The organism is Pseudomonas sp. S2_F03, from assembly GCF_054668335.1.
Genome location: NZ_CP162759.1, coordinates 230,686 through 286,144, shown reverse-complemented (window position 1 = coordinate 286,144; position 55,459 = coordinate 230,686). Strand labels below are relative to the sequence as shown.

The window sequence follows — 55,459 nt, the reverse complement described above, 5'->3', positions numbered from 1 at the left end:
CACCGCCAGGCGCGCGAGCCGTGTGCCTTCGGCAATTTCTGCCGGCCGGTCGGTCATCCAGCCGTTGAGCTTGCGCCAGAAGTGGCACCAGGCGGCCATGCCATAGGCCGAAGCGAATTCCGGATCGAGTTCGATGGCCGTGTAGAACATCGGCAGCGCCTCCGCGATGGCTTCACGGGTGCCGCTGTGCAGTTTTGCCATGCCTCTCAGGTAATAGTCGTAGGCGTCGAGGCTTTCAGTGGGTTTGCGTTTGGCGCGTTCGATTTCTGCCCGTTCCAGTTGCGGCGCGATGGCACCGACGACGCTTTCGGCGATTTGATCCTGCAGCTCGAAGATGTCGTCGAGCAGGCCTTCGAAGCGTTCCGCCCAGATATGCGTACCACTTGTCGCGTCGATGAGTTGCCCGGTGATGCGCACCTTGTTCCCGCACTTGCGCACGCTGCCTTCGAGCACGTAGCGAACGCCCAGCGTCTGACCGATGCCTTGGATGTCCACCGCTTGACCCTTGTAGGTGAAGCTCGAATTGCGCGCGATGACGAACAGCCAGCGGATCCGCGAGAGCGCGGCGATGATGTCCTCTACCACGCCGTCGGCGAAGTATTCCTGCTCTGGGTCGCCGCTCAGATTCTGGAAGGGCAGGACGGTAATGGAGGGCTTGTCCGGAAGGGTGAGCACGGCAGGGGGAGTTCATTGGGGGTGAAGGGCGTGTGTTCGCCGATGTCTGGTTCGCCAGGCGCTCGCGCTTGTTCTACCTCGCCGACAAAACGGTAACCCTTGCGGGCGACCGTGCGGACAAGGCGCTGCTCTTCGCCCGTATCGCCGATGGCCTTGCGCACCGCATTGATGTGGCTGGTGATCGTCGATTCCGAGACGATCCGGCCGCTCCACACGGCCTTGAGCAGGTCGTCCTTGCTGACAACGCAATCGCGGTTACTCACCAGATATTGCAATAGATCGAAGGTCTGTGGCCCGACGGCCACGGCTTGCCCACGCAAGGTCAGTTCCCGGCGCTCTTGATCGAGCACGAAATCTTCAAACGCGAATTGCAAAGTGGGCTTCCCCTGGCAAAGCGCCTTCAACTCCGTGTCCCAGGCCGCTGGCGATATTTTAGTTGAGATTGATAATACGTCAGCTCGAAACCCCCTGCATGGTCCACGGTGAGGATGGACGAATAACCGCTTCTCTGGACGCAAATCCAAGCGTTCACGAAGGTAAATCCAAGCTTGCTGCAAGGACTTGCCGTGCACGCGCGCGCAACCTCTCTACACCGACGCAATGATTGCAGTCGACAAGTGGAGAAAAGCCATGAAGATCGTAGTTATCGGAGGCTCCGGCCTCATCGGATCGAAACTTGTGAACATCCTTCGCGAGCGCGGCCATGACGTGGTCGCCGCCAGCCCCAGCACGGGTGTGAACAGCATCACCCGCGAAGGCCTGGCCGCAGCGATGGATGGTACTGACATCGTTGTCGACGTGGCGAACGCGCCGTCGTGGGAGGACCAGGCCGTACTCGATTTCTTCGAAACATCGACACGTAACCTGCTGGCTGCCGAAGCGGCCGCCGGGGTTCGTCATCACGTAGCGCTGTCGATCGTCGGCAGCGAACGGCTTCCCGACAGCGGTTATTTCCGGGCCAAGGTTGCGCAGGAAAACTTGATCAAGGCGTCCGGCATTCCTTACTCCTCCTGCGTGCCACGCAGTTCTTCGAGTTTGTCGAAGGCATCGTCCAGTCGTTCGCCGTCGGCGAGGAATATTGTGTTTCGCCGGCGCTGATCCAGCCGATAGCGTCCGACGACGTGGTGGCGGCGCTGGTCGATGTGGTGCTGGCAGCGCCGGTCAATGGCACGGTTGAAGTCGGCGGCCCGGAAGCCATGCCGATCGACGAACTGGCCCGGCGTTTTCTGCGGGCGACCCGGGACAACCGCAAGGTCTTGCCGGACGTGCACGCACGTTACTTCGGTGCCGTGCTCAACGATCAATCGCTGGTACCTGGCAAGAACCCACGCCTGGGCGCGATCCGCTTCGAAGACTGGATCGCTCGGTCGGCGAGCCGGTGACGGCTCGCACCCTCACATCCCTATCCACGAAGGAGCAACCCCATGGTTACCCGAACCCTGATGGCCGCCGTCTTCGCCGCGCTCTCGATCAGCGCAGCGTCCGCCGCTGAGCCGCCCCACGGCAAGGTGACGGTCGTATTCGACCGTCCCATTCCCAATCTTCCCGGCAAGAGCATGAAAGGCGTGGTCGTCGAGTATGGGCCGGGCGCTGCGTCGCCATCCCACACCCATCCGAAAACGGCCTTCATCTATGCAACCGTCCTGGAAGGCTCATTTCGCATCCACGTCAAAGGCCAGCCGGAAAAGATCTACACCGTCGGCGAAAACTTCGTAGAGGAGCCGGGCTCCGTGCACCTGGTCAGCGCCAACGCCAGCGACACCGAGCCTGCACGCCTACTGGCGGTGTTCGTCCTCGACACCAACGAAAAGGAACTCGTCACACCGATCAAGAAGTGAGCCGGTCAACGCACTCATGAAAGTTCGACAGCCGGGCGGCAGGCTTCTGCCGCCCCTGCCGCTGACTCGGGCCCCGCAACCCCTGCCGTCGTGGCGCGGCGAAACAAGCGCAAGACCCTCGGCAAACTGCTGTGCGTCGCTGATCGAACATCATGTCGTCATCAATGGCACGGTCCTCGGCGCCAACGTCACCCCTGGGGGAAACGCGCTCATCGAACGGCTGACCACCACGGGGGCGATGCTGGCGGGGAAGGGCGTGGATCAAGTCGCCGCCGGGCGGGCAGCGACGAGTCTGCTGGGCAAAGTTGTGTCAGGTCAGGCGACGGTGATTGCTTTCGAAACGGCGTTTTACGCTGTTGCGATGCTGTTTGTGGTTGCCGCGCCTGTGCTGGTGGGCATCAAGATTGGGCTCTCGAAATACGCGAAGGTGCGTGCGATGCGGGCCTTAGCTGAAGTCGGAAGGGGGGTAGCACCAACAAAATCCCTATATTGGGTCGGTTTCAGCCGGTCGTGACAGGCAGCAATCGGCCAGAAGCGATTGCTCCATGGTTCTAGCCGTCTTATTCAGGTGAAGCCTTGCGCTGTTCAGTAATCCGCCGATTAGTCGATAATTGAAATACCCCTTTGCTATCGGCACGCCCAAATGGATCAGATTCTTTCTCTTCTCTCCGATACCATTCCCAAAGCCCAAACCCTGGAGCAGCTCACGCGTCCCTTGCTGACCCTGCTCAGTAAGATAACCGGTATGGAGTCGACCTACCTGACGACCATTGATACCGACGAGGGTGTCCAGCGTGTCGAGTTCGCACGTAACGTCGGTGACATGGTAATTCCTGAAGGGCTGGTCGTGCCTTGGGCAGATACTCTGTGCAAGCGGGCGCTGGATGAGAATCGCATGTACTCGGACAACGTTGCCGAATGTTGGGGTGATTCGGAGGCCGCCGCGGCCTTGGGCATCAGAACCTACGTGAGTGCGCCAATCAGATCCCAGGATGGGCAAGTGCTGGGGACGGTATGTGCTGCCAGCTCGGATCAAGTGGCCCGCTCTGCTGACGTGGAACCCTTGCTGATGCTGCTGTCAGGGTTGCTGGGGTATTCCCTTGAACGTGGGCTGCTTGTTGAGCGACTCCAGGCTGCCAACGCCGAGTTGACCAAACTGGCCCTGACAGATCCACTCACCGGCCTGTCTAACCGGCGTGCCATCCTAAACGATGCTGCGCGCCTGTTCGCCCTGGCCCAGCGGGAGAGCAAGTACATACTCATGGGTGTCATCGATCTGGATGGGTTCAAGTTCATCAACGATACCCGCGGCCACCTGGCAGGAGACCAGCTACTGCGCGGCGTGGCCGCAAAACTGCAGCATGACCTTAGAGCCAGCGACATCATCGGGCGTACTGGCGGTGATGAGTTCATCGTGATCGCCTTGGGCACACCCTCCGAACACACCGACCCGGCGAACGACATGCGACATGCCGCCGAATTGCTTCAGGATCGCCTGTCCAAAGCGACGATAGGGCGATATGAGCTGGGCCACGGTCTTGGTGATATTCAATATACCGGCGCGAGTGTTGGGGTAGTGGCAGTGATACCGGGCAGCATGACTGTGGACGAGGCCACAAAGCTGGCAGACCGCGAGATGTATAAGGTGAAACAGCAGAGAAACCGTCAACGGTTGTAGGAAAGCCGAAGGTCAGCTGTGGGGCGGATAGCGACCAGAAGCGGGCATTCAATTTCGCTATTCATACATTTCCCGAGCGTGCGAAATTACCAGCCCTTCAATTTCTCTCAAAGGCAGACTCATGACCTGCACCCTGGCAGTCTCGAATATTTTAGGTCCATGGAGTGGGGATGACCACACAGGGCTAATGCAGCGCTGCAGGGAGGCATGGGACACACCTCTGGAGAGTTTGAATGATCTTATGGTCGCCACTTTTTTGAATCAGAACATCGCGACCAAACACCTGCTCATCGAGGCAAAGCGCCGCATGGAAGAACAGGAACGAGATGGAACCGAGTACTTCGACGGCCAGCTTCTCGAAGCTATAGAGCGTCTGCAATCTGGGGAGTAATTCATCCCGACGAGTTATTGTGTTCGACACGGCATGCGCCCTACGGTACTAGCGATGGTTGCGATAGCGTTCGGTCAAGGACTGCACGAGGGTGACGTAGGATTGCGTCTCGGCGTAGGGAGGCACCCCGTTGTACTCGACCACGGATGCTTCGCCGGCGTTGTAACCTGCCAACGCCAGCACCTGGTTGCCATTGAAGCGCTTGAGCAACCAGGCCAGGTAGCGCACGCCGCCACGAATGTTCTGTCGTGCGTCGAACGGATTGTCCACGGCGAAGCGCTCGGCGGTGGCGGGCATCAACTGCATCAGCCCCTGGGCGCCGGCTTCGGAAATGGCGTTGGGGCGAAACGCCGATTCGGCATGTATCACTGCGCGGACCAGTGCCCTGTCGACACCATAATGATCCGAAGCGGCTTCGATCTCCCGCTGATAGGAATGGGGGTCCAGGCGCAGTGAGGCGACCTTGAAATCCTTCGGCACCCTGCACAGATAGCAGCCCTTGATGACATAGAGCTCAAGGACATCGACCCGTGCGGAGATCCCGACGGGGCGCCGGCTCACATATTGACGAATACCCCTGTGGATGAAGGTGAACACCCGAATCCGCACCGCGCCTGAGTTGTCGTCCTGCACAAGCCGTGGCAGGGCCATTGGCTTGGCGCCGACACCCGCCATACCATTCAGGCGAGTGCAGCGGGCGCTGGCGATGGCTTGGTTGGTGTAGCTGATGGCTCCGTCGTTGGCTTGGCATTTGAACATGGCGCTGGCGCACAGTGGCGCGACCAGCAAGGCCAGCTCGATACAGCCAAGAAGGCTCTTGCGAGCCCATCGCCATGCTCTGGAACTCATCACATCGCTCCGCGCCGCAGACGCCGATCAGGCCTGGGGCGCCTGGCCCGGGCGCTGCCTTGGGAGGGCCTATTCTGGGTGATCCGCCTTTTGTTCTGATAGTTATACCCCTTGTATCCGGCCTTGGAACGTGTTTCTTCACCACGCCGTCCGCATCGGTCAGGCGCACGGTGCCTTCGAGGATGTGGCACATCCCGACGCAAACGAATGTCTCCTTCTGGCCGATTGCTACCTGTCGCGAAGGGGCGCAGTCGACCCGCAGCTGAGGGTGAAGAAAAAGCCCGCTGACCGTTTACGTCCAGCGGGCTTTTGTTTCCAGGTCAGCTACATCGAGCACTGCGAAGGAGTGGACGTCTGATCACAGTGCGATGTCAGCCGGTGCCTTTTCCTTCGCCGGCTTGTTCTCCTCTTTTTCAGCCATCGGCGTAGCGACTTGACTGATCGCCGGTGGGGGCATCAGTTCAAGTATCTTGGCGGTATACGCCCACTCTTCAGCCACTTTTACCGGATCGTTGTTAAGTTGGGTACCGTAGCTCGGGAGGATCTGATGCAGTTTCTCCTGCCAGGCGGGCGTCGCGACTTTGTCTTTGAAAACTGTCTGCAGCAAGCTCACCATGATCGGTACTGCGGTCGACGCGCCCGGAGATGCACCCAGCAAGCCGGCAATGGTGCCGTCCTGGGATGTGACAATCTCCGTGCCCAGTTTCAGGACGCCACCGGCAGCTTCGTCACGCTTGATCACCTGCACGCGCTGGCCTGCTTGCCACAGATGCCAGTCTTCGGCCTTGGCGTTGGGGAAGTATTCCTTCAACGCATTGAGGCGATCCTCGTCCGACAGCATCAGCTGACCCGCCAGGTACTCAACCAGCGGATATTGCTTGATGCCGACGCGAGTCATCGGCCACACATTGTCTGTCGTGGTGGTACTCAGCAGGTCCAGAAAAGAGCCCTGTTTGAGAAACTTGGTACTGAAGGTTGCGAATGGACCGAACAGGATCAGACGCTTACCGTCCAGTACGCGGGTATCCAGATGCGGAACCGACATGGGCGGCGCTCCCACCGAAGCCTGGCCGTAGGCCTTGGCGAGATGCCGCTCGGTGATGGCCGGGTTTTCTGTCACGAGGAATGAGCCGCCCACTGGAAAGCCTGCATATTCCCTGGCCTCGGGAATTCCCGATTTCTGCAACAGCTTCAGCGCGCCACCCCCCGCACCGATGAACAGGAACTTGGCATCGGTTGCTGTTTCGCTACCGTCCTTGAGGTTTTTGTAGCTGACGCGCCAACTACCGTCTTCGTTTCGGGTGATGTCCTGCACTTCGCTCGACAGCTTCAGGGCAAATTTCGGCGAGGTTTGCAGATAACCGATCAGTTGGCGGGTCACTTCTCCAAAATTGACATCGGTGCCATTGGGGTTCCACGTGGCCGCAATTATTTGCTTCGGATCACGTCCTTCCATCATGAGCGGAACCCATTTTTTGATCACGGCCGGGTCTTCGGAGTACTGCATACCGCGAAACAGCGGGCTGGCCTGCAAGGCCTCGTAACGCTTTTTCAGAAAGCTGGCGTTGTCAGCGCCCCAGACGAAACTCATGTGCGGGGTGGAATTGATGAACGAACGCGGGTTCTTCAGCACGCCTTGCCTGACCTGCCAAGCCCAGAATTGCCGGGTCAACTGGAAGCCTTCATTCACTTCAACAGCTTTCGAGATCGTGACTTTTCCGTTCTCGTCTTGCGGCGTGTAATTCAACTCGGCCAAAGCCGAATGGCCTGTACCCGCGTTGTTCCAGCCATTGGAGCTTTCCAGGGCGACACCGTCGAGGCGCTCGACCATTTCCATCGAGAGCCCTGGCTCCAACTCATTAAGCCAAACGCCCAGGGTCGCGCTCATGATGCCGCCACCGATCAGCAATACATCGACTTTTTTGGCTTCTTCGGCGTGCGAATGCACAGCGCCAAATGACAGCGTTAAACCGGCAAGAATGTGTCTCAGTTTTTTCGTGTTCATCCTGTGCTTCTCCCACAGATTTACGGTGATCCCTACCGCTCAGATGGCTCTATCGTTGGTGATAGGTGGTAAAGACCTGGTGAGAAGCTTCAAGATCAAGCATCACGTGAATCCAGGAGCCCGATTGGGCACTACGCTCGGCACCCAATGAAAATCAGGGTAACGAGGATTGAAGGCTCCTGTTTCCGTGTTTGCTAACTTATTGTGCCAATATGCATTTAATTCAAGCCATCCCCCTAATACACCTGCGGCACAATCAATTCCGCCGGCGTCGGACTGCGCGAATAGTCCTCCTGCCGTACACGCTCCGGCAATTCAATCACCGGGTATTCGACCTCTTCATAGGGCATCTGCCCCAACAAATGGTGAATGCAGTTGAGGCGGGCCTGTTTCTTGTCGTTGGCCTGCACCACCCACCATGGGGCTTCGGCGATGTGGGTGCGTTCCAGCATGATTTCCTTGGCCTTGGTATAGGCCTCCCAGCGCCGGCGGGATTCGAGGTCCATCGGGCTGAGTTTCCATTGCTTGAGCGGGTCATGAATGCGGCTGAGGAAGCGCAGGTGCTGTTCCTGGTCGGAGATTGAGAACCAGTATTTGATCAGCTGGATACCGGAGCGCACGAGCATCCGTTCAAACTCTGGCACGGTGCGGAAGAACTCTTCATATTGGTCGGCGTTGCAAAACCCCATGACCTGCTCGACGCCCGCGCGGTTGTACCAGCTGCGGTCGAACAGCACGATTTCCCCGGCAGCCGGCAGGTGCGAGACGTAACGCTGGAAATACCATTGCGTGCGTTCGCGGTCGTTGGGCGCGGGCAGGGCGGCGACCCGGCAGACCCGTGGATTGAGCCGCTGGGTAATGCGCTTGATCACCCCACCTTTACCCGCCGCGTCGCGACCTTCAAACAAAATCACCACTTTGTGCCCGGTTTTCACCACCCAGCTTTGCAGCTTGACCAGTTCGCCCTGCAAGCGGAACAGCTCGCTGAAATAGCGTCGTCTCTGTTCTTTTGCACTGCTGTCACCCTCATGCGCATCAAACAGCGCATTGAGGTCGTGGCCGTCCTCCATCAATTCCAGTTCCAGCTCTTCGTCGCGGTGATCGAGCAGCTCGCGATGGATACGTTGAATCAGGGTGTCGTTGTCTAAAAGCATGGCCATAACTCCCGACGAAGGTGGAAGTGGTCATGCTAGGCCTGTGGATGTGACGGGCCAGTGACGGTTGTGGCGTGGTGAAAAAAAGGCCGGTGTCATCTTGGTGTCACCTAACCCATGGCAGGATCCTCGCAAACCGTCTTGAACGCTTCGATGGACTGCGTTCGCGGGCCAATGAAACTGCCAGGAATCCGCACCATGAAAGGAGACGCCTCGCTATTTGCAGCCATTGACCTGGGCTCTAATGCATTTCGCATGATGATTGGCCAGCCGGTCAAACGGAACCAGAAGTGGATGATCCAGGAAGTGAAAACCCTGCGTGAACCGGTCCGTTTATCGGAAGGTTTTCAGGGCGGCGCGCTGGATGAGATGGCGCTGGACCGTGGATGGCAGGCGCTCTCGCGATTCGGTAAAAAATTGCGCGGTTTTGAAGCCGGCCGGGTGCGGGCGGTGGCGACCAGCGCGGTGCGTGAAGCTGACAATGCGCAACTGTTTCTGGCCAGCGCCGAGCGGCATCTGGGGTTCAGGATTGATGTCATCTCGGGGCATGAAGAGGCGAATCTGGTGTACGCCGGCGTCGCCCATTCGATCCCCAGCCCGGCCAGTCTGCGTCTGGTTGTGGACATCGGTGGCGGATCCACCGAGCTGATTCTGGGGCAGGGCGCCCAACCGTTGTTGACCGAAAGCATTGCCATCGGCAGCGGCACGTTTGGCGCGCGTTACTTTTCGGGTGGCTGCATCACCGCCCCGGCGTTGCTGGAAGCCGAGCGGGTGGCCACGCTGCAGTTTGAAAAAGTGGCGCGGCGTTACCGCGCCTTGGGTTGGCAGCAGACTATCGGCTCGTCGGGAACGGCGCGAATGCTCGCCAAAGTGCTCAAGGCCAACGGCATGAATGACGACGGCGAAAGCGGCATCACCTACAGCGGCCTGCTGCGCCTGTCATTGCGCCTGCTGGAAGTGGGGCACGTCAAGCAGCTCAAACTGGCCGGCTTGCAAAACCATCGCTTGAGCTCCTTGCCCGGTGGCCTGGTGGTGATGTTGGCCGCGTTCAAGGTCTTTGGTATCTCGCACATGACGCCCTCCGAAGGTGGACTGAGGTTCGGGGTGATGCATGGCTTGATGTCCAGGCATTGAACCCCGTCCCCCTTTCTAGACACCGTCAATGAGGCGAGGCAATCCCGACGGGTTCAGGTCTCGCAGCACCTCGGGCAGCAGCGCTTGAGGAAAGCCCTGGTAAGCCACCGGACGCAAGAAACGTTCAATCGACGTCATGCCGACCGAGGTGAAGCGGCTGTCCGACGTGGCCGGAAACGGCCCACCGTGAACGGTGGCAAAGGTCACTTCCTGCGGATGCGCGAAAGCATTGACGACGATGCGCCCGGTGCGTCGTTCCAATACCGGCAACAAGCGCTGTGCCAAAGGCAAATCATCGTCCTCTAGGTGCAGGGCCGCCGACAGCTGACCCCGCAGCGAGCGCGCAACGGCGAGCATCTCAGCCTCATCCCGGACCTTCACCAGCAACGCTGAAGGGCCGAATACTTCTTCGGCGAGCAGCGTCTCGTTCAGGAAATGTGCGCCGTCGACCTCCAGCAACGCGGAGGCGCCTTCCAGCGCGGCACTGGCTGCCGAGCCTTCGGCAATGCGCTGGGCGCCGGCGTTCTCCATGAAGCCGAGACCGTTCAAATAGGCCGCGTGAATGCCCGGTGTCAGCATCGGTCGCGCCGAGGTCTGGTTGACGCGTTCGATCATCGCGGCGCGCATCGCCTCAAAGCCCGGCCCGTCAATGGCGATCAACAGCGCAGGTTTGAGGCAGGCTTGCCCGACGTTCACCACCATGCGTTCGATAAAGCTGTCACCGATCCGCGCCCCTTGAGTGGCCTGTGCGTGGGGCAGGATGAACGTGGGGTTGATGCTGGTCATCTCGGTGAACACGGGAATCGGTTCGGGGCGCAGTTGCGCACGGCGATACAGCGCCATACCGCCACGTTCCGAGCCGGTGAACGTCACCGCTTTGATCAACGGATGATCGACCAGCGCTTCACCGATTGCATTACCGCCACCGCGCACCATCGAAAACACGCCTTCGGGCAGCCCGTGTACTTGCACGGCGTTGCGAATCGCCTGGGCCTGGATTTCCGACGCTCCGGGGTGAGCGTTATGCGCCTTCAGGATGACCGTCGCGCCAGCCGCCAGTGCCGAAGCGGTGTCGCCCCCGGCGACCGAGTACGCGATCGGAAAATTGCTCGCGCCGAAAATCGCCACCGGACCGAGGGCGATCTTCTGCAGTCGATGGTCCATGCGCGGGCGTGGCTGGCGATCAGGCTGCGCCGGGTCGATGGCCAGTTGCAGGAAGCGCCCCCTGCGCACGACCTCGGCGAATTGGCGGAACTGAGTGGCGGCTTTTATTGCTTCGCCCTCAAGTTGCGCCTCGGGCAGACCGGTTTCGAGTGCTGCCCTTGCTGCCAGCGTCTTGCGCACCGAGTCGAGATTGTCGGCAATGCTGTCGAGGAACGCCGCGCGCCGGGTGAGCGAGGTGTGGCTGTACTCATCGAACGCTTCATCGGCGAGGGTCGCGGCCTTGTCGACGTCGGCTACGCCACCCAGGGCGAACGCCGGTTCAATCAACTGATTGCTGGCGGGATTGAGCGCCTTCATCGTCCCTTCGGTACCGGGCACATCGCTGGCGCCGATCATCAGTTTGCCTGTCAGTGTCATGGGCATTCACCTTGGGTCAGGGTGGCGATGAGTTCTGGCGTGGTGACAATGGCGTGGGCGAACGTCGGACCGTTCAGCTCATGCGCCGCGTGCATCATTTCGGGCTTGAAGGCGGCCGTCGCGTCGCGCACCAGGGTGACGTGATAACCCAGTTCCACCGCGTAACGGGCGGTGGCCTCGATGCAGGTATTGGCCAGCAGGCCAACGATGATTACGTGAGTGATGCCTTTTTGTTTGAGTCGAAAATCCAGGTCGGTGTTGGCAAAACCACTGGAGCCCCAGTGTTCCTGAACAACGATGTCACCGGCCTTGGGCGCGAAATCGGGGTGCCAGTCGCCGCCCCATTCCCCGCGAGCGAAGTGATGCATGTGCATGATCTTGCATTGGGTGGGGCTTGGGTGATCCCAATCCTCGTAGTCGCCTTGTTCCCAGCGGTGGTGCGGTACGATGACCACCGGAATCTCGAGGGCCCGGACGGTGCGGTCGAGTGCGCGCAAGTTGTCGAGCAGGCCGACTTGTTCGGCGATCGGTTCGATAAGCGGATAGACTTTTCCGCCTTCGGAAAGGAAATCGTTGTAAGGATCGACCAACAGGTAGGCGGTTCTGTCGAGGGGATAGAGTGTTTTTGACATGGCTGTTTCCTCCAGGAGTTGAGTGACCGGTGCGTCGGGCTTGCCCGTGCATCATGTTGATATGATAATCATAGTAACTGTAAAAGAGGCAAGGCCGCATGTCGGTAAACACCGCTGTTCCCGAAACCTTGTGTCCGATTTCCCGGGCTGAATCTGTCGTCGGCGACCGCTGGACGGTCCTGGTGTTGCGCGAGTTGTTCATGGGCAGCCATCGATTCGACGAGATCCAGGCGCAAACCGCCGGAACTCCGCAAATGATCGCCACCCGCCTCAAGCGTCTGGAGGCCGACGGACTGGTCGCCCGCCGCCCCTACAGCGAGCGGCCCTTGCGTTACGAGTACCACCTCACGCCGAAAGGGGACGCGTTCTATTCCGTGGTTTTGGCATTGCGAGCGTGGGGGGAAACTTGGTGCAAGTCAGAGGAGGAGGGGTTGGCGGTGGTTTACACCCACGCCACCTGTCGCCAACCTGCCGGGCTGGGGCCGTTGTGTGCGCATTGCGGCGAGCCGTTGCGTCGTGCAGAGCTGATTAGTACGCCCAGCGAGGCCTATGCCGCAGAACGGAAGGCACGGCGTGATGCGTTCAAGGGCGCGCGCGGGGCGGACCCGGTTGCGGCGGCTCAGGATCAGTAGACGAGCGTCGGCGATACCGTGAGAAAAGCGTTCCCACGCAGCGCGCGGGGAACGAAGGAGGGCAACGGCTTCAGCTCAGATTGCCGCAGAAAATGTTTTGATGGCCATCGGCCGGGCTTTCACGCACCACCAGCACATAGCCGCCGGCGCGGAGTGTCTCGACCGCCACGGGTGCGCTTTTCCAGAAGTACTGCATCGATGCCGATGAATAAAACCGTGCATTTGGCCCGTCGTTCAGGTCATACGCCGGCGTAGAGCCCAGTTGGGCGCAGCTTCCGGAATAGATATAAGCCATCAAGCGGCCGGGTAACGCGCTGCCCATGGTTTCGCCGCTGACGGCAAACCAGAACTCGGTTGCATTGCCTTTGGGCATCATGATGGGCCGGGCGATATTCCCGCCGTTGACGGACGTAGCGTGCAGGGGAACGTTAGTGATTTGACTGTCTGGCACCGTCGAACACCCGCAGAGCCACCCGACCGCCACCACCAACGCCAGCGAAGATACGATTTTCATCGTGAAACTCCCGCTTGTAAGGACGCGTTGAAGTGATCCCCCTGTCAATTTTAGCTGTGTGGTGACAGAGGACATTTCTTCGGATGGTCGGTCGGAGCGGACGGGGGCTTGTATCGCAACGTATCCCCGGTGCCGGCAGCCACCTTTGCATACAAAACCAAGGGATGTGCGACACACGCGAGATACACCGGTCCCTCCAAATGGTGTCACCGCATCGGCGGCAATCACTGGAGAATGACGATGTCCCGTATCACTTCCCGTAACACCGCTGGCCGGCTCGGTTTCACCCTTGCCGCTGTTTCACTGGCAGCCTTCGCAAGCTTTTCCCAGGCGGGCGAGACCACCCCTGAAGCACAACCTGCTAAAAACTGGCAGGCCGGCATTCACCGCACAGACCAGGTGCGCCAGGACCTGGACGTCGCCGACCGCGAGGTGATTCAAGTGCGTGTCGATTTCGACGCGGGCGTGACGTCGCCAAAGCATTCGCACCCTGGGGTTGAGGTTGCCTATGTTATTGAAGGCACCTTTGAGTATCAGTTGGAGGGTCGGGCACCGATCACGCTGAAGGCAGGCGATTCGCTGTACATCCCGGCGGGCACAGTGCATTTGGCGAAGAACGTGGGTAGCGGCAAAGCTTCTGAGCTGGCGACCTACATCGTGAAGAAAGGCACGCCGTTGCTGGTGCTGGAGCACTGATCAGTGATTGCCCGACGCATGGCATCGGGCATTTCTGTTTAGCGCTTTATCGCTGAATCCCAGGCCAACCGGCCTGGCGCAGTGCTTTTAGCAGCGTCTCGGCATCAAGCCCCGGCACAGTGTGGCCATTACCTTCGACCGTATCGGACGCCAACAGGGCATTGATAATGGCTTCTTCCACGGCTTCGGTGGCGGCCAGAAACAACTCGCTGATGTGATCGTTGTTGACCATGCTCAGGTTGTCGCACGTCGGCGCGCCTTTGCCTTCATAGGCGGCGGGCGGTACGTGCTGGTTACCGGTGGCGAAGGCAATGAAGATGTCACCGCTGTGGTCTTCGTTACCGCCACCCGTGCGGGCCAATCCCAGACTGGCGCGTTGCGCGAGACGCGTGCATTGGTGCGGCAGCAACGGTGCATCCGTGGCCAGGCAGACGACGATGGAGCCCATGCCCGGAAACGGCAGCGAGGCCTTGAGGAAGGGCGAGTCGACCTGTTCCATATAGCGTCCGACCGGGTAACCGTCGACGCGCAGTTCATTACGAATGCCGTGGTTGGCCTGAACAATCGCGCCGACCGTCCAGCCGCCCTGCGCAGGGCTCAAGCGTCGCGAGGACGTGCCGATGCCGCCCTTGAACTCGTGACAAATCATCCCGCTGCCACCGCCCACCGCGCCTTCGATCACCGGGCCACCCACCGCATTGCGTTGGGCCTGGGCCACATGTTCGGGTTTGACGTGGAAGCCGTTTATGTCATTGAGCAAGCCGTCGAACGTCTCCAGCACCACCGGCATGTTCCAGTAAAGCCGGCCGTCATCGGGTGGGTTCTCACGGTCCAGCGCAATCAGTGCGTCGCGCACCACGCCCAGGCTGTGGGTGTTGGTGAAGGCGATCGGACTGGTCAGCAGGCCGGCTTCACGAATCCACTCAAGACCGGTGGCGTCACCGTTGCCGTTGAGCACATGCACACCGGCAAAGCACGGTTGTTGATTGGTGGAACCGGCGCGCGGTTCGATCAGGGTGACGCCGGTGTGGATGTCACGACCGCTGTCGGTGCGGCCACGCACATCACTGTGGCCGACGCGCACACCGGGCACGTCGGTGATGGCGTTGAGAGGGCCGGGTTGCAGTTGGCCGAACTGGATGTTCAAGTCGCGGGCACGTGGTTTCATGGGGTTTCTCATGTTCATGGTGTTAAACAAAATTATTGGATGACCGATTCCCTGTAGCAGCTGGCGAAGCCTGCGTCCGGCTGCGCAGCAGTCGCAAAATCAGAATGCACGGTGCTTCAGGTAATCGTGCGGGCCGGGTTTACGACTGCTGCGCAGCCGGACGCAGGCTTCGCCAGCTGCTACAGAGTCACCGGGGGTTATTGACCGTTTTTCACCTTGCTCCAGATCCGCGTCCGCACCCGCTCGGTGGCGGGCGGCAGGGGCTGGAGGGTGAACAACGTGGCCAGCGCTTCAGCCGACGGATAAACGGCAGGATTGGTGCGGGTCGCCTCAGCCACCAGCGGCGTCGCGCTGCGATTACCGTTGGGGTAGTTCAGGTGATCGCTGACCGGGGCGATAACATCCGGGCGCATCAGGTAGTCGATGAAGGCCAGGCCTTGTTGCGGATGCGGGGCGTCCTTGAGCAGTACCAGCGTGTCGAACCACACCGGCGCACCTTCCTTGGGCAGGCTGTAGGCGATCTTCACGCCGTTGTTAGCCTGCTCGGCATTGGTCTTGGCTTCCAGCATCGCGCCGGACCAGCCCACCGCCACGCAGATGTTGCCGTTGGCCAGGTCGCTGATGAACTTGGACGAATTGAAGTACGCAATGTGCGGGCGCAACTTGAGCAGCAGCGCCTCGGCCTTCTTGTAGTCTTCGGCGTTGGTGCTGTTGGGTGGCAAGCCCAGATAGTGCAGGGCGACCGGCAGCATTTCGGATGGAGAATCGAGCATCGCCACGCCGCATTGGCCGAGCTTGGCGAGGTACTCTTCCTTGAACACCAGGTCCCAGGAGTCCACCGGCGCCTTGTCGCCCAACGCGGCGCGGACCTTGTCGATGTTGTAGCCAATCCCGTTGGTGCCCCACAGATACGGCACGGCGTACTGATTGCCCGGATCGTTGTTGGCCAGTTTTGCCAGCAGGTCGCTGTCCATGTTCTTGAAATCAGGCATTTGCGCGTGCGGCAACGGTGCCAGGGCGCCGGCCTTGATCAGCGTCGGCAAACTGAAGTTACTCGCCACCACCACGTCGTAGCCGCTGCGGCTGGTCAGCAGTTTGCCTTCCAGCACTTCGGCACTGTCGAAGGTGTCGTAAACCGGCTCGATTCCGGTATCGCGCTTGAAGTCATGCAGGGTGTTGGGACCGATGTAGTCGTACCAGTTGTAGACATGGACCGTGGGTGCGTCGGTGGCCATCGCCGACAGCGAGACGCACAAACAGGCGCCCAGTCCGAGATTGATATGCGAGCAGTGACGACTCATGATGCGGCACTCCTGGCCTGCTGCAGGCCGGTGATGAACAGGTGCTTGCAGCGTATCGGCAGGCGCGGGACTCACCCATTCCCATCATGGGTTACTCGAAAGGGGTAGTGCGTGGACGCGTTGTTGAAAGAGTTGCCCGTGCACCAAGGGCTGGCGCGGGTGTTTGGTGCGTTGGGTCAGGACGGTTTCTGGCGGGCGCTGGTCGACACCTTGCGGTTGCTGGTGCCGCTGGACAATGCGTTGGTCGCGGTGATGGGCGCGGGGCGGGTGCCGCGGTTGCTGATTGATTTCGACTCAAAAGGCGATGCCGCCGAGCATGAAGAACTGGCGGACTACAGCGCCGGCATGTACCTGCTCGATCCCTTCTACCAGGCCGCTTGCGCCGGCATTGCCGATGGCCTGCACAGCCTGGAATCGGTGGCTCCCGACCAGTTCCAGCAAAGCGAGTACTACCTGAGCTATTTCCGTTCGGTCGTGGGCGCCGACGAGTTGCAGTTCATGATCAACCTCGATGGCGCCGTGCTGGGCTTGTCGCTGGGGCGCTCGACGCGATTTACCCTCCAGGAGCAGGGCCGTCTGTTGTGCGTGCGCGACTGGGTGCTGTCGGCGATGCGCCGTCACCTGCAACTGATGCCGCCGGAAGGCGCGACCGCCGAGCCTGTGGCCGGCGATCTCACCCTGTTGCTGGATCGCTTCGACGCGCGCCTGTCGGTGCGGGAAATCGAAACGGCCAGGCTGATTCTTCAGGGCTTCTCCAGCAAAGCCATCGCCCAGCAGATGGGCATTTCACCGGAGACCGTGAAAGTGCATCGGCGCAACGTGTATCACAAGCTCAACGTGAATGGTCACGGCGAGTTGTTTGCGTTGGTGCTGCAGCCGCGTTGATACCGGCGGTTTACTCGCCCAACGTGAACACCAACGCCTTCAATCCGCAGGCCTCATCGGCATCCGGAAATTCCGGTGGATTGTCCAGCCGCTGTTCAAAACGCAGGCTCGGCGCTTCCCGCATGACGCCATCGATGAGGAAGTCCGGGCCGAACGCCGGGTCGTTCATGCAGGCCAGCACCGTGCCCTGCGGGCCGAGCAGCTCCGGCAAGCGGCGCAATACGCGCTGGTAATCCTTGGTCAGCAAAAAACTGCCTTTCTGAAAGGACGGCGGGTCGATGATCACCAGGTCATACGGACCTTTGCCAATCACCTTGCCCCAGGACTTGAACAGGTCGTGGCCGAGAAAGCTGACCTTGCTCAAATCGTGCCCGTTGAGCCGGTGATTGTCGCGCCCACGGCTCAAGGCCGGGCTGGACATGTCCAGATTGACCACGTGCTCGGCGCCGCCCTCGATGGCCGCGACCGAAAAACCGCAGGTGTAGGCAAACAGGTTCAACACACGCTTGCCGTCGGCATTGGCCCGCACCCAGTCGCGGCCGTAGCGCATGTCGAGAAACAGGCCGGTGTTCTGTTTGCGCCCCAGGTCCACACGGTAACGCAAGCCACCCTCGGTGATGGTCATTTCATCGATCACGTCCCCCAGCAGCCACTCGGTGGTGCTTTGCAGCAGGTAGCGATGTTGCAGCAACAAGGTATGCGCGCCGGATTGCTGCCACTCGGGCGACTGCGTGATCAGCATCAGGCGTTGTTTCAAGTCTTTGAGCTGCGACGCTTCCGGCTCTTTGAACAGGGCGACCAGCACCACGCCCTGAAGCCAGTCGACGGTCAACTGCTCCAGGCCCGGCCAGCAGCGGCCACGGCCGTGGAACAAACGGCGGGTTTCTGCGGGGGGCGTTGCCAGGGCCGTCAGCAAATGGGCGTGGAGGGTGGCGAGCGCGTCTGGGTTCATCGGGCAGGGTCGGCAATTTGAGGGGGCGGCATTTTAACCACAATTGCAGGGGTAAGGCGCGTGGCAACGCGTCGAGAGTTATCACGTTTAATTTAACTTTACGTGAGGATTTGGCGATCTGTCCGCTCACATACTCGGCCCCATCGATCAACTGCCGGGAGCCGGACATGTCGCAGCTATCTGCTTCACCCCGTATCAGCAGCCATCCGCGCTGGCTGCGGCTGACCCATTGGCTGAACGCCCTGGCGGTTCTGGTCATGGTCACCAGCGGCTGGCGGATCTACAACGCATCGCCGATTTACGATTTCAGCTTTCCCAAATCGATCACGCTCGGCGGCTGGCTGGGGGGCGCCCTGCAATGGCACTTCGCGGCGATGTGGTTTCTCGCCATCAACGGCCTGATTTATCTGGCCATCAACCTGTTCAGCGGTCGTCTGAAACGCCGTTTCTTCCCGGTTTCGCCCAAAGGTGTCCTGCATGACGTATGGGCCGCGTTGCGAGGGCGGTTGGGGCATGCCGACCTGAGTCATTACAACCAGGTGCAACGGCTGGCGTACCTGTTCGTGATGGTCGACATCATGCTGCTGGTGGTTTCAGGGCTGGTGCTGTGGAAGTCCGTCCAGTTCCCGCTGCTGCGCGAGTTGATGGCGGGTTACGAAGGTGCACGACGGGTGCATTTCTTCGCGATGGCGCTATTGATGGCCTTCGTTGCGGTGCATCTGGTGATGGTCGCGCTGGTCCCCAAAACGTTGTGGGCCATGATCGTCGGTCGCAAGGAGCCGGTATGAAAAAGCGCATCGAAAGTACCGGGCTGGACGAGTCGTCGATCCTGACAGACGCCCGGAAGATCCTCGCCCCGCAGATCGCCAACCGTTCGCGTCGCTCGTTCCTGCTGCGTGGCCTGACGCTGGGCGGCGTGGCGATGTTGTCCGGCTGCAACATCACCGACAACGAAAACGTCGACACCGCGTTGTCCGCCATGTCCCGCTTCAACGACCGGGTGCAGGGCTGGCTGTTCAACCCCAACGCCATGGCACCGACCTATCCCGAATCGATGATCACCCGGCCATTTCCGTTCAACGCCTTCTACGGCATCGACGAAGCGCCGACGGTGGAGGCGGAGAGTTACCGACTGGAAGTTACCGGCCTGGTCGCGGACAAACGCAGTTGGCGGCTCGAAGAATTGCGCGCCATGGCGCAGACCGAACAGATCACCCGGCACATCTGCGTCGAAGGCTGGAGCGCGATCGGGCGCTGGGGTGGCGTGCGGTTCAGCGATTTCCTCAAGCGCGTTGGCGCCGACACCGATGCCAAATACGTCGGCTTCAAATGCGCGGACGATTACTACACCAGCATCGACATGGCCACCGCGCTGCATGCGCAAACCTTGCTGACGCTGACCTACGACGGCGCGGTGCTGCCGCGCCAATACGGCTTCCCCATGAAACTGCGCATGCCCACCAAGCTGGGCTACAAGAATCCCAAACACATTCAGGCCATTTTCGTCAGCAACACCTACAGCGGTGGCTACTGGGAAGACCAGGGCTACAACTGGTTCGGTGGCAGCTGACGGGCAACTTCACTCGCCCGCAACCTGTGCTTCAAGGAGTTCATCATGAAAAAGTTAGCCACCGCCGTACTGTCCATGTGCCTGGCCGTAGGTGCCGCCTCTGTATTCGCTGCTGACACCATGAGCAACGACACCATGAGCAAGGACTCGATGTCCAAAGATGCCATGTCCAAAGACACGATGAAAAAAGATTCAGCGATGAAAAAGGACGCCATGGCCAAGGACACGATGAAGAAAGACAGCATGCCCAAGGATGCAATGTCCAAGGACAGCATGAGCAAAGATGCGATGAAGAAGGACGCTACTTCTCAGTAATCCAGTTCCTCTCGATCCCTGTGGGCGCTTGTTCCCACAGGTTCGTGCAGGGCATGACATCACTACAAACAAGGGCGTTGATGACAGAGAAGGGGGCTGCTCTGATTTTGCAGGACGCCTGATTTCGTCGCCCCGATGTATCAAAAATGAATTTCCGCCGAGCTGGCTGCTCATACTTGATAGGTAGCGCATTTAGCTCGCGAAATCATAGATGCATTCAGGGAGTGGCAATGTCATGGGACCAGTATCAACGGTCGACGCGAAACCTTCGGGTGGGTTGATTCTTGTGGTCGAGGACGATCCGCTGATCCTGGCGTTTCTTTGCGAAATTCTTCAGGACGAAGGGTTTGTGGTCGAGCCTCAGATCAGTGCGGATGCCGCTTCGATGTATCTGGAGCAGCATGCGAATGACGTTTGCCTGTTGCTTACCGACATCACCATGCCGGGCACCCTCAATGGCGCGGACCTGGCCAATCAGTTCGGCGACCGCTGGCCTGACAAGCCGATCATGATCATGTCCGGCTTCGAAACCCCGCAAAGCTCAGGCGTAAAACATTCGGTCTCGTTCATTAAAAAACCCTGGGCGATCGGTCAATTGCTGGACTGTGTCGATGGTGCCTTGAAGTCCAAACCTGCTGGCTGAAACGTTACTGCGCCGCACGAGCCCGTCTCGCTGGTAAATGCTACATTGCCTGGTACTACCTGCCTGGCCACTTGCGAGAGGAAGCTTATCCTTGTCTGCTCATCCATCCGTATTCAACACGCCTTACCGCGCTTTCCTGTTCGATATGGACGGCACGGTCCTTAACTCTATCGCTGCCGCCGAGCGGATCTGGACGATCTGGGCCTTGCGCCACGGGGTGGATGTCGAGTCTTTCCTGCCGACCATTCACGGCGTCCGCGCTATCGACACCATCAATCGCCAGGGATTGCCGGGCGTCGATGCGCAGGCGGAAGCGGCGTGGATTACCGAGGCGGAAATCGAGGACGTGGAGGGAATTGTCGAGGTCCGCGGCGCGGCGGCATTCCTGCAATCCTTGCCCGCCAATCAATGGGCAATCGTGACCTCCGCACCCCGAGCGCTGGCCTTGCGCCGGATCGCGGCCGCGGGGATTCCCGTACCTGACGTGATGGTGACTGCGGAGGATGTCAGCGCGGGTAAACCCGATCCGGCGGGTTATCGATTGGCGGCGAAACGGCTGGATGTCGAGGTGACGGAATGCCTGATCTTCGAAGATGCCAGCGTGGGGATACGGGCGGCAGAAGCGGCCGGGGCTGATTTGGTCATCATCACCGAGACGCACGCACATCCGATTCAGACGGCGCATGCGACATTGGCCAGCTATCAGTCAGTCACCGCAGCGGTCGATCCCGACCACTCTCTGCGCCTCAACCAAATCTAATTGTAGGAGTGAGCCTGCTCGCTCCTGCAATGGAGCTGCGCAGTGACTAGTACACACCGGGAACCAAGCGCCAGGTGTGGGCGCAATACGCCTCATATTCGTGCCCAAACTGTGCCCTCAACAACGCCTCTTCCGCGTGAATCCGGGCAATCAGCGGAATCACCGTCAATGCGGCCAACAGCAGGCCGGCACCTGAACGAAACGCCAGCGCCCAACCCAAGGCGATGACCAGCATCCCCAGGTAACTGGGGTTGCGCAGACTACGATAAATCCCGTCGGTGACCAGCGTATGCCCCGGTTGAATTGCCACCAGCCCGCTGAATCGTTTGCCCAGCACAAACACGGGCCACATCCGCAGGGCGCCACCTGCGATGAACAGCAGCGCGCCGATCCAGCGCAGGCCTTCACCGCCGAAGGTCCAGAAGTCGATTCGGTCGGTGTACGCCGGCAGAAAGCCGCTGAGTATGCCGATCACCCCGAATGCCGGAAGCACCCAGCGATTGGCACGGTCCTCCCGTTCACCGGAACTCAGATTGACCTCGGTGAACAGCGAAGCCACGGTCATCACCAAGGTCGCCAAGGCAACCACCACCAATGGCGCATGGGCGAAAAACGCGGCCAACCCGCCCATGCCCCACACCGCGAGACCGAGGTAGGCAAGGGTGCCGGCGATGGCGAAGAATGCCAGCCTGGGCGAAATTTTCATGAGCACCTCGTGATGAGCCATTGCCCCATTCAGTTTAGAGGCCGGGGGCTGCTCACGCGTTCAACTCGGACCTGGCATTGCGCCGAATGACCTGCGGCGGTTGGCCGAATGCCCGAAGAAAGGCTTCACGCATGCGGCGACGGTCAGTGAAACCGGCCTCGCTGGCGATTTGATCGAGACTCAGACGCCCGCGTTCGAGCATCTGCCGTGCCGCCTCCAGGCGCAGGTTTTCGATGGCCTTGGCCGGCGTCTGCCCGGTCTCGGCGCGAAAACTGCGGCTGAATTGTCGAGGGCTCAAGCGCGCCACGTCTGCCAGTTGCTCCACCGACAGAGGCGAGGCCAGGTGTTCGCGGGCATAGCCGAGAACGGTTTGAATCCGGTCGGATTTCGGTTCCAGTTCCAGCAGGGCCGAATGCTGGGACTGGCCCCCTGCGCGGCGCTGATACATCACCAACTTCTGCGCCACAGAGCGCGCCAGTTCGGCGCCATGATCTTTTTCGACCATGGCCAGTGCCAGGTCGATGCCGGCGGTCATGCCGGCCGAGCTCCAGATCGAGCCGTCAACCACGTAGATGCGGTCTTCTTCCACTTTGATCAACGGAAATCGCGCTTGCAGCTCCCGGGCATAGGCCCAGTGAGTGGTGGCCCGTCGTCCATCGAGCAAACCGGCCTGGGCCAGCACGAATGCCCCTGAACAGATCGACGCCATGCGCCTGGTGGTGTTCACCCGGTCGCGCAGCCAGGTCAATACACCTTCGGGTGCCTGTTCGACGATGGCATCGCCGCCCACCACGATGACGGTGTCGAAGACTCGCTCATCGAACGCCTGGGTCCCGACGTTCAAGCCTCCGGAGGCGCGTAACGTGCTGCCGTCCTGCGAGATCACACTGACCTCATACAGCGGCTCACCGGCGCTGAAGTTGGCGTACTCGAACACTGGCATGGCCGCCAGCGCCATGGACTGGAAACCCTCGAACACCACAAATGCCACGGCAGTCATCGCAGGACCCTCAAATGAATATGTCCGAAAAACGTACTTTAAACGTCATTTGAGACAAGTGTAAGACCCTTTATAACGGTTCACACCCGGCGAACTGATCGCCTCACTGTGAAGGAAATCCGACATGGCTCTCTCATCCAAAGGCACCGCACTGATCACTGGCGCTTCTTCGGGCATCGGCGCGGTGTATGCCGACCGTCTCACCCGGCAGGGTTACGACCTGATTCTGGTCGCCCGCAGCCAGAGCAAACTGAACGCACTGGCGAACCACCTGAGCAACGAAACCGGGCGCGCGGTGGAAGTGGTCGCCGCTGATCTGAAAGTCAAAGCCGATGTGCTGCGGGTCGAGGAGATTCTGCGTAATGACGCCAGCATCACCCTGTTGGTCAACAACGCCGGCGTTGGCGCAGTGATGCCATTGTTGGGCAGCCCGGTCGACGAGATGGAAGACATGATCACCCTCAACGTCACTGCGCTGATGCGGCTGGCCTATGCGGTGGTGCCTGGCTTTGTCGCCCGTGGCACGGGCACCGTGATCAACATCTCATCGATCGTGGCCATCGCGCCGGAAATCCTCAACGGCGTGTATGGCGCGACCAAGGCCTTTGTGCTGGGCCTGAGCCAATCAATGCACCGCGAGCTGGCGGATAAGGGCATTCGTGTTCAGGCGGTATTGCCTGGCGCGACGGCCACCGACTTCTGGAGTGAGGCGGGCAACCCGGTGGAAAACCTGCCGCAAGAGATCGTGATGTCGGCGCCCGACATGGTCGACGCCGCACTGGCGGGCCTGGCGAAAGGCGAAGTGGTGACCATCCCGAGTCTGCACGACGGCGAACAATGGGACCGTTACGAAGCGCAGCGCCAGACCCTTTCGGGGTTGTTTGGCAACGCCAGCGCCGCACCGCGTTATCGCTAAAAGGGGGGCGGCGGGCTGGGTGAACTAAGCTTGGATAAGTAGGGTTCACCTTTGGGAGACCCGCGATGCTGCACATCCGGACACCGTTGATCTTGCACCCGGGGCTGTCGACGCCGACCCGGCGGATCTGGCTCAAGATGGAAAACCTGCAACCCAGCGGTTCGTTCAAGCTGCGTGGCATGGGGCTTCTGTGCAGTTGGGCCAAGGCCCAGGGCAAACATCGAGTTATTTGTCCTTCGGGCGGCAATGCCGGTTTTGCCACCGCTGTTGCTGCCGCCAGCCTCGGACTGAGCGCCTGCATTGTCGTGCCGCACACCACCCCTGAATCGACCCGCAACCGGATCAAGAAAACCGGTGCCGAGGTGATTGTTTACGGCAAGGTCTGGGACGAGGCCAATCAACGGGCCAAAGAACTGTCGCAGGATGCGGACACCGAATACGTGCCGGCTTTCGATCACCCGCTGTTGTGGGAGGGGCACAGCACCCTGGTCGATGAGGTGCTTGAGGTGTGTCCTCAGGTTGATGTGATGGTGACGTCGGTGGGCGGCGGTGGTTTGCTGGCGGGAATCCTCACGGGGCTGATTCGCCATGGCCGCACGGACTGTCGGATCGTTGCTTGCGAAACCGAGGGAGCGGCCTCGTTCGCGGCCGCCATGAAGGTTGGGCATCCGGTTCGATTGCCGCGCATCGATACCGTGGCGACATCGCTGGGTGCGGCGCAGGTCGCAGCCTGGCCAGTGCAGCACCTGCGCGATTTCCCTCACCAGTGCGTGGTGCTCAGCGATGAGAACGCCATCATGGGCGTGGTTCGATTCGCCAGTGATCTGCGCCAGTTAGTGGAACCGGCCTGTGGTGTGTCATTGGCGGTGGCATACCTGAACCATAGCGCCATCGCAGATGCGCACGATGTGGTCATTGTGGTGTGCGGCGGGGTAAGTATCAGTGCGCAGTTAGTGGCCGGATGGGCGCGTTTGTCCACCGGGAAAGCGAAGTAGGGCTGCAAACGCTATCCAGCTGTCGCAAGCCCCACCACTATTTATTGGCCTTCACTTCATTGGCCGGCAGCATCGCCTTCCTGAATCAGGATGGCGCGAGCCAGGTCTTCGTCGCTGGCGTTCAGGCCGGGATTGTCCTGGCGGATTTTCTTCAGCACCGACTCCAGATATACGCCGCGAATTGCACCGCCACTGGCAACGAAGCTGGAGGCGTCATCCCGGGCGGGAATCAGCAGCTTGTCGTCTTTGAACGTCGAGTACAGCGAGGCAGATACCCCGGCCGAAGTGGCTACATCTTCCGCATCCACTTTGGCCATAGCCGAGCCGAAGGGTAAACACAGCATCAGGGAGGAGATGATAATCAGACGGCGCATGACAGTGTCCTCTGAAGCAATTGGGAAGTACCTCATAGTTTAGGATGCCTGGCGATCGCCAGGAGTTCCTTTGTCACGCGATATCGTTCAAAACCGCAGCGTTGCTCCCGTGGTCAGCCACTGGTCACGTTCCCCCGTCAGGTTGCGTCCCGCCACCAGATCGATGTCGAGGCGCTCGCCCACATGAAACCTCGGCCCAGCCTGCCACGCCTGCTGCGCGCCTTGCTGGCCAAAGCGTTCGGCGATCAGCGTGAGGGCGCGGGCCACGTCGTATTCAACGCCGGTGCCCCAGGTCCAGCGATGGTTTTGCTCGCCGTCGTCATAAGCGTGAGCCCAGCCGGCATTGAGGTTCAGGCGCAGCGTTTCGAACGGTTGGTAGGTGAGTGGCAGGTTCAGTTCGCCGCCGTCGAAGGCGTGCGCCCGATTCAAGGCAATGTGCGCCGAGCCCGCCAGCGCCCATTCAAGACCCAGGTTTTCGCTGGCGAATAATTGAGCCTTGAACTGCGGGCTCACCTGCGTTTGCGCGTCATCGTGGCTGTGCTGCAACACCGCGCCGAACTGCACGGTGGGCAGTGATTTGAACGTACAGTCCTGCGACAAGGTACTCGTGCTGGAAGACGTGTGCCGACCGTTCTGGTACCAGGCGTCGATGTTGCATTCACCGGGCGCATTGATCCCGGCGTCGTCCACCACATAAGCGCCACCGGCGGCGTTGGCGTGAGAGATCATCGTCAGGCACCCGAGCACACTCAGGGTGATCCCGACAAACAACAGATTGCGCCGCAGCGACCGGCCTTGGGCTGGGGGGAGATCGCGTACAAAGGACGTGAATTTTTGCATGAGGTTTATCTCGATAATTTCGTTGGAATGAACAGATCAGCCCTGAAGCAGCTGTCGAGCTTGCGAGGCTGCGTCCGGCGGCGCAGCCGTCGTGAAATCAGGGAATGCGGCGTGTCAGGAAAAAATGTGCGCAGGGTTTACGACGGCTGCGCCGCCGGACGCAGCCTCGCAAGCTCGACAGCTGCTACAGCGAGGAAGCGACCGATAAGGATTGCAGGCCTGCCAAACCGGCCTGGATGATCAGTTCTTCGGTGTCTTCGCCGCCGGGCAGGGCGATCACCACGTCCGCTCGGCTATCGAGCAACATGAAGCGGTTGCGCACGCGTTCCGCGGACTTGCCGTGGCGTTGCCAGTTGGGCGGGTAGCGCACGATGTCGATGCCCTGTTCCCGTGCCCACTCTTCGATGACACCGCCCAGGTGCTGGTTGCCGCCATGAATCAACACACGCACGGGGTGCACGCGTTGAAAGGCGTCGAGTACCCGTCGGCACTGGCGGGTGTCGGCGTAATGGCGCCCCGCGCAGATCAGCAGGCGCATGTCGGGGTGTCCTTCGCCAAGTCGTTATTCTCGATGGCCCGCTCACCGGCGCGTTCGAGCAGCGGATAGGCGAGGGCGGCGATGTGGTGGTGCACGCGACGGTAATCGCGCAGCACGCGCTGGAAGATGTCGCCGGATTCGGCCCAGGTGTTTTTGTCCTCCTGCAAATTGCGAAAGTGCTCGCGGCTGGCCTGTGCTTCGAGTTGCCTCACGGCGTCCTTGCGCTTGATCAGTTGATGCGCGGTGGTGATGTCTTCGCGCAAAAACACGGTGATCGCCAGGCTCAGACTCTCCATCAACGCATCGTGCAACGGGGCAATACTGGACAGTTCGAATGCGGTGAACTGTTCCCCACGGCGCACCCGGCGCATGGCCAACTGCGCGAGGCTGCTGGAAAGAATGTCCGCCGCGTGTTCGAGGTTGATCACGAACAACAGGATTTCCTGGGCGCGATCGGCGTCGCCGTCACTGATGCCTTCTTTGCCGATGTCGGCCAGGTAGGCGCGAATCGCCGCACTGAGCAGGTCCAGGGATTGATCGATGCGTCGCACCTCGTCGACACCGGTCGGCGCCGATGTGTGGAACAGCTGCAACAGGCGCCCGAGCATCGCCGAGAACATATCGGCCATGCGCAGCGCTTCGCGGGCGGCGTTGGACAGGCCGATGTTGGCCACTTCCAGGCCGGCTTCATCGAGGTAGTGCGGCATCCCGGGGTCGACATCCCGCACCGGTTCCGGCAGCAGCCGGGTCAGGGCGTTGGCGAGTACGTCGGTCAGGCCGATGAATACCAGCGCCAGCAGCACGTTAAAACCGCTGTGCACGACCACGACCAGCGTCGACGGGTTCAGATTCGTCTCGGCCAGCAAACCGGCAAACGGCAACACCGCCAGCGCACCCAGCAGCCGCACGAGCAGATTGCCCAGCGGCAGGCGTCGACCGACGCTCGATCCGGCGTTGATTACCGGCGGCAACGCACCTCCAATGTTCACACCCATCACCAACGCTACCAGCGTGGTGGCCGACAGCATGCCGGTCGCCGCCAGCGAGACGATCAGCAACACCACTGCGACGCTTGAATGGCAGAACCAGGTGAGAATCAGCGCCACCAGCAAGGCAATCAGCACGTCGCCGTCGAGGCTTTGCATCATCACTTGGAAGACTGGCGTGCTTTCGACGTGCGCCAGGGTCGAGCCGAGCATGTGCAGGGCCAGCAGCATCAGCCCCAGGCCGATCAGCGCACAGCCGACGCTTTCATAGCGTGAGTCATCGCGCAGGCGAAAAACGATCAGCCCCGTCAGCAACGCCAGTGGCGTGAGTATCGACACGTCGAGGCTGAGCAGTTGCACCACCAGGGTCGAACCGATATTGGCGCCCAGCATCACCGCCAGCGCCGGGGCCAGCGCGAGGGTGCCGGCCGCCGTAAACGACGTCGCCATCAAGCTGACCGCGGTGCTGCTTTGCAGAAGGCCGGTGATGCCGATCCCCGACAGCAACGCCATCCAGCGGTTGCTCAGGTTTTGCCCCAGCCATTGGCGCAGTGGCGAGCCAAAGCCACGCAGCAACGCCGAAGAAATCATGTGAGTGCCCCACAGTAACAGTGCGATGGCGCCTGCGAGGTTGATCAGTAGAGTCGTTCCCGACATCAGGACTCTCCCTTTTTTGCTGTTTCATTTATTGAAGGCCCGAACGGAAAACCTGTGGGAGCGGGCTTGCCCGCGATGAGGGCGGGTCAGCCAACATTGATGTCGACTGACAAATCGCTATCACGGGCAAGCCCGCTCCCACAGGGATTGTGCTGTTCAATCCCTGTGGGAAAGGCCTCTCACTACAGGGTGTTCAGGCGATCAGAACCACTGCTTGAAGCGGCGGATGTAGATTGTTTTCATGACCTGCGCGAAGACGCAGTAGCTGAGCAAGGTGCCCACCAGCCAAGGGAAGTACGCCCATGGCAACGGCTGCAAACCGACCAGCGTGCCCAGTGGCGAAAACGGAATGTAGATGCCCAGTACCATCACCAGTCCGGTCATCAGGATCACCGGCAATGCGGCCGTGCTCTGGAAGAACGGAATCTTCTGCGTGCGCAACATGTGCACCACCAGCGTCTGGGACAGCAGCCCTTCGATGAACCAGCCGGACTGGAACAGGCCCTGCATCTCCACGCTATTGGCGGCGAACACGTACCACATCAGCGCAAACGTGGTGATGTCGAACACCGACGAGGTCGGCCCGATCCACAGCATGAAACGGCCGATGTTCTTCGCGTCCCACTTGCGTGGTTTGCTCAGGAACTCCTTGTCCATCTTGTCCCACGGCAGCGCCAACTGAGAGATGTCGTACATGAGGTTTTGCAGCAGCAGATGAATCGACAGCATCGGCAAGAATGGAATGAACGCACTGGCCACCAGCACCGAGAACACGTTGCCGAAGTTGGAACTGGCGGTCATGTTCAGGTACTTCATGATGTTGCCGAAGGTTTCGCGGCCTTTGAGCACGCCTTCTTCGAGCACCATCAGGCTCTTTTCCAACAGAATGATGTCGGCCGATTCCTTGGCGATGTCAGTGCCGCTGTCCACCGAAATACCGACATCGGCATCACGCAGGGCAGGGGCATCGTTGATGCCGTCGCCGAGGAAGCCCACGGTGTGACCGTTCGATTGCAGCGCCTTGAGCACCCGCGACTTTTGCAGCGGCGTCAACTTGGCAAACACCGTGCGTTCTTCGACGCGCAACTTGAGGGTGGTATCGTCCATGGTCTCGATGTCGTGACCGAGCAGCGGTGTGCCAGGCTCCAGACCGACTTCGCGGCAGATCTTGCACGTCACCACGGCGTTGTCGCCGGTCAGCACCTTGACGGTCACGCCCATGTCCCGCAGTGCCGCAATCGCCGGGCCAGCGGTTTCCTTCGGTGGATCGAGGAAGGTCAGGAAGCCGCGAATCACCAGACCATGTTCGTCCTGAGTGGTGTACTGGTTTTTGCTCTGCGCCTTGGGAATCTCGCGGGTGGCGACCAGCAATACGCGGAAACCGTCCTCGTTGTATTCGTTGGCCAGGCTCAACAGGTCTTTGCGACGTTGTTCGTCGAGTGCGACCACCGCGCCGTTTTCATGCAGGTGGCTGGAAATGCTCAGCATCTCCTCGACCGCACCCTTGCACACCATCAAATGATCGTCGTGGCTGTCCTTGACGACGATCGACAGGCGCCGGCGGACGAAGTCGAACGGCAACTCATCGACCTTGCTGTAGGCGAATGGCACACGGAACTTCGGGTTGCTGTTGGCGAACTGCACCACCGCCTGGTCCATCAGGTTTTTCAGACCGCTCTGGTGATGGCTGTTGAGCCACGCCAGTTCCAGGATCGCATCGTCGCGCCGGCCATGGCTGTCGACGTGGTGCTCAAGGATGATCTTGTCCTGGGTCAGGGTGCCGGTCTTGTCCGTGCACAGCACGTCCATTGAACCGAGGTTCTGGATCGCGTTGAGGCGCTTGACCACCACCTTGCGCTTGGCCATGGCCATGGCGCCTTTGGCCAGGTTGGCGCTGACAATCATCGGCAGCATTTCCGGGGTCAGGCCGACCGCGACGGCCAATGCAAACATCAACGCGTCGCTCCAGTCGCCCTTGGAAAAACCGTTGAGCAGGAACACGATCGGCACCATCACCAGCATGAAGCGGATCAGCAGCCAGCTGACGCTGCTCACCCCTCGGTCGAACGCCGTTTGTACCCGTGAACCGACAATGGCTTTGGCCAGCGAGCCGAAATAGGTGCGCGAACCGGTCGCGACCACCACGGCTTTGGCGGTGCCGCTGACCACGTTAGTGCCCATGAAGCAGATGTTCGGCAGGTCCAGCAGGTTCGACTGATCGGCAGCGTTGCCGGTCGCGCATTTCTGCGCGACGTTGCCCAGCGTGTCGTATTTCTCCACCGGCAAGGCTTCACCGGTGAGCACGGCCTGGCTGATGAACAGGTCGCGTGATTCGATCAGGCGGATGTCTGCCGGGATCATGTCACCGGCGCTGAGTTGCACAATGTCGCCGGCCACCAACTCGCGCATCGGCACTTCACGCAGCGTCGCACGGCTGCCGCGTTGCCCGCGCCGCAGCACAGTCGCGGTGGTGCGTACCATGGCTTTCAGGGTTTCGGCGGATTTAGCGGAGCGGTATTCCTGCCAGAAGCGCAACAGGCTGCTCAAGGTGACCATGGTCATGATGATAATGACCTTGGTCAGGTCGGCTTCGTCGCTTTCACCCTGGCTGATTGGCAGCCAGTAGTCGGTGAAAAAGCTGATGCCGGCCAGAGTCAGCAATACATAGATGAAGGGATTGTTCAGGGCTTTGAGCAGTTGGAGGAGGGCGTGGGGCGGCTTGTCGTGGGCCACTTCGTTGTAGCCCCCGCGTGCCAGCCGCCCTTCGGCTTCCAGCTCGGTCAGGCCGTCAGTGGTTGCATTGAGGTTGGCGAGGGTGACGGCCAGGCCGTTCTGGGCTTCTCGTGCAGCGCGCATCGACAGCTTTGCGTTGTCGTTGCTGGCACCTTTGGTGCGGGTCTTCGGAGTTTTTACTGTGGTCATTGCGTGTGCTCCTGCCGCTGTCTTGCGGCACGACACACAGCCAACTCGCCGAACTAGAGGCGAGCGAACGTATGTCGAGCCGCAAACAAGCGATCGATGTCAGAAGTGTTGTTTTTTTGTTTTAACGTTCGCTGGCTATCAATAGGGAAGTGATAGGCAGCGAACCGTCTACTGGCTTCGTCCATAACTAACTCCGATTAACTAAAGTTTTAAAAGGCAATAAGAAGCTGCCGGTCTTCATGATAAGAAAACCGTTAGAAGAAGGACTTTAAAGTGCCTTCAAATCAATGGGCGGAGCGGGCCCCGAGGCTCGGATTCAGCCGGGGGGAGCGGCGCACGTAGCGCCGACTCGGTGGTTCCTGGCTGTCGTCCAGGTTCCAGCGCTGCACGAGCCGACCGGTCATCGGGCAGACGCGCCAGTTGGCACGCGGGTGTGCCTTGGCTTGGGAAGAAGGTGCGCAATAGGGCGCAATGGCGCGGTTTGCGGTGGTGCGCTCACGGCAGGGCTTGACCCGCATGGTCAAAGCAAAGGCGCGTACGCCGGGCATTACAGTGGTGTTGAAGTTCATAACATGCCTCTGGACCGGACTGACGCCGGTGAGGCAAGTTACGGTGGAGCATCAAGCTCTAGCGCAGCTCACCCGACCGAAAAGTCGAGTCCCGTCATTTTCTGGGTTGTGTGCCAGATTCTGCAGTTTCGCAGTAACCCGACAGCGACTAGATACTGTGTCCATTGGATTCTTTTGTGAGTTGAAAAAAGGCCTTCGTCGAAGGCCCGGGCAATTTACTCAGGGACGTTGGATACGTCAACCTTAAATGCCCGATTAATAGTGCATTGAGTGGAAATAGCGACAAACTTAATTAGTGGTTCAGCTAAATGACAGTGAGTTGTCTTTATCTAACTGCTTACACAATCGTGTAGCAGCTGCCGAGCCTGCGAGGCTGCGTCCGGCTGCGCAGCAGTCGTAAATCCTGCACGTGCGATTTGTCTGATGGAACCCAGTGTGTGAGTTGGCGACCACTGCGCCCGAGCGCGGACCGGCCGACGCAGGCTTCGCCAGTTGCTACAGAAGTTGCTTTGCGCAGGCGCCGGTTATCAGCGTTTGTGATGCGGCCCGCCATCAGGGCTATGCTTTGCAGTGCGCCCATCACCATGGGAGACCTCTGATGATCAACGTACGCACGGCCCGCATGCTTGCCGATTACAAAAACTGGGCCGACCAGCGCCTCTTTGACAGCCTGGCGGCATTGCCGGCGGGCGAGGTCAGCAAAGAGCGAGTGTCGGTATTCAAAAACATGATCGGCACCCTGAACCACATCTACGTCGTGGACTGCATCTGGCAGGCTCACCTCGAAGGCCGAGGGCACGGTTTCAAAACCTCACACGATCTGTTGCATGCCGACCTTGCCGAGCTGCGCAGGGCGCAACGGGAGATCGATCACTGGTACTGCGACTGGAGCGAACGCCAGACCGATGCATCGCTGGATAAACCCTTCGAATTTACGTTTGTATCGGGCGAAAGCGGCACCATGAGCGCCGGCGCGATGCTGATGCATGTGGTCAACCACGCCAGCTATCACCGTGGCTGGGTGATCCAGATGTACTTCGAGATACCGGCCATGCCGCCGGTCACGGACTTGCCGGTGTACCTGCGCGAGACCCAGCCGACCGCTTTCAAGTCGCTGCATGCCCCGGCAGTGGAGCCGACATGTGCTGTGCAATTTTCGAGCGCAACCAGCGTTCTGCCGGATCGTTATCGTTGACGCCGTTCCAGACCATGGACAGCTCGGACAACACGATGTCGAACGGCGGGTCATCGGCCCGCAATTGGCTGCTGCCTTCGATCAATGCACACGCGGCATAATCCGGCACCGAGGCGAGCATATCGGTGCCGGCCAGCAACGAGCGCAAACCGGCGAATTGCGGCACCGCCAGCACGACCCGCCGTGAACGTCCGATACGCGCCAGGTCGTTGTCGATGGCCCCACTCAAATCCCCGGAAAACGACACCAATGCATGGGGGCGCTCGCAGAATTCATCCAGCGTCAGCGGGCCCGGGCGGTCATCGCCGCGCAGGATCTTCACGCTCAGGTCGCGCAACTTTTTGCGCTTGGCGTTGGCCGGCAACTCCGTGGTGTAACTGATCCCGACAGAAATCTCGCCGCTGGCGAGCATCGACGACATCAGCAGAAAATTCACGCGTCGCACCACCACCACAACGTTCTGCGCCTCTTCGCGAATTTGCTTGAGCAGCGGCGGAAACAGGCCGAACTCAGCGTCGTCGGATAAGCCGATGCGGAACACATCACGGCTGGTGGACGGGTCGAAATCCTTGGCGCGGCTGACCGCGCCGGAAATGGTGTCCATTGCCGGCTGTAACTCCTTGAGAATCGCCAGCGCCCGTGGGGTGGGTTCCAGGGAACGGCCGTTGCGCACCAGTAACGGGTCGTCGAACAGATCGCGCAACTTGGCCAGCGAGGCGCTGACGGCGGGTTGGCCGAGGAACAGTTTCTCCGCGGCGCGGGTCAGGTTTTTCTCGAACATCAGCGTTTCGAAAATCACCAACAGGTTCATGTCCACGCGGCGCAAGTCGTTGCGGTTCATGGGGAGGCTCGCAGGGATTTGAGGGTTTGTTCAGTAAAGCATCAAACCTGACCGCGCTAATAAACGCCGATGTTTAACACACATCTCCAGACACTCTGCGAGGCTACACATCCTTGCGCCGTTACCTACGACTGCGCCAGAATCCGCCGGCTTGTGCGCCTTGGGCCGGGACTTTACTGTTTGCGGGTCGCTGCCAATTCAGCGACCGGATTTGACCGTCCGATTCGATCAAGGCGTATCAGTGTCCAAGAAAAGTGTCAGGCTTTTTGCGGTGGCTGTGCGCGGGACACCTTCGGGTGTGCCGGATTCCTTGATTTCCGGTCGGTCAACCCGCGTACAGCTGCCACCTTATCGTTTGACCGCGAACGGTGGCGGCTCCGCCAATCAAGGAGTTTCACTGTGTTCAAGATCACACCTAACCCACCCGAAACCGTCACCGACGACGTTTCCCCCTACGAATCCACCGATTCCAAAAAACTCAATACCGCCGCCGACCGCGCCCTCGATTACTACCTCAAACCGGTCATCCCCAAAGACACCCCACGTAAACCCAGCACCATCTACTTCGTCGGCCCCGACACCGATAACGAAACGTTGCTGGTGAACGCCTGTGAGACGTTGGCGTCCGCGAGCGTCATGTTGAGCGATTTCGCGGGGCAGTTAAGCGGCCCGCAGCGTCACACCCTGTTGGGCATTCAACACTCCGTCATGCTGGGTGAACTGGCGGTGAACCGGATGCTGGATAACGTCGACCCGCAAAATGCTTAACGCACAGATCGTTCCCACGCTCTGCGTGGGAATGCAGCCCGGGACGCTCCGCGTCCCATTTTAAAGCTGGAACGCGGAGCGCCCCTTTAGGCATTCCCACGCAGAGCGTGGGAACGATCCTCTCGCCTTAAGCCGCCCTTGGCTCTTGCGAACTGACCCTTGATCTGACCGATGCCCAACCCGACGGCTTCCTGCTGGCGGGTCGCTACACTCTTCTGGGCCATGATCGTGCCTTCAATGTCTTATGGACGTCGCGTTGGCACAGAACGTCGAGATCGTGGTCGGTGGTCCTTACAGTTCGGGCATTTTGGCCGGTGGTGCGCGAGGCCAAACGGGTGGCCGACCGCGCGCCATTACCAATCACAGGAGTTTGAGCATGAAAATTGATCTGACTGGAAAACTCGCGATTGTCAGCGGCAGCACCGCCGGCATTGGCCTGGGCATCAGCAAGGCACTGGCCGAGTCCGGCGCCACGGTGGTCGTGATCGGCCGCGAGACGGCCAAGGTCGAGCAGGCGCTGGCGAGCATTCGTCAGAGTGTGCCGGGGGCTCAGTTGCGTGGCCTCACCGCCGACCTGGGCACCGCCGAAGGCGCCGAGGTGTTGTTCGCTGCCGAACCGCGCGCGGACATCCTGGTGAACAATCTCGGGATCTTCAACGACGTCGATTTCTTCGACACGCCAGACAGCGAGTGGACGCGGTTTTATGAGGTCAACGTGATCTCTGGCGTGCGCCTGTCCCGGCATTACGTGCCAGACATGGTCAAGCAGGGTTGGGGCCGGGTGATTTTCCTGTCCTCGGAATCCGGCATCGCGATCCCCGCCGACATGCTCAATTATGGCGTGACCAAAAGCGCCAACCTGGCGGTGTCTCATGGCCTGGCCAAACGGCTGGCCGGCACTGGCGTCACGGTCAATGCGATCCTGCCCGGCCCGACGTTGACCGATGGCCTGGAACAGATGCTCAAGGACGCCACCGCCGCCTCCGGCCGCAGCGTTCGCGAAGAAGCCGATGCGTTTGTGCGCAAGGCCCGGCCGACCTCAATCATCCAGCGCGTGGCAGATGTCGAGGAAGTCGCCAACCTGGTGGCCTACATCGCTTCGCCACTGTCCTCGGCAACCACCGGCGCGGCGCTGCGGGTCGACGGCGGTGTCGTCGATAGCCTGGCGATTTGAAAACCAGTGATTGAGAGAGCATTTCCACGAAGTATTTGGCGACGATCAACGTTGAAGCGCAGGGGCAGGGGGCGCGGGTGACGTGGTCGGCTTGGTTTGAGCCGGTGGGGGGAGTGAGGAAGAAGTCGTGGCGTTGTTTGCCGGGATTAATCAGGGTGGACTGGACGCTTTGCGGGCCAACTATTCCGCTTAGAAGTACGACTTAACCTTGTAGCAGCTGCCGAGCCTGCGAGGCTGCGTTCGGCTGCGAAGCAGTCGTGGAATCAGATGGCGCGGTGTTTCAGATAGACCGCGTGTGCAGGGTTTACGACTGCTTCGCAGCCGGACGCAGCCTCGCAGGCTCGACAGCTGCTACAAGCGGACGCAGCCTCGCAGGCTCGACAGCTGCTACAAGCGGACGCAGCCTCGCAGGCTCGACAGCTGCTACCAGCGGACGCAGCCTCGCAGGCTCGACAGCTGCTACAAGCGGACGCAGCCTCGCAGGCTCGACAGCTGCTACAAGCGGACGCAGCCTCGCAGGCTCGACAGCTGCTACAAGCGGACGCAGCCTCGCAGGCTCGACAGCTGCTACAAGCGGACGCAGCCTCGCAGGCTCGACAGCTGCTACAAGCGAACGCAGGCTCGGCAGCTGCTACAGAGCTGCTACAACGGTTGTGTCAGTGCAGAGCTTTTGCAATCGAGCGCCAACCGCGCGCCACCGAGTTCGCTGTTACCCACTGCAAGCGCAAAGCCATGCAGGCTGGCAATCGCCGCGACGATCGACAACCCCAACCCAAACCCGCTTTTCTGATTTCCGCCTTCAGCACGATAGAAGCGCTGGAACACCGCCTCACGCTCGGCCTCGGGAATCCCTGGCCCTGAATCGAGCACTTCGATTCGCGTAAACCCGCCCTCGCTGACCCCACGCAAAATCACCTCGCCACCCGGCGGTGTGAATTTGATCGAGTTGCTCAACAGGTTCGCCACGGCTTCGAACAACAGCGCGCGATCGCCATGCAGTGCGGGCAATGTCGCCGGCAATTGCAGTGTGAACACCAGTTCTCCTTCTTCCGCCAGTGGCAGGTAAAAGTCGTGCAGCTCTTGCAGCAACGGCACGGGATTGAGTTGCACGAACCCCGACCGACGCTGGCGATCCTCCAGCTCGGAGATCCGCAGCAACCCACGAAAACGCGCCATCAGGGTGTCGGCTTCACCGAGTACGGAATCCAGTTGCACGGCCAGCGTCGAGCCGTCTTCAGCCTGCTGTTGAATCCGGTACAACTGGGCCCGCAGGCGTGTCAGCGGGGTGCGCAGGTCGTGGGCGATGTTGTCGCAAACACCCTTGACCTCGTGCATCAAACGTTCGATGCGTTCGAGCATGGCGTTGACGATGGCAGCGAGCATGTCCAATTCGTCACGACGATTGGACAATGGCAGGCGCCGGGTCAAATCGCCGGCAACGATGGCTTCGGCGCTGGCCTGGATCGCGCGGATACGCCGCAGCGGTCGGCGGCGCAACACCTGCCAACCGACGATGCCCGGAAGAATGGTCAGCGTGACACCCCAGAACAACGCGTGAAGGATGATCCGGGTCACAGCGAACAACGAACCATTGTCGCGCACCAGAATCAGCCAGCGACCGTCACGCGTCTGGGTCGCCACGGCGTCGCAACTGTCGGCGGGCAGGGTCGGGTCGTCGGACTCTGCGCAGTCGCTGAGCATGTGGATCTTGCCGTCCAGCGGCAAGTCTTCGGGGATATGGTGCAGCGCACCACTGAGGTAGCGATGTTGGTGGTCGAACAGGCCATAGGCGTCGATGCCACGTATGTCGAAGGTCATGCTGACGGCTAGGGCGTCCACCAGCTGTTCGCCCTGAAAGCGTGAAAACAGATGCTGACGTTGCATCAGCGAGTGTTTGGCCAGATTGTCCAGGTAAGCGGACACCTCGTAATACATGACACCCATGAGGATCGCGCTCCAGATCACGAACAGCGAGCTGTAGAGCGCCAGCAAACGGCTGCTGGAGGAACGCCAGCCTTTAGACGGGTTCGGCAATGACATAACCCGAGCCTCGCACGGTCCGAATCAGTGGGACCTGGCCTTGCGGGTCGATTTTCTTGCGCAGACGGCCGATGTGCACGTCGATCAGGTTGGTGCCGGGGTCGAAGTGGTAGCCCCAGACTTCTTCGAAAATCATCATGCGCGACAGGATCTGCCCGGTGTTGCGCATCAGGAATTCGAGCAACTTGTACTCGGTCGGTAGCAGTGTCAGCAGCAGGCCGGCGCGGCTGGCTTCGTGGCTGATCAGGTTGAGTTCCAGGTCGGCCACTCGCAAGGTGGTGGCCTGGGCGGTCACGGTGTTCTGACGGCGCAGCAGCACTTCGACCCGGGCGGCCATTTCATCGGTGGCGAACGGTTTGGTCAGGTAATCGTCACCGCCGGCGCGCAAACCACGCACGCGCTCATCGACGTCGGAGAGGGCGCTGATCATCAGGATTGGCGTGGCCACGCCCATGGTCCGCAACGTGGTGACAATCGCCAGGCCATCGAGCTCCGGCAGCATGCGGTCGAGGGTGATCAAGTCGTAATCGCCACTGACGGCACGCTCCAGGCCTTCACGACCGTTGTCGACCCAATCGACATCGAGGCCGTGGCTGCTCAGTTCGGCGACAATTTCCCGGGCGGTCACGGCGTCGTCTTCGATGGTCAAGATGCGGGTCATAAGGCTGGCCTGATAATCGGTTCAATACGGAGTGGGGAACATTTTGCCCAGAATTACGCGTGACTTAATAAATTAACTTTCATGTTGCACCAGGGGCCACTGCGGAACATTGATATCATACGGCCATAACTTAAACAGGAAGCTGCGTTGTGCACTCGTTGATTCGCCGTAGTGGGATGCTGATTGTATTGCTGTTGTGCCTCGCCAGCCTGTTCTGCCTGGGCGGGCAATACACCTTGTTCGGGAAAGAAAGGCGGTATTGCCCGCTGCGATGGCGATCTGTTTCTGTGCAATGACGGCTCCATCAGCGGTTCTAAGAAAAGCTGCTCGGCGATGTATGGCGGCCAGAGTCAGGCCCGCCCGCAAACACTGATCCAGAGCGACGATGGCTGCGCCTGCGGCACCGGTTCGTTCTGCACCGGGCCCAGAGGCGGGGTGTATTGCCTGACTCCCAGCGGTAACAAGAGTTACCGACGCAAGTAGATCGAATGCAATGCATAAAACCCGCTGACAGGACGGGTTCCTTGCAATTTGCATGGGCAAGGGAAGTTCAATCTTTATAGATGACTGAAAACCAAGGGAATAATTGAATATCGCGACTGGCACGGTGACTGCAACGGCTGCGTTGTAAACCCTCTTTCCTGCCTGGAGCGATACAACAATGAATAGATCCTCTGAAGGTTTCTATCCCATCGCAGAAGAAACAAGCACGCTGTCGGGGGTGTCCTGGGGCGCGATTTTCGCCGGGGCCGCGGCAGCCGCGGCGTTGTCGTTGATCCTTTTGCTGCTCGGTGTCGGCCTGGGTTTTTCCGCGGTATCGCCGTGGGCCAATGAAGGCGTAAGCGCCAAGGGCCTGGGCATATCAACCATCGTGTGGCTGGCGGCAACGCAAATCGTCGCTTCCGGGCTCGGTGGCTACATTGCCGGTCGCCTGCGGATCAAGTGGGCGAACCTGCACGGTGACGAGGTGTATTTCCGTGATACCGCCCATGGCTTTCTCGCCTGGTGCGTGGCGACGCTGGTGACCGCGACCCTGGTGGTCGGCTCGGTCAGCAGCATCGTCAGTGGCGGTGTGCAAGCCGGGGCGAGCGTGGTTGGCGGGGCGGCCAGTGCGGCCACTCAAGCGGCGAGCACTGCGGCCAGTAATACCGACAGCGATCAGTACGGTTACTTCGTCGACAGCCTGTTTCGTGACGATCGCCCGGCAGCGGTCAGCGATGACGCCGTGCGTGGCACGGTCACACGCATCTTCATGCGCAGCCTGAGTAACAACGGCTTGACCGCCGAAGATCGGACTTACCTGGCGCAACTTGTTACACAGCGGACCAACCTGACTCAGGCAGACGCTGAACGCCGTGTCGATGACGTCTACGCCCGTACGCAAAAAGCCGTTGCCGACGCCAAACTGGCCGCACAGCAAGCCGCCGACTCGGCCGCGAAAGTCGCCGCCTGGACCTCGTTGTGGATGTTTATCGCACTGCTGATCGGCGCTTTTTTCGCCAGCCTCGCCGCGACCTTCGGCGGTCGCCGCCGGGACGCTGTGGTGTATGTCGAGACCGACGCCTACCTCACCACCGCTTCGCTGCAACCTGTTCGTTAACCCAGGAGAATCATCATGCGCTCATTACTGCTGTTCTTCCTCGGCGTGCCCATCCCGATCATCATCCTGATCGCCTTGTTCATGCATTGATCCCTTGAGGCACATGCCTCTGCCGCTTCTGCCTCTGGTGGAAGCGGCGTTTTGCTTTGTGGCCTCCAATAAAGCGAAGATGCCCGCCACGGTTCTTGAATTGGGTTGTCTTTGAAAGGGGAGTAGTGAGTTGGACAAAAAGGAAATCAAGCGGCAACTGGTGGCAATGCTCGAAGCCGGGCGCTCCAAAACCGAAACGTTCAAGGCGTTCTCCGGTGGGGCGGTCAAGGACCGGGTACTGGCTTACTGGATTGGCGCCCGAGCGGATCCGGCGTTACGGGAAAAACACTCACTCAAGGTCAATATTTTGCTCGCACTGATGTGCGTTCAAGCCTTGCTAGGTGCCGTCAGCGGATTTTACCTGGGCTCGACGATCGGCCCCGGTGCCGTGGTGTTTTTTACTCTGTTTGCGGTGCTGGTGCCGCTGGCGTTTGCCTGGGGGTTCTACAAGAACTCGGCACGGGCCTACACCCTTTACTTGATTCTGACCGTCAGCCAGATCTCGCGGATGTTCAAGGGATATGAGGAAGACCCGGTGATGACCGTGGCCGGTTTTGTGATCACGTTGGGCATCGTGTGTTTTGTCGCTTGGGTAAAAGTGCTGCTGTTCCCGGACCTGGGCTTCGTCGGCTCGAAAAGGGTCAAGGGCGAGTACGTGTTTTCCAACTGATTTTTGGGAGGCGCCTGGCATTGCACCGCGTCATCGTTCATCGCGGGCAAGCCATGCTCCCACAGGGGCACACTGTCACACTGTGGAAGCATGGCTTGCTCGCGATGGCGTCATCACAGTCGCCACACCGCTTAAACCTTGCTCGCCTCCTGCTCCTCCAACTGATCCGACTCAAACAGTTTCGCCAACTCTGCCCGCGCTTCCTGCGCCGTCTGCAACACCTTCGCTGCATCGTCATAAACCGCATGCTGTGCTTCCAGCACCTGTTCGTCGTGATGCTGGAAGCGCTTGATCCGCGCATCGGCCTGGGCCTGGGTCAGACCCAGGCCAACCAACGTGCGCCGGCTCATCTCAAGGCTCGAATAGTAGGTTTCGCGGATGGCCTCGGCGCCAAGGTCCACCAACCGGTGCACATGCTGACGGTTACGTGCACGGGCGATGATTTTGATGTGCGGATACAGCCGGTGCACGACCTCGGCGGTCTTGATATTGGTGTCGGGATCATCGGTGGCGATGATGAAATATTCCGCCTGCTCGACCTTGGCCGCGCTGAGGATTTCCGGGCGCATCGGGTCACCATAGAACACCGGCACGCCGCCGAAACTGCGGGACAGTTCGATGGTTTCAACCGAGGTATCGAGCGCCACGAACTTAATGTTCTGCGCCCGCAGAATCCGCGCGACGATCTGCCCCATCCGGCCCATGCCGGCAATCACCACGCGCGGCGTATCGGTGTCGATGTGGCGGAATTTCTCGGGCACCACGACCGGTTGCACCTTCGGCGAATACAGACGTGCGCACAGCAGCAACAACAGCGGTGTCACCGCCATGGACAGGGTGATCGTCAGCACCAGCAAGTCGTACAGGTGCGGTTCGAACAAGCCCTGGTCGCGGCCGATTTTGAACACCACAAACGCGAACTCACCGCCGGCCGCCAGCACGATGCCCAAGCGGATCGCACTGACCTTGCCCAGCCCACCAGCCAATCGCCCGACCACAAACAGCAGCGGCAATTTGATTGCGATCAGCAGCAGGGTCAGCCCGAGTACAGCAATCGGTGCGCTGAGCAACAGGCTCAGGTTGGCGCCCATGCCGACACTCATAAAGAACAGCCCCAGCAACAAGCCTTTGAACGGCTCGATCTGCGCTTCCAGTTCATGACGGTACTCGGAGTCAGCCAGCAGCAGCCCGGCGAGGAACGCACCGAGCGCCATGGACACGCCGACCAGGTCCATCAACCACGCCGTGCCGATCACCACCAACAGCGCGGTCGCGGTGGACACTTCTGGCAGACTGGTTTTGGCGACCACGCGAAACACCGGTCGCAGCAGGTAACGCCCACCGATCACTACCACGGCAATGCTGCCTAGCACGCGTAAGCCGTGATTCAAGTCTTGCGCAGCAGTGGAAGTGTGATCACCGCCGGCCAGCAACGGCACCATAGCAATCAGCGGGATCGCGGCGATGTCCTGAAACAGCAGAATCGCAAACGCCAGGCGGCCGTGAGGGCTGGTCAGTTCCTTGCGCTCGGCGAGGCTTTGCAAGCCAAAGGCTGTCGACGACAAGGCCAGGCCCAGACCGAGCACGATGGCGCTGTTCAGCGGTTGGCCGAACACGAACAAGGCGACTACGCCGATGACCGAACCGGTCAGCAGCACCTGCGCCAGGCCCACGCCAAACACCGATTTGCGCATCACCCACAAGCGCCGCGGCGACAGCTCGAGGCCAATGATGAACAGCAGCAACACTACGCCCAGTTCAGAGATATGACTGACGCTTTGCGGGTTGCCAATCAGCCCCAGCACCGACGGCCCGATGAGGACGCCGGCAAACAGATAACCCAACACGGCACCCAACTGCATGCGTTTGGCCAGGGGAACGACGAGCACCGCCGCGAACAGAAACACGACAGCGGCTTGTAAAAGGTTGCCTTCATGGGGCATGACTGACTCCAACAACGGTACGGCGGGGGGGCAAGGATAAAGGCTGAGGCGAGAGGCGTCAGCTATGAACATAAACGGGGTTAGCGTCTACACCGTTGAAGCGCGCTGATGCTGAAGGTGCAGTTACATTTTGCATCAATTAGTGACATTCATAGGATAAGCTGATCAATCTGTTTGTTCACGAGTACACACCGATGGCCATCAATTTTGACCTGAACGATCTCCAGGCTTTTCGCGCGGTGGTTGAGCAGGGCAGTTTTCGCAAGGCCGCCGATACGGTGCGTATCTCCCAGCCAGCACTGAGTCGTCGGATCGAAAAACTTGAAGATGCCCTGGGTGTGAGACTGTTCGAGCGCACCACGCGCAAGGTCAGCCTGACCCAGGCGGGACGCGGTTTCATGCCCAGTGTCGAGCGGTTACTGGATGACCTGGACGTGGCGTTGCTGGGCATCAGCGAAGTGGCCTCGACCCGGCTCGGCCATGTCACGGTTGCCTGCGTGCCGTCGGCGGCTTACTACTTCATGCCGCGGGTAATCGCCCATTACCACCGGCAATTCCCACGGATCAAAGTCAAAGTGCTGGATTCCAGCGCGCACGAGGTGCTGAGTGCAGTGGTCAACGGTGAGGCGGATTTCGGCCTGAGTTTCATGGGCACGCTGGAGGCCGAAGTCGAGTTCGAACCGCTGGTGAAGGAGGGCTACGTGGTGGCTTGTCGGCGCGATCACCCGCTGGCCGGGCGCAGCAGCGTGACCTGGGACGAGTTCTATCAGCAGGATTACATCTCGCTGGACAAAACCTCGGGCAACCGCTTCTTGCTGGATCAGGCACTGACCGGCATCGTGCCGCAGCGGCCGAGCATCTGCGAAACGCGGCATGTGACGACAATGATTGGCCTGGTGGAAGCGGGATTGGGTATCGCGGCGGTGCCGCTGATGGCGATGCCAGCGGCAGATCATCCGATCCTGACCCGGGTGCCATTGATCGAACCGCAAGTGATGCGCAGCGTCGGTCTGATCAAGCGCCGGGGTCGTACATTGACCCCGGCAGCATTGGAACTGGAGCGGCTGGTGGTGGAAATGAAAGTGCAGTCACCTGCGATCAGCGGCTGACAGAATCCAGCCCTGTTGACTTTACATCCGACTGAGCGGCTGAGGAGGCCAGGTACTCAAGCAAGGCCTTGGCTTGCGCAGGGTGTTGCGCACCCACCGCAATACCGGCGGCGAATCGGGTCACCGACTGCACTGACTCCGGAATCTTCGCTACAAAACTCACCCCCGGCACTGGCAGCAATTCGCTGACCTGCTGAAAACCCAATTGATAGTCGCCACTGGCAACGACCGAACCCACCGGGATTTTCGGGATCATCTTCGACTTGGGTTTGAGCTGGTCTTCGATGCCCAGTCGCTTGAACAGTTGATCTTCGATGTACACGCCGCTGGCACTGTCGGAATAAGCAACCGAGCGGGCATCGAGCAGGGTCTTTTTCAGACCGTCGACGGAGCTGATGTCTGGCTTGGGAGTACCTTCGCGTACCACCAGCCCAATTCGCGAGTCCGCCAGTTCAACCCGAGAAGCCGGGTCGACTTTGCCCTGCCTGATCAGTTCATCCAAGGCGTAACCGACCATTATCACCACGTCGGCTTTCTCACCTCTGGCCAGACGATTCGGGATCGCTTCCGGGGCTTTGCCCATGGAAGGGCCGAGAGCGGTGTCCAGGGTATTACCGGTAGACTCGGCGAATTTCGGGCCAAGGATTTTGTACGCAGCAGTGAAACCACCGGAGGTCATCACGCGGATCTCTTCGGCCTGCGCGATATTACTCAGGCCAAGGCTGGCAGCCAGCGTCAGGGTTGCAAATTTCAATAGTTTGTTCATGTCCATGTTCTCGAAAAGGGCAGGATCAAGACACCGCCGGTTGCAGGCGACCGGTCGAACGGCGATACAGATACAGCGTTGCGCCCAAGGCGCAGAGCGCGGCGAAACTCATCCAGTAACCCGGCGCGGCCTTGTCGCCGGTGTACTGGATCAGAAACGTCGACATCGCCGGCGTGAAACCACCAAACACCGCCGTTGCCAGGCTGTAAGCCAGAGAAAAGCCGGCAACTCGAACCTCACTCGGCATGATTTCGGTGAGCGCGGGGATCATTGCGCCGTTGTACAAGCCGTAAATGAACGACAGCCATAACAGCACCAGCAACATGTGCATGAAGCTCGGTGCGTTCACCAGATAGGTCAGCGCCGGATACGCGGTGGCAAGGGTCAGCAGAGCCATGGCAATCAACACCGGACGCCGGCCTATACGGTCGGACAACGCGCCCCCGATCGGCAGCCAGATGAAATTCGAGACACCCACCAGCAAGGTCACCAACAATGCATCGGATGTGCTGAGGTGCAGCACGGTTTTGCCAAAGGTCGGTGCATAGACCGTGATCAGGTAGAACGCAGTGGTGGTCAGCGCGACCATCATCATCCCGGCAAACACGATGACCCAGTTCTGTGCCAGGGTACGGAACACATCAGCCATGCTTGGCCGGTGTTTGCGCGCAGCGAATTCCTCGGTTTCTTCCAGGTTGCGCCGAAGGAAAAAAATGAACGGCACGATCATGCAACCGACGAAAAACGGAATCCGCCAGCCCCAGTCGGCGATCATCGCGGGCGCCATCCATTGGTTGAGCCCATAGCCCAGCGCCGCCGCAACGATGATTGCTACCTGCTGGCTGCCAGACTGCCAACTGGTGAAAAAGCCCTTGTTGCCGGGGGTGGCGATCTCGGAGAGGTACACCGACACACCACCCATTTCCGCTCCGGCCGAGAAGCCTTGAAGCAATCGGCCAATCAGCACGATGGCAGGTGCGAATAACCCGATGGTTTCGTAGCCGGGCACCAACACAATCAGAATCGTGCCGCTCGCCATAATCGACAGCGTGACAATCAACCCTTTGCGCCGGCCCACGTCATCGATGTACGCACCCAGTACGACGGCTCCCAGTGGGCGCATCAGAAAGCCTGCACCAAACACGGCGAAGGTCATCATCAAGGACGCGAACTCGCTGCTGGCGGGGAAGAACACCGCAGCGATCTGTGTGGCGTAAAAGCCGAAAAGGAAGAAGTCGAACTGTTCGAGGAAGTTGCCCGAGGTGACCCGGAAAATCGCACTGGCGCGGGAGCGCCCGGTCGGGATTGATGTTGTCATTGACGTGTACTCCACCGCTTTTATGACGTGCCCGCCTGGACGCGGAGCACGGTTCTTATTGGGGCGGATAGTGGAGCAGGAAGATCGATATGATAAGTGCATTGTTGGCATGCATTGATGCGCCAAACGGATCAATGCACTTGCGGGCGGTGCCGCTACAGATGGGCCTCGATGTGAGTAAACGCTTGCGCCACGTAGCCTTCTTTCTCACCCACGGGCGCGAAATAGTGCAGTACCTCGTGCGCCGTTTCAGTGCCCTTCAAACGTGCCAGCAACCACGCGACAAGGTACTGCGCCGACAAACACCCTCCCGCCGTGGCGACATTGCCATTGGCATAAAACGCCTGATTGACCACATTGACCCCGGCCGCCTGCACCCACGGTTTGCTGATGGAATCGGTGCACGCGGGCGCGTCACCAAGCAGCCCGAGTTTTGCCAACAGAAAAGTGCCAGAACACTGCGCAGCCAGTAGCTGGCGGCTTGGGTCGAAGCGCAGTTGGTCCATGATCGTCGAATCCACGGCCACTTCCCGGGTCTTCCTGCCACTGCCGACCAGCACCGCATCCGCCTGACAGGCCTCGGCCAGATCAATGTGCGCGTCGATGGTCAAACCATTCATCGACGTGACCCGCGATGTCGGCGAGGCAATGCTCACGCGCCAGTCCTTGTCGCCCAGCAGCGAAACCCGGCTGAGCATGCCGTAAGCAATCAGGGAGTCGAGTTCGTTGAAACCGTCGAAAGTCAGAATGGCGATGTGCATGGCGGTTGATCCCGGGTGTTTTTACGCAGCCTACGCCGACCCGGGGCGCAACTCCCGGTACAGTGCGGGACAGAATCATCGAAACAGTCAGAGACGAGCCTGCACAGCGCTTTCACCGCCCAACCGATACTGATTATTGCCACTGCGCTTGGCTTCATACATCGCCAGGTCCGCAATATGAATGAGCCGGTCCATGCTCTGTGCATGGTCCGGAAACACCGCGACGCCCAGGCTGGTGCCGATGTGGCGCTGATCGTTGCCGATGGTGATCGGTGGTGACAGTTCGACGAAGATTTTCTGAGAGATAGTGCGGGCTTCTTCCTGCAGGCAGATGTTTTTGGACAAGCCTTGAAGGATGACCACGAACTCGTCACCGCCAATGCGGGCGACGGTGTCGGTTGAGCGCAAGATCGTCTTCAAACGTGTGGCGGTGGTGATCAGGACGCGGTCGCCGGCGGCATGACCGTAGTGGTCGTTGATCGCCTTGAAACCATTGAGGTCGACAAACACCAGCGCAATCCGGGTGGCGCTGATGCGTGCTTGTTCCAGCGCTTCGGACAAGCGTTCTTCGAGCACCAGGCGATTGGGCAGGCCAGTCAATGGGTCGTAGTGAGCCAGGTGTTGCAGGTAACTGGCGGAGGCTTTTTCCTCGGTGATGTCGCGCACCACTCCCATCATTTTGATGGTGGCGTCGTGGTCGTTCTTGACCACATTGCCGGTTTCTCGCAGCCAGTGAATGCTGCCGTCGGGCCAGACCACGCGGTATTCCTCGTCATGGTTTTCGCCGGTTTCCAGGCAGCGCAGCTCCCCGGCGCGCACGCTGGCCCGGTCCTCCGGGTGTACGCAGGAACAAAACAGGGCGTAGGAGGGCGTCACTTCGCCGATCTTGAAGCCGAACATGCCGTAGATCGCATCCGACCAGTAAAGTTTTTCGGTGTCGACGTCCCAGTCCCAGGTGCCAATGCGGGCGAAATATTGGCTGCGCTTGAAGCGTTCGACATCGCCATCCTGGCGCACCGAAGGTCCCTGGGACAGGCTGGCGATCAGCGTCCGGCATTCGGCCAATTGCTTTTTCAGCGAACGTTCCCGATGGATCATCGCGATGAGCAGGGCAAGCAGGACTGAGCCGATGGCTGCGCTGGTCCAGAGCGGATTCATTCAGGGATCGCCATCATTGGGGTGTTAAACCGAGGAGGATTAGGTGTTTATGTTAGTTCACCCGGTCACCGGGTTACAGTCGCTTTCTTTGCAGCCAGCGCTAGACTTGATTGGCACGCCCTCAGCTTCGTGATCGTCCGCCTGCTGGAGATCATCAGCATGTCACAGGCCAGTACTTCGCGGTCGAGGCGAAGCAGAAGGAAGGCAAGAAAGTCGTGGAAATGTTGTCTCACCGAGATTAAGGCACCTGAGCAGTTGCCAGCCGGGTGATTTTCTGGGAAAACCACGCCCCTCGAATTCCGCCAACAGATGAAACATCGTCATGAATGAAGAACTGCAAATCATCGACCTCCAGCCAGGCGACGGCAAAGCCGCTGTCAAAGGCGCGCTGATCACCACCCAATACCGTGGCTGGCTGGAAGACGGCACTGAATTCGACTCTTCCTACAGCCGTGGCAAACCTTTCCAGTGCGTGATCGGCACCGGTCGGGTTATCAAGGGCTGGGACCAAGGGATCATGGGCATGCAGGTGGGCGGCAAGCGCAAGCTGTTGGTGCCGGCGCATCTAGGCTATGGCGAGCGTTCGATGGGGGCGATCACGCCGAATTCGAATTTGGTTTTCGAAATTGAACTGCTGGAAGTGCTGACGCGGGATGATTGATTTGTTGGGTGTGGGCTGAAATGGCGAACCCCGCCATCTCTGTTAGAAGAAATGGTGGGGTTTTTATGTGTTGGGAGGGTGATTTCTGGTTTTGATTTAGCGAGTCAGGTGAACATTTCAATATCGTCGAGCGTGTCAGCAACTGTGGCTTCAAGTGCAGGGAATTTTCCTTTTACGGAATCAAGGGCGGGCATCACGGCTTGCATTTCAAGCTCACCGAATCTGCGGGCTACATGGCCGAGTGCGGTGATTGCTGCCGCAGCCACCGACTGAGTGCCACTCTCGAGATGTTTCAGGCAAATGGTCTGAGCCCAGGCACTGTCTTGCTCATTTAATCCGATGGAAATCAGCGCGGTGACAATGTTCCTTTCTAAGCCGGTATCAACGAGACTGACTGCTTCGTCATGGCTAATCGACGGATCGTGGTAGATAAGACTCACTGTTTAGCTCCCAGGATGTTTCCCTTGGTGTCGGCTTTTTTTGCCTTGATCAATACATTTTTCATATCTTGATGGAGTTTATTCCATGCTCTGACATGTCCGTGGTAATCGTCCCCTCCCGTATGATCAAAGACGACAAACTCGTTCGTTTTGGGATCAATACCAATCCTGCGTTCCGATGTAGGTTTTACCTGTACTGAATTATCCAAAGCATCCTGGCCATTCTCGGGACCCTTACTTTTAACTGGTGTATCCGTCTTTCCATGGTACCTGGCAGCATCGAATCGCAGGGAAAAGACAATGTAAAGAGGCTTGATGCCGGAATCAGCCGGAAAAACAAGGATGAAGTCCTTGTACTCAGGCGGGTAGATCGGGTTAACAATGATGCTGTCAGCCGCTGGTGTAGGCGGATAAATCCAGATTTGCGGAGCTTGTGGAGCTCCTTCTAGCGGCGGTATTCCCGAAGTGCTCGACGGATCTACGGCTGGTGTCCATATCAGCGTTACCCCGTTACCAAAGTCAGCCACTTGCTGAGAGCCTTGAGCTACGAACTGCACGACAGGAATCATTTCCCAGTCGCTGCGCTTTTGAGTGTTGTATCCGTATGCCTTCAAGGTGCCGTTGGCCTGTTGTTCTATATGCAGGCGAACTCGGGTGCGACCTTCTTTGAGTGATTTGAGCTGTTCTTCCGAATACAGAGAACTGTCCCCGAGCGTCGATGGCCAGAGCAACGCAACGACTCCCGCCAAAGCGCCAGCAACAACACCAGCCGTCACTACCCCCGCACCGCTTGCAGCCGCCCCGGAGCCAGCAGCTCCTACACCACCCAAAATCAGTGTTCCGAATGAGCTAGGTAATGCGCTACCACTGATTTTTTTGAGAGGTATGTTTCCTGCTTCATCCCTTTCACTGCCATCTAAAAGCGAGAACTTTCCGTAGTCCGCCAATTTCTCGACCGGGACAAACCCGGTTGGATTGTCGTGGTTGATTACGCCGTCGGGGAGGTTGCAACTTTTGGCGAATACGCAACCCTTGGAGCTGGGCTGGTCATGTTGCTGAGGTTGCCTTATGAAACGGTCTTCATATGCCTGTTGTCGGGCCAACATGTCTTCATATGTTTTTGCCTCGCGTCGCGTTCTGCCAGTTCGGAGGCGGTCATGTAGCGGCTGGTGATGTGGTGCCCGTCGCCTGACGGTGGGTTTTGAATCCTGGGTATGCCTGTTTTGCGGGCCATGAGCGTCCTTGTTTCATTTTTTGAAAGCGATGCGGACGCTATATCAAAGGGTATTTGAAAGATGTAGGACGGGTCTGAAGCTCCGGCTGTTGTTACAAATGGCGCTCTTCGCTGTAGATCAGTACCAACCTACATATGCAAAACTTGCGACCAAGGGATCATGGGCATGCAGGTGGGCGGCAAGCGCAAATTGCTGGTGCCGGCGCATCTGGCCTATGGCGAACGGACGATGGGCAAGATCACGCCGAACTCAAATTTGATTTTCGAGATTGAATTGCTGGAAGTGCTGACGCGGGATGATTGACTGGCATTGGGGTTGAATCGGCGTCGGTGGGTACGTTTGGAAAACCTACTCCCGCAGCCCGATGAAGAGGTCCAATTCAGTCGGTAGCTGCTCATTGAGCGCTATTGCGATTTGTTGGACCTGCCCGGCCGTCAGTAAACAGTCCCCGTCCTCGCTTTGATCAAGATTCTTCCAGCCCAGTACACACAGTATCGCGATTTCTGACTCAGGCGGAACGGTCAGTTCGTATTTTAGAAAGTCACCTGCCTGATCATCTTTTAAAAAATCCGCTTATCCAAAAAAAATGAAGGGCGTCCTGAATGGTTTTCGGGTGGTCGTGGCTGTTACAGGCAGGGTGCCCGTCGACGGATGTCGGGCTTTGAACCAAAGGTGTCTCTGTTTTACGAGCCATTAGCGTTCTTGTCTCATCCTTTAAAAACGATGTGAACGCTATATCAATGGGCATTTGATAGATGTAGGAGAGTTCTGAGATTGCGGCCGTTGTTTCAATGGCTCACCCCTGAAACGCCTCCCTATACGCATACAACCCCGGCGCACCACCCGTCATCACAAACAGCACATTGTCCCCGCGCTGGAAGCGCCCGTCCCGGAGATCGGCCACTAGCCCGGCAAACGCTTTGCCGGAATACACCGGGTCGAGCAACAAGCCTTCTGCGCGAGCCATCAAGTGCACCGCCTCGCGCATGGCCGGCGTCGGGAGGCCGTAGCCATCGCCCAACTGACTGCCGTCGATGACAATATCTGAAGCCTGAACAGTGGCGCTGCTGCCCAGCAATGCCAGTATTTCCTGAGTCAGTTGCAGGGTTCGGGCCGCCGAAGTTTCTCTGTCTGATAAAACCGAGTAGGACTTCACCAGCGAGGCACTTCGATCCAGTAGCTCAAACCCGGCCGCGAGCCCGGCGTGGGTGCCGGCGCTGCCGTTCGGCACCACGACCTGGTTGAAGGCCAGGCCGAGTTCGGTTTCCTGTTGCGCGATCTCCGCCGCGCAGCGCGCATAGCCAAGGCTGCCCAGTGGTGTCGAACCACCCGTAGGAATCACCAGCACCTTGCGTCCGGAACCCCGAAGGTGTTCGGCACGATTCTCGGCTTCGGCGAGTGAATTGCTGCCGCCGGCAAGCACGCGGAGGGTGGCGCCGAATAATTGGTCGAGCAGGATGTTGCCGTTAAGTTCGTAGTCCACTTCTGTTTTGGGCACTGAACGGGTGAGGATCAGTTCGCAGGCGATGCCGAGGCGGGCGCATGCCGCGGCGGTCAGGCGCGCATGATTGGATTGAAGGCCGCCGATGGTGAAGACCGTGTCGACCCCTGCTGCCAGCGCTGCACCGAGATGAAATTCGAGTTTGCGCAGCTTGTTGCCGCCACCGCCAATCAGCATGTGGTCATCGCGTTTGACGAACAGGCCGATGCCTCGGGCCTTCAAACCCAACTGCTGTTCAAGGCGTTCAGCGCGCTGGATTGGCGTCGGGCCTTGCAAAAGGTCGGTCCGGGCAAAAGAACTCAGAGACGTGTCCAGTAGGGTTTGCATCAATGGCGCCTCGCGGGTTTTGTTGCGGTGACTCTAGGGAGAAAGCCACTCTCGATAAACGCATCGCAGGTAATTACTCCTTTAACCTGATGTAATTAATGCAAGGTAAGGTCAGAGGATTTTTCTGATCGATTTGGATAGGCTATGGCGCGTCGTATCACCAACGCAATGGCATGGGAGGGCGCGTGTCGCCAATCAACGAATACGCGGCTGTTCAGTTGCTGGACGAGGCTTATCGGCACTGGACCGGCCAGGGGCTGCCGGCCCCTGAATCACTGACCGGGCCGGAACGCTTGCATTGGTTGCACGAGCACGCGCCTTACAGCCTGTTAGCCCATGGCACTGAAGGCGATCCCCGTTTCTTCTACGCCAATGAACAGACGCTGGCCTGTTTCAAATACGATCGCGAGCAGTTCCTTGGCATGCCGTCACGGTTCAGCGCTTCGCCGTTGGACCGAGCCATGCGCCAGTCACTGCTGGAACAGGTCACGGCGAACGGAATTGCTCATGGCTATAGCGGCTGGCGGGTGGACAGGGACGGCCATGCCTTCATGATTTACGAAGGCAAAGTCTGGACCCTGATCGATCAGCACGGCGAGCATCGGGGGCAGGCGGCATTGTTCTGGCCGGATGCAGAGTGTGTCGGGTCGTTAATGGATTGACAGGTCTCATGGCGCGTCACGAAACACCGGAACCCGGCCATTCAGCGAAGGCCGATACGCCCAGGCAAACTGCTCCAGCGCAGGTCGATGCGCCAGAATCTCCCGCAGCGTCGCACTGGCAATCCCCAACGCCAATACGTGCCCCGGACAATGATGCCTTCCGGCGCCGAAGGTAAAACTGCGACGCTGCGGGCGATCCACCAGAAAGACGTCCGCACGATCATTGAGCTGCGGATCGCGATTGGCCGACGCCAACAGCAGAAGAATCACATCGCCCGAATCAAGGCTTACCCCCTCGATTTCACACGGCGCGGCGACAAACCGGCGAGTGTTCTGTACCGACGGGTCAAAACGCTGGGTTTCGGCAATCACATCTTCTGCGCGTGCCTCCAGTAGCAATGGATGTCGAATCACTGCCAATAGCGCATTGCCGATCAGTCCTGCAGTGGCATCAAACGTCTGGGAAAACAATCCGATCAGATTGGCAAACAGCGTTTCGGGGTCACCCGTAAAGCGCCCGCGAATCCCGGCGAGCAGCGGGCTCTTGTTATCCGCATCGTCGAGAAGCTCAATCAAGTAACCCCGTAAATGTTCGGCGGCAGCCTGTGCGGCATTGAGTTGCGCCTGATCGCTGAGCGGTGACAGGCACGCAACAAACTCCGCCGTCAGCTCGCTGATCGCCCGACCCTGAGCCGGCGTGAATCCCAGCAACGCCGCCACTACGCACACCGGCCCGCGAAACATGGCGTTGTATAACCCATCGGCGTGCGGCGTGATCAACCGCGCGGCCACTAGCGAATTGACTTCATCCACATCAATCAGCGCTAACCCAGGCTCAATCGCCGACCTCGGACAGCGCTGCCGTTCGCCTTCATTCATGCGCATCAATTGCCCGAATACCTTGCCCGCCATACCACCGGCAATCGCCTTGGGCACCGGTTCTTGCGCCGGTCGGACATGACAATCGGGATGCGCCAGTACAGCGGCAACGGCTCGGGCAGTGCTGGCTACCCACATATTCAGTCGTTCGTGAAAAACCAGCCCGCCTTGTGCACGTAATTGCGCGTAATAGGGATAAGGGTCGGCATGAGTCGCAGCGATGATCGGGTCCATGGGCCACAGCCTTGTTCGTGGTGGGGAAAGTGTTGCTACTATCTCCAGTCCGAAATGCCCTTGATTCGTCCGGGAGCGAAATATGAACGTAGAACAACACGACATTGGCGTTTCTCAGGTCGCGGCAGCCATCGCGGAGCCGGCCCGGACGAAAATCCTCTGTTCGCTGATGGACGGCCACGCACGCACCAGCACCGAGCTGGCGGCGATTGCCGAAGTCAGCGCCTCTACCGCCAGCGCGCACTTGGCCAAACTCAAGGAACTGGCGCTGGTGCGGCTGCACGTGCAGGGCCGCCATCGCTATTACAGCCTGGCGGACAAGCGTGTGGCCCAGGCACTGGAAGCATTGATGGTGATTGGCCAGAACACTGCGCCGACGTTCAACTCGCGCACGCCGGATCGGCTGCAATTTGCCCGCACCTGTTACGACCACATGGCGGGGACGTTGGCGGTGTTGCTGCATGACCGGATGCTGGAGAAAGGCTGGTTGCTGGAAACCGATGAGCAGGCCTATCGGCTGAGCGACAGTGGCGAGGTGCTGTTCGAAGGGTTGGGGATCGAGGTCAAGGACCTGAACACCTTGCGTCGTCGTTTCGCTTGCCCATGCCTGGATTGGAGCATGCGCCGGCCGCATCTGGGCGGCTCATTGGGTGCAGCGTTGCTGCAAACCGCGATCCAGCGCAAATGGGTGACGCAGGATCTGGACAGCCGGGCGTTGACGTTGACAGCGGTGGGGCGCAAGGCACTGAGTACGCGGTTTGACCTGATGTTACCGCCCTCAAGCGGATCTGCCGCTCCTGTTTATGAAACATCTCATGATGTGGCTGTAAGGCACTGATATATAAAAATATTCATAAGGTAAAGACGAAAAAAAAGCCCGGTCGTCCAATGGATGGCCGGGCTTTTTTACTCAAGCGTACTGCAACGTCAGATCAAACCTTGACGATCCAGCCCGCCGGCGCTTCGATGTCGCCAGTCTGCACACCGGTCAGCTCTTTGTAGAGCTTCTGGGTGACCGGGCCGACTTCGGTTTCACTGTGGAACACGTGCAGGTGATCGTTGTAGCTGATGCCGCCGATCGGGGTGATCACGGCAGCAGTACCGCAAGCGCCGGCTTCTTTGAAGTCCGAGAGCTTGTCGATGAACACGTCGCCTTCGATCACTTCCAGGCCCAGACGCGATTTGGCCAGCTCGATCAACGACAGGCGGGTGATGCCTGGCAGTACCGACGGCGAGTTCGGGGTGACGAACTTGTTGTCGTGGGTGATCCCGAAGAAGTTGGCCGAGCCGACTTCTTCGATCTTGGTGTGGGTCATCGGGTCCAGGTAGATGCAGTCGGCGTAGTGCGCCTTCTTGGCCTGGGAACCTGGCATCAGGCTGGCGGCGTAGTTGCCACCGACCTTGGCCGCGCCGGTGCCTTGTGGGGCTGCACGGTCGAAGCTGGAGATCAGGAAGTTGTGCGGGGTCAGGCCGCCCTTGAAGTAGGCGCCGACCGGGATGCAGAAGATCGAGAAGATGAACTCGGGGGCGGTACGCACGCCGATGTTGTC

General features: G+C 59.6%; 53 protein-coding genes and 8 pseudogenes (2 of these 61 running past the window's edge). 29 read left to right on the top strand and 32 right to left on the bottom strand.

All coding sequences use genetic code 11. From position 1 onward, the window contains the following. Positions 1-1,049, bottom strand: a pseudogene (locus AB4N76_RS01360) (winged helix-turn-helix domain-containing tetratricopeptide repeat protein); it reaches 534 nt to the left of the window's first position. A gap of 256 nt (positions 1,050-1,305) precedes the next feature. Between AB4N76_RS01360 and AB4N76_RS01355 the strand changes: the two are divergent. The 5 genes and pseudogenes from AB4N76_RS01355 (at position 1,306) to AB4N76_RS01335 (ending at position 4,582) form a co-directional block, all read left to right on the top strand. Further along, positions 1,306-2,057, top strand: a pseudogene (locus AB4N76_RS01355) (SDR family oxidoreductase). Positions 2,058-2,099: 42 nt separating this feature from the next. Then, positions 2,100-2,513 carry a cupin domain-containing protein gene (locus tag AB4N76_RS01350; RefSeq protein ID WP_460164003.1) on the top strand — a complete coding sequence of 138 codons (414 nt, stop codon included), beginning with the start codon at positions 2,100-2,102 and terminating at the stop codon, positions 2,511-2,513. Between the two features lie 136 nt (positions 2,514-2,649). Further along, a pseudogene (locus AB4N76_RS01345) lies at positions 2,650-3,027 on the top strand (hypothetical protein); the annotation flags it as partial. 129 nt (positions 3,028-3,156) lie between these two features. After that, the gene (locus AB4N76_RS01340; protein ID WP_046031494.1) at positions 3,157-4,191 is read left to right on the top strand and encodes a sensor domain-containing diguanylate cyclase; all 1,035 of its coding nucleotides are present in this window, start codon (positions 3,157-3,159) and stop codon (positions 4,189-4,191) included. A 121-nt stretch (positions 4,192-4,312) separates the two neighbouring features. Further along, a complete protein-coding gene (locus AB4N76_RS01335; RefSeq protein WP_139348122.1) occupies positions 4,313-4,582 on the top strand; it encodes a hypothetical protein in 270 nt (89 codons plus the stop codon). Between the two features lie 48 nt (positions 4,583-4,630). On the opposite strand, the gene AB4N76_RS01330 is transcribed toward AB4N76_RS01335, so the two are convergent. The 3 genes from AB4N76_RS01330 to ppk2 form a co-directional block, all read right to left on the bottom strand. Beyond that, positions 4,631-5,431, bottom strand: coding sequence for a lytic transglycosylase domain-containing protein (locus AB4N76_RS01330; RefSeq protein WP_046031492.1), 801 nt, complete (start codon positions 5,429-5,431; stop codon positions 4,631-4,633). Positions 5,432-5,789: 358 nt separating this feature from the next. After that, complete coding sequence (mqo, locus tag AB4N76_RS01325; RefSeq protein ID WP_046031490.1) at positions 5,790-7,436, bottom strand: malate dehydrogenase (quinone); 1,647 nt, start codon at positions 7,434-7,436, stop codon at positions 5,790-5,792. 236 nt (positions 7,437-7,672) lie between these two features. Further along, on the bottom strand, positions 7,673-8,590 hold the full coding sequence (gene ppk2 / locus AB4N76_RS01320; RefSeq protein WP_046031489.1) for a polyphosphate kinase 2: 918 nt from the start codon (positions 8,588-8,590) through the stop codon (positions 7,673-7,675). 198 nt (positions 8,591-8,788) lie between these two features. On the opposite strand from ppk2, the gene AB4N76_RS01315 reads away from it, so the two are divergent. Next, positions 8,789-9,724: a Ppx/GppA phosphatase family protein gene (locus tag AB4N76_RS01315; RefSeq protein ID WP_046031488.1), complete on the top strand. Its 936-nt coding sequence runs from the start codon at positions 8,789-8,791 to the stop codon at positions 9,722-9,724. Between the two features lie 15 nt (positions 9,725-9,739). Here AB4N76_RS01315 and AB4N76_RS01310 read toward each other — a convergent pair whose 3' ends face one another. Both AB4N76_RS01310 and AB4N76_RS01305 read right to left on the bottom strand, forming a co-directional pair. Then, positions 9,740-11,305 (bottom strand): aldehyde dehydrogenase (NADP(+)), encoded by a 1,566-nt coding sequence (locus tag AB4N76_RS01310; protein ID WP_046031487.1) that lies wholly within the window; start codon positions 11,303-11,305, stop codon positions 9,740-9,742. After that, positions 11,302-11,937 (bottom strand): cysteine hydrolase family protein, encoded by a 636-nt coding sequence (locus AB4N76_RS01305; RefSeq protein ID WP_046031486.1) that lies wholly within the window; start codon positions 11,935-11,937, stop codon positions 11,302-11,304. Before AB4N76_RS01305 ends, AB4N76_RS01310 begins: the two co-directional genes overlap by 4 nt. A gap of 98 nt (positions 11,938-12,035) precedes the next feature. On the opposite strand from AB4N76_RS01305, the gene AB4N76_RS01300 reads away from it, so the two are divergent. Next, positions 12,036-12,569: a winged helix-turn-helix transcriptional regulator gene (locus tag AB4N76_RS01300; protein WP_046031485.1), complete on the top strand. Its 534-nt coding sequence runs from the start codon at positions 12,036-12,038 to the stop codon at positions 12,567-12,569. A 70-nt stretch (positions 12,570-12,639) separates the two neighbouring features. On the opposite strand, the gene AB4N76_RS01295 is transcribed toward AB4N76_RS01300, so the two are convergent. Beyond that, positions 12,640-13,083 (bottom strand): hypothetical protein, encoded by a 444-nt coding sequence (locus tag AB4N76_RS01295; RefSeq protein WP_046031484.1) that lies wholly within the window; start codon positions 13,081-13,083, stop codon positions 12,640-12,642. A gap of 240 nt (positions 13,084-13,323) precedes the next feature. Here AB4N76_RS01295 and AB4N76_RS01290 point away from each other — a divergent pair, with 240 nt between their 5' ends. Beyond that, a complete protein-coding gene (locus AB4N76_RS01290) occupies positions 13,324-13,779 on the top strand; it encodes a cupin domain-containing protein (RefSeq protein ID WP_046031483.1) in 456 nt (151 codons plus the stop codon). A 46-nt stretch (positions 13,780-13,825) separates the two neighbouring features. Here AB4N76_RS01290 and AB4N76_RS01285 read toward each other — a convergent pair whose 3' ends face one another. Together AB4N76_RS01285 and AB4N76_RS01280 are read right to left on the bottom strand one after the other, a co-directional pair. Continuing rightward, positions 13,826-14,947: a DmpA family aminopeptidase gene (locus tag AB4N76_RS01285; RefSeq protein WP_109786186.1), complete on the bottom strand. Its 1,122-nt coding sequence runs from the start codon at positions 14,945-14,947 to the stop codon at positions 13,826-13,828. Positions 14,948-15,144: 197 nt separating this feature from the next. Then, complete coding sequence (locus AB4N76_RS01280; protein ID WP_077431991.1) at positions 15,145-16,248, bottom strand: polyamine ABC transporter substrate-binding protein; 1,104 nt, start codon at positions 16,246-16,248, stop codon at positions 15,145-15,147. A gap of 111 nt (positions 16,249-16,359) precedes the next feature. Between AB4N76_RS01280 and AB4N76_RS01275 the strand changes: the two genes are divergently transcribed. Beyond that, the gene (locus AB4N76_RS01275) at positions 16,360-17,133 is read left to right on the top strand and encodes a helix-turn-helix transcriptional regulator (RefSeq protein ID WP_046031477.1); all 774 of its coding nucleotides are present in this window, start codon (positions 16,360-16,362) and stop codon (positions 17,131-17,133) included. A gap of 10 nt (positions 17,134-17,143) precedes the next feature. Here the strand turns inward: AB4N76_RS01275 and AB4N76_RS01270 are convergent, their stop codons facing one another. Then, positions 17,144-18,085, bottom strand: a complete 942-nt coding sequence (locus tag AB4N76_RS01270; protein WP_460164002.1) for a class I SAM-dependent methyltransferase — start codon at positions 18,083-18,085, stop codon at positions 17,144-17,146. 167 nt (positions 18,086-18,252) lie between these two features. On the opposite strand from AB4N76_RS01270, the gene AB4N76_RS01265 reads away from it, so the two are divergent. From AB4N76_RS01265 to AB4N76_RS01245, 5 genes are all read left to right on the top strand, one after another. After that, positions 18,253-18,873: a cytochrome b/b6 domain-containing protein gene (locus AB4N76_RS01265; protein WP_460164001.1), complete on the top strand. Its 621-nt coding sequence runs from the start codon at positions 18,253-18,255 to the stop codon at positions 18,871-18,873. Then, a complete protein-coding gene (locus AB4N76_RS01260; protein ID WP_046031474.1) occupies positions 18,870-19,655 on the top strand; it encodes a molybdopterin-dependent oxidoreductase in 786 nt (261 codons plus the stop codon). Before AB4N76_RS01265 ends, AB4N76_RS01260 begins: the two co-directional genes overlap by 4 nt. A 45-nt stretch (positions 19,656-19,700) precedes the next feature. After that, entirely contained in the window at positions 19,701-19,970 is a 270-nt protein-coding gene (locus AB4N76_RS01255) for a pentapeptide MXKDX repeat protein (RefSeq protein ID WP_460164000.1), read from the top strand. A gap of 235 nt (positions 19,971-20,205) precedes the next feature. After that, positions 20,206-20,613 (top strand): response regulator, encoded by a 408-nt coding sequence (locus AB4N76_RS01250; protein ID WP_460163999.1) that lies wholly within the window; start codon positions 20,206-20,208, stop codon positions 20,611-20,613. A 91-nt stretch (positions 20,614-20,704) separates the two neighbouring features. After that, positions 20,705-21,373, top strand: a complete 669-nt coding sequence (locus AB4N76_RS01245; protein ID WP_109786182.1) for an HAD-IA family hydrolase — start codon at positions 20,705-20,707, stop codon at positions 21,371-21,373. A gap of 46 nt (positions 21,374-21,419) precedes the next feature. Here AB4N76_RS01245 and AB4N76_RS01240 read toward each other — a convergent pair whose 3' ends face one another. Both AB4N76_RS01240 and AB4N76_RS01235 read right to left on the bottom strand, forming a co-directional pair. Further along, positions 21,420-22,079 (bottom strand): methyltransferase family protein, encoded by a 660-nt coding sequence (locus AB4N76_RS01240; RefSeq protein ID WP_046031815.1) that lies wholly within the window; start codon positions 22,077-22,079, stop codon positions 21,420-21,422. A 52-nt stretch (positions 22,080-22,131) separates the two neighbouring features. Further along, on the bottom strand, positions 22,132-23,079 hold the full coding sequence (locus AB4N76_RS01235) for a GlxA family transcriptional regulator (protein ID WP_077431998.1): 948 nt from the start codon (positions 23,077-23,079) through the stop codon (positions 22,132-22,134). A gap of 124 nt (positions 23,080-23,203) precedes the next feature. On the opposite strand from AB4N76_RS01235, the gene AB4N76_RS01230 reads away from it, so the two are divergent. Further along, entirely contained in the window at positions 23,204-23,995 is a 792-nt protein-coding gene (locus AB4N76_RS01230) for an SDR family NAD(P)-dependent oxidoreductase (RefSeq protein ID WP_460163998.1), read from the top strand. Positions 23,996-24,060: 65 nt separating this feature from the next. Continuing rightward, on the top strand, positions 24,061-24,990 hold the full coding sequence (locus AB4N76_RS01225) for a pyridoxal-phosphate dependent enzyme (protein ID WP_460163997.1): 930 nt from the start codon (positions 24,061-24,063) through the stop codon (positions 24,988-24,990). A gap of 56 nt (positions 24,991-25,046) precedes the next feature. On the opposite strand, the gene AB4N76_RS01220 is transcribed toward AB4N76_RS01225, so the two are convergent. From AB4N76_RS01220 to AB4N76_RS01195, 6 genes are all read right to left on the bottom strand, one after another. Then, positions 25,047-25,364: a DUF2388 domain-containing protein gene (locus AB4N76_RS01220; RefSeq protein ID WP_046031467.1), complete on the bottom strand. Its 318-nt coding sequence runs from the start codon at positions 25,362-25,364 to the stop codon at positions 25,047-25,049. Positions 25,365-25,451: 87 nt separating this feature from the next. Beyond that, the gene (locus AB4N76_RS01215) at positions 25,452-26,204 is read right to left on the bottom strand and encodes a hypothetical protein (RefSeq protein WP_077432000.1); all 753 of its coding nucleotides are present in this window, start codon (positions 26,202-26,204) and stop codon (positions 25,452-25,454) included. Positions 26,205-26,388: 184 nt separating this feature from the next. Next, the gene (locus AB4N76_RS01210) at positions 26,389-26,742 is read right to left on the bottom strand and encodes a DUF2493 domain-containing protein (RefSeq protein WP_046031465.1); all 354 of its coding nucleotides are present in this window, start codon (positions 26,740-26,742) and stop codon (positions 26,389-26,391) included. After that, the gene (locus AB4N76_RS01205) at positions 26,730-28,385 is read right to left on the bottom strand and encodes a Na/Pi cotransporter family protein (RefSeq protein ID WP_046031464.1); all 1,656 of its coding nucleotides are present in this window, start codon (positions 28,383-28,385) and stop codon (positions 26,730-26,732) included. The genes AB4N76_RS01210 and AB4N76_RS01205 overlap by 13 nt, the downstream gene beginning before the upstream one ends. A 201-nt stretch (positions 28,386-28,586) precedes the next feature. Then, positions 28,587-31,307: a magnesium-translocating P-type ATPase gene (gene mgtA / locus AB4N76_RS01200; RefSeq protein WP_460163996.1), complete on the bottom strand. Its 2,721-nt coding sequence runs from the start codon at positions 31,305-31,307 to the stop codon at positions 28,587-28,589. Positions 31,308-31,591: 284 nt separating this feature from the next. Continuing rightward, positions 31,592-31,876 carry a hypothetical protein gene (locus tag AB4N76_RS01195; RefSeq protein WP_046031462.1) on the bottom strand — a complete coding sequence of 95 codons (285 nt, stop codon included), beginning with the start codon at positions 31,874-31,876 and terminating at the stop codon, positions 31,592-31,594. Between the two features lie 598 nt (positions 31,877-32,474). On the opposite strand from AB4N76_RS01195, the gene AB4N76_RS01190 reads away from it, so the two are divergent. After that, positions 32,475-33,071 carry a DinB family protein gene (locus AB4N76_RS01190; protein ID WP_046031461.1) on the top strand — a complete coding sequence of 199 codons (597 nt, stop codon included), beginning with the start codon at positions 32,475-32,477 and terminating at the stop codon, positions 33,069-33,071. On the opposite strand, the gene AB4N76_RS01185 is transcribed toward AB4N76_RS01190, so the two are convergent. After that, positions 32,983-33,912, bottom strand: a complete 930-nt coding sequence (locus AB4N76_RS01185) for a LysR substrate-binding domain-containing protein (RefSeq protein ID WP_046031460.1) — start codon at positions 33,910-33,912, stop codon at positions 32,983-32,985. The two genes, AB4N76_RS01190 and AB4N76_RS01185, sit on opposite strands and share 89 nt — an antisense overlap. Before the next feature lie 399 nt (positions 33,913-34,311). Here AB4N76_RS01185 and AB4N76_RS01180 point away from each other — a divergent pair, with 399 nt between their 5' ends. The 4 genes and pseudogenes from AB4N76_RS01180 to AB4N76_RS01165 all read left to right on the top strand — a co-directional run. Continuing rightward, on the top strand, positions 34,312-34,680 hold the full coding sequence (locus tag AB4N76_RS01180) for a DUF6124 family protein (RefSeq protein WP_077432001.1): 369 nt from the start codon (positions 34,312-34,314) through the stop codon (positions 34,678-34,680). A 146-nt stretch (positions 34,681-34,826) separates the two neighbouring features. Then, positions 34,827-35,006: pseudogene (locus AB4N76_RS01175) on the top strand (aldo/keto reductase); the annotation flags it as partial. A gap of 50 nt (positions 35,007-35,056) precedes the next feature. After that, complete coding sequence (locus AB4N76_RS01170; protein WP_046031813.1) at positions 35,057-35,854, top strand: SDR family NAD(P)-dependent oxidoreductase; 798 nt, start codon at positions 35,057-35,059, stop codon at positions 35,852-35,854. Positions 35,855-35,877: 23 nt separating this feature from the next. Then, positions 35,878-36,047 (top strand): annotated as a pseudogene (locus AB4N76_RS01165) (SRPBCC family protein); the annotation flags it as partial. 449 nt (positions 36,048-36,496) lie between these two features. Here AB4N76_RS01165 and AB4N76_RS01160 read toward each other — a convergent pair. Both AB4N76_RS01160 and AB4N76_RS01155 read right to left on the bottom strand, forming a co-directional pair. Beyond that, positions 36,497-37,894, bottom strand: a complete 1,398-nt coding sequence (locus AB4N76_RS01160) for a sensor histidine kinase (RefSeq protein WP_077432003.1) — start codon at positions 37,892-37,894, stop codon at positions 36,497-36,499. Then, positions 37,872-38,555: a response regulator transcription factor gene (locus AB4N76_RS01155; protein WP_046031458.1), complete on the bottom strand. Its 684-nt coding sequence runs from the start codon at positions 38,553-38,555 to the stop codon at positions 37,872-37,874. The genes AB4N76_RS01160 and AB4N76_RS01155 overlap by 23 nt, the downstream gene beginning before the upstream one ends. 176 nt (positions 38,556-38,731) lie before the next feature. Between AB4N76_RS01155 and AB4N76_RS01150 the strand changes: the two are divergent. The 3 genes and pseudogenes from AB4N76_RS01150 (at position 38,732) to AB4N76_RS01140 (ending at position 40,915) form a co-directional block, all read left to right on the top strand. Beyond that, a pseudogene (locus tag AB4N76_RS01150) lies at positions 38,732-39,038 on the top strand (YdcA family protein). A gap of 178 nt (positions 39,039-39,216) precedes the next feature. After that, on the top strand, positions 39,217-40,155 hold the full coding sequence (locus AB4N76_RS01145; RefSeq protein ID WP_460163995.1) for a hypothetical protein: 939 nt from the start codon (positions 39,217-39,219) through the stop codon (positions 40,153-40,155). Positions 40,156-40,375: 220 nt separating this feature from the next. Then, positions 40,376-40,915, top strand: a complete 540-nt coding sequence (locus AB4N76_RS01140) for a hypothetical protein (protein ID WP_460163994.1) — start codon at positions 40,376-40,378, stop codon at positions 40,913-40,915. A gap of 131 nt (positions 40,916-41,046) precedes the next feature. Here AB4N76_RS01140 and AB4N76_RS01135 read toward each other — a convergent pair whose 3' ends face one another. Further along, positions 41,047-42,858: a monovalent cation:proton antiporter-2 (CPA2) family protein gene (locus AB4N76_RS01135; RefSeq protein WP_077432006.1), complete on the bottom strand. Its 1,812-nt coding sequence runs from the start codon at positions 42,856-42,858 to the stop codon at positions 41,047-41,049. A 194-nt stretch (positions 42,859-43,052) separates the two neighbouring features. Here AB4N76_RS01135 and AB4N76_RS01130 point away from each other — a divergent pair, with 194 nt between their 5' ends. Beyond that, entirely contained in the window at positions 43,053-43,967 is a 915-nt protein-coding gene (locus AB4N76_RS01130; RefSeq protein ID WP_046031454.1) for a LysR family transcriptional regulator, read from the top strand. On the opposite strand, the gene AB4N76_RS01125 is transcribed toward AB4N76_RS01130, so the two are convergent. The 4 genes from AB4N76_RS01125 to AB4N76_RS01110 all read right to left on the bottom strand — a co-directional run bounded on the left by AB4N76_RS01125 (position 43,957) and on the right by AB4N76_RS01110 (position 47,970). After that, on the bottom strand, positions 43,957-44,733 hold the full coding sequence (locus AB4N76_RS01125; protein WP_046031453.1) for a substrate-binding domain-containing protein: 777 nt from the start codon (positions 44,731-44,733) through the stop codon (positions 43,957-43,959). The two genes, AB4N76_RS01130 and AB4N76_RS01125, sit on opposite strands and share 11 nt — an antisense overlap. A 25-nt stretch (positions 44,734-44,758) precedes the next feature. Beyond that, on the bottom strand, positions 44,759-46,051 hold the full coding sequence (tcuC, locus tag AB4N76_RS01120; protein ID WP_046031452.1) for an MFS transporter: 1,293 nt from the start codon (positions 46,049-46,051) through the stop codon (positions 44,759-44,761). Between the two features lie 155 nt (positions 46,052-46,206). Beyond that, on the bottom strand, positions 46,207-46,812 hold the full coding sequence (locus AB4N76_RS01115; protein ID WP_046031451.1) for a DJ-1/PfpI family protein: 606 nt from the start codon (positions 46,810-46,812) through the stop codon (positions 46,207-46,209). Between the two features lie 87 nt (positions 46,813-46,899). Continuing rightward, the gene (locus AB4N76_RS01110) at positions 46,900-47,970 is read right to left on the bottom strand and encodes a sensor domain-containing diguanylate cyclase (protein WP_046031450.1); all 1,071 of its coding nucleotides are present in this window, start codon (positions 47,968-47,970) and stop codon (positions 46,900-46,902) included. Between the two features lie 322 nt (positions 47,971-48,292). Between AB4N76_RS01110 and AB4N76_RS01105 the strand changes: the two genes are divergently transcribed. Next, positions 48,293-48,631 carry an FKBP-type peptidyl-prolyl cis-trans isomerase gene (locus AB4N76_RS01105; RefSeq protein WP_109786160.1) on the top strand — a complete coding sequence of 113 codons (339 nt, stop codon included), beginning with the start codon at positions 48,293-48,295 and terminating at the stop codon, positions 48,629-48,631. A 104-nt stretch (positions 48,632-48,735) separates the two neighbouring features. Here AB4N76_RS01105 and AB4N76_RS01100 read toward each other — a convergent pair whose 3' ends face one another. Together AB4N76_RS01100 and AB4N76_RS01095 are read right to left on the bottom strand one after the other, a co-directional pair. Continuing rightward, entirely contained in the window at positions 48,736-49,071 is a 336-nt protein-coding gene (locus tag AB4N76_RS01100) for a hypothetical protein (RefSeq protein WP_077432009.1), read from the bottom strand. Continuing rightward, positions 49,068-50,305, bottom strand: a pseudogene (locus AB4N76_RS01095) (S-type pyocin domain-containing protein). The gene AB4N76_RS01100 and the pseudogene AB4N76_RS01095 overlap by 4 nt, the downstream one beginning before the upstream one ends. Positions 50,306-50,444: 139 nt before the next feature. On the opposite strand from AB4N76_RS01095, the pseudogene AB4N76_RS01090 reads away from it, so the two are divergent. Further along, a pseudogene (locus tag AB4N76_RS01090) lies at positions 50,445-50,609 on the top strand (FKBP-type peptidyl-prolyl cis-trans isomerase); the annotation flags it as partial. 45 nt (positions 50,610-50,654) lie between these two features. On the opposite strand, the gene AB4N76_RS01085 reads toward AB4N76_RS01090, so the two are convergent. Continuing rightward, entirely contained in the window at positions 50,655-50,831 is a 177-nt protein-coding gene (locus AB4N76_RS01085; RefSeq protein WP_460164659.1) for a pyocin S6 family toxin immunity protein, read from the bottom strand. 271 nt (positions 50,832-51,102) lie between these two features. Beyond that, on the bottom strand, positions 51,103-52,134 hold the full coding sequence (locus AB4N76_RS01080; RefSeq protein ID WP_077432011.1) for a D-cysteine desulfhydrase family protein: 1,032 nt from the start codon (positions 52,132-52,134) through the stop codon (positions 51,103-51,105). 185 nt (positions 52,135-52,319) lie between these two features. On the opposite strand from AB4N76_RS01080, the gene AB4N76_RS01075 reads away from it, so the two are divergent. After that, positions 52,320-52,796, top strand: a complete 477-nt coding sequence (locus tag AB4N76_RS01075; protein WP_256594773.1) for an MEKHLA domain-containing protein — start codon at positions 52,320-52,322, stop codon at positions 52,794-52,796. Positions 52,797-52,802: 6 nt separating this feature from the next. Here the strand turns inward: AB4N76_RS01075 and AB4N76_RS01070 are convergent, their stop codons facing one another. After that, positions 52,803-53,909, bottom strand: a complete 1,107-nt coding sequence (locus AB4N76_RS01070; RefSeq protein WP_109786157.1) for a cytochrome P450 — start codon at positions 53,907-53,909, stop codon at positions 52,803-52,805. Between the two features lie 82 nt (positions 53,910-53,991). Between AB4N76_RS01070 and AB4N76_RS01065 the strand changes: the two genes are divergently transcribed. Next, entirely contained in the window at positions 53,992-54,747 is a 756-nt protein-coding gene (locus AB4N76_RS01065) for an ArsR/SmtB family transcription factor (protein ID WP_460163993.1), read from the top strand. Between the two features lie 94 nt (positions 54,748-54,841). Here AB4N76_RS01065 and AB4N76_RS01060 read toward each other — a convergent pair whose 3' ends face one another. Next, positions 54,842-55,459, bottom strand: partial view of a branched-chain amino acid aminotransferase gene (locus tag AB4N76_RS01060; protein ID WP_460163992.1) — the 3' portion only. 402 nt of this gene lie beyond the right edge of the window; only the last 618 of its 1,020 coding nucleotides appear in the window; its start codon lies off the right edge, out of view; it ends in the stop codon at positions 54,842-54,844.

Bases quoted from the DNA above. Each gene is read 5' to 3' on its own strand.
- AB4N76_RS01125 (WP_046031453.1), bottom strand. From the start codon at position 44,733: ATGAACAAACTATTGAAATTTGCAACCCTGACGCTGGCTGCCAGCCTT.
- AB4N76_RS01315 (WP_046031488.1), top strand. From the start codon at position 8,789: ATGAAAGGAGACGCCTCGCTATTTGCAGCCATTGACCTGGGCTCTAAT.
- AB4N76_RS01300 (WP_046031485.1), top strand. From the start codon at position 12,036: ATGTCGGTAAACACCGCTGTTCCCGAAACCTTGTGTCCGATTTCCCGG.
- AB4N76_RS01240 (WP_046031815.1), bottom strand. From the start codon at position 22,079: ATGAAAATTTCGCCCAGGCTGGCATTCTTCGCCATCGCCGGCACCCTT.
- AB4N76_RS01350 (WP_460164003.1), top strand. From the start codon at position 2,100: ATGGTTACCCGAACCCTGATGGCCGCCGTCTTCGCCGCGCTCTCGATC.
- AB4N76_RS01190 (WP_046031461.1), top strand. From the start codon at position 32,475: ATGATCAACGTACGCACGGCCCGCATGCTTGCCGATTACAAAAACTGG.
- AB4N76_RS01205 (WP_046031464.1), bottom strand. From the start codon at position 28,385: ATGTCGGGAACGACTCTACTGATCAACCTCGCAGGCGCCATCGCACTG.
- AB4N76_RS01260 (WP_046031474.1), top strand. From the start codon at position 18,870: ATGAAAAAGCGCATCGAAAGTACCGGGCTGGACGAGTCGTCGATCCTG.
- AB4N76_RS01170 (WP_046031813.1), top strand. From the start codon at position 35,057: ATGAAAATTGATCTGACTGGAAAACTCGCGATTGTCAGCGGCAGCACC.
- AB4N76_RS01070 (WP_109786157.1), bottom strand. From the start codon at position 53,909: ATGGACCCGATCATCGCTGCGACTCATGCCGACCCTTATCCCTATTAC.
- mqo (WP_046031490.1), bottom strand. From the start codon at position 7,436: ATGAACACGAAAAAACTGAGACACATTCTTGCCGGTTTAACGCTGTCA.
- AB4N76_RS01145 (WP_460163995.1), top strand. From the start codon at position 39,217: ATGAATAGATCCTCTGAAGGTTTCTATCCCATCGCAGAAGAAACAAGC.
- AB4N76_RS01155 (WP_046031458.1), bottom strand. From the start codon at position 38,555: ATGACCCGCATCTTGACCATCGAAGACGACGCCGTGACCGCCCGGGAA.
- AB4N76_RS01270 (WP_460164002.1), bottom strand. From the start codon at position 18,085: ATGAACCCAGACGCGCTCGCCACCCTCCACGCCCATTTGCTGACGGCC.
- AB4N76_RS01235 (WP_077431998.1), bottom strand. From the start codon at position 23,079: ATGACTGCCGTGGCATTTGTGGTGTTCGAGGGTTTCCAGTCCATGGCG.
- AB4N76_RS01330 (WP_046031492.1), bottom strand. From the start codon at position 5,431: ATGAGTTCCAGAGCATGGCGATGGGCTCGCAAGAGCCTTCTTGGCTGT.
- AB4N76_RS01250 (WP_460163999.1), top strand. From the start codon at position 20,206: ATGGGACCAGTATCAACGGTCGACGCGAAACCTTCGGGTGGGTTGATT.
- AB4N76_RS01285 (WP_109786186.1), bottom strand. From the start codon at position 14,947: ATGAAACCACGTGCCCGCGACTTGAACATCCAGTTCGGCCAACTGCAA.
- AB4N76_RS01305 (WP_046031486.1), bottom strand. From the start codon at position 11,937: ATGTCAAAAACACTCTATCCCCTCGACAGAACCGCCTACCTGTTGGTC.
- tcuC (WP_046031452.1), bottom strand. From the start codon at position 46,051: ATGACAACATCAATCCCGACCGGGCGCTCCCGCGCCAGTGCGATTTTC.
- AB4N76_RS01225 (WP_460163997.1), top strand. From the start codon at position 24,061: ATGCTGCACATCCGGACACCGTTGATCTTGCACCCGGGGCTGTCGACG.
- AB4N76_RS01255 (WP_460164000.1), top strand. From the start codon at position 19,701: ATGAAAAAGTTAGCCACCGCCGTACTGTCCATGTGCCTGGCCGTAGGT.
- AB4N76_RS01185 (WP_046031460.1), bottom strand. From the start codon at position 33,912: ATGAACCGCAACGACTTGCGCCGCGTGGACATGAACCTGTTGGTGATT.
- AB4N76_RS01110 (WP_046031450.1), bottom strand. From the start codon at position 47,970: ATGAATCCGCTCTGGACCAGCGCAGCCATCGGCTCAGTCCTGCTTGCC.
- AB4N76_RS01210 (WP_046031465.1), bottom strand. From the start codon at position 26,742: ATGCGCCTGCTGATCTGCGCGGGGCGCCATTACGCCGACACCCGCCAG.
- AB4N76_RS01290 (WP_046031483.1), top strand. From the start codon at position 13,324: ATGTCCCGTATCACTTCCCGTAACACCGCTGGCCGGCTCGGTTTCACC.
- AB4N76_RS01310 (WP_046031487.1), bottom strand. From the start codon at position 11,305: ATGACACTGACAGGCAAACTGATGATCGGCGCCAGCGATGTGCCCGGT.
- ppk2 (WP_046031489.1), bottom strand. From the start codon at position 8,590: ATGCTTTTAGACAACGACACCCTGATTCAACGTATCCATCGCGAGCTG.
- AB4N76_RS01335 (WP_139348122.1), top strand. From the start codon at position 4,313: ATGACCTGCACCCTGGCAGTCTCGAATATTTTAGGTCCATGGAGTGGG.
- mgtA (WP_460163996.1), bottom strand. From the start codon at position 31,307: ATGACCACAGTAAAAACTCCGAAGACCCGCACCAAAGGTGCCAGCAAC.
- AB4N76_RS01220 (WP_046031467.1), bottom strand. From the start codon at position 25,364: ATGCGCCGTCTGATTATCATCTCCTCCCTGATGCTGTGTTTACCCTTC.
- AB4N76_RS01280 (WP_077431991.1), bottom strand. From the start codon at position 16,248: ATGAGTCGTCACTGCTCGCATATCAATCTCGGACTGGGCGCCTGTTTG.
- AB4N76_RS01160 (WP_077432003.1), bottom strand. From the start codon at position 37,894: ATGTCATTGCCGAACCCGTCTAAAGGCTGGCGTTCCTCCAGCAGCCGT.
- AB4N76_RS01115 (WP_046031451.1), bottom strand. From the start codon at position 46,812: ATGCACATCGCCATTCTGACTTTCGACGGTTTCAACGAACTCGACTCC.
- AB4N76_RS01105 (WP_109786160.1), top strand. From the start codon at position 48,293: ATGAATGAAGAACTGCAAATCATCGACCTCCAGCCAGGCGACGGCAAA.
- AB4N76_RS01230 (WP_460163998.1), top strand. From the start codon at position 23,204: ATGGCTCTCTCATCCAAAGGCACCGCACTGATCACTGGCGCTTCTTCG.
- AB4N76_RS01295 (WP_046031484.1), bottom strand. From the start codon at position 13,083: ATGAAAATCGTATCTTCGCTGGCGTTGGTGGTGGCGGTCGGGTGGCTC.
- AB4N76_RS01065 (WP_460163993.1), top strand. From the start codon at position 53,992: ATGAACGTAGAACAACACGACATTGGCGTTTCTCAGGTCGCGGCAGCC.
- AB4N76_RS01265 (WP_460164001.1), top strand. From the start codon at position 18,253: ATGTCGCAGCTATCTGCTTCACCCCGTATCAGCAGCCATCCGCGCTGG.
- AB4N76_RS01340 (WP_046031494.1), top strand. From the start codon at position 3,157: ATGGATCAGATTCTTTCTCTTCTCTCCGATACCATTCCCAAAGCCCAA.
- AB4N76_RS01215 (WP_077432000.1), bottom strand. From the start codon at position 26,204: ATGCAAAAATTCACGTCCTTTGTACGCGATCTCCCCCCAGCCCAAGGC.
- AB4N76_RS01135 (WP_077432006.1), bottom strand. From the start codon at position 42,858: ATGCCCCATGAAGGCAACCTTTTACAAGCCGCTGTCGTGTTTCTGTTC.
- AB4N76_RS01130 (WP_046031454.1), top strand. From the start codon at position 43,053: ATGGCCATCAATTTTGACCTGAACGATCTCCAGGCTTTTCGCGCGGTG.
- AB4N76_RS01195 (WP_046031462.1), bottom strand. From the start codon at position 31,876: ATGAACTTCAACACCACTGTAATGCCCGGCGTACGCGCCTTTGCTTTG.
- AB4N76_RS01080 (WP_077432011.1), bottom strand. From the start codon at position 52,134: ATGCAAACCCTACTGGACACGTCTCTGAGTTCTTTTGCCCGGACCGAC.